Source organism: Paenibacillus campinasensis (assembly GCF_002272015.1).
Taxonomy (GTDB): domain Bacteria; phylum Bacillota; class Bacilli; order Paenibacillales; family Paenibacillaceae; genus Paenibacillus_AQ; species Paenibacillus_AQ campinasensis.
The window spans coordinates 173,015-230,685 of record NZ_NPBY01000003.1 but is presented as its reverse complement, the minus strand read 5'-3'; the positions used below and the strand labels follow the sequence as shown (position 1 = coordinate 230,685).

General features: G+C 52.5%; 53 protein-coding genes and 1 other RNA gene (2 of these 54 running past the window's edge). 5 read left to right on the top strand and 49 right to left on the bottom strand.

Annotation, left to right across the window (positions count from 1 at the left end):
• From CHH67_RS01385 to CHH67_RS01230, 32 genes are all read right to left on the bottom strand, one after another.
• On the bottom strand, window positions 1-463 hold the 5' portion of the coding sequence (locus CHH67_RS01385) for a YggS family pyridoxal phosphate-dependent enzyme (RefSeq protein ID WP_095263178.1). Its footprint begins 227 nt before the window's first position; the window shows 463 of its 690 coding nt (coding positions 1-463); the start codon lies at window positions 461-463; the stop codon falls past the left edge of the window.
• A gap of 8 nt (window positions 464-471) precedes the next feature.
• On the bottom strand, window positions 472-1,323 hold the full coding sequence (pgeF, locus tag CHH67_RS01380) for a peptidoglycan editing factor PgeF (protein ID WP_095263177.1): 852 nt from the start codon (window positions 1,321-1,323) through the stop codon (window positions 472-474).
• A gap of 84 nt (window positions 1,324-1,407) precedes the next feature.
• On the bottom strand, window positions 1,408-1,743 hold the full coding sequence (locus CHH67_RS01375) for a YlmC/YmxH family sporulation protein (protein ID WP_095263176.1): 336 nt from the start codon (window positions 1,741-1,743) through the stop codon (window positions 1,408-1,410).
• 172 nt (window positions 1,744-1,915) lie between these two features.
• The gene (gene sigG, locus CHH67_RS01370; protein WP_095263175.1) at window positions 1,916-2,698 is read right to left on the bottom strand and encodes an RNA polymerase sporulation sigma factor SigG; all 783 of its coding nucleotides are present in this window, start codon (window positions 2,696-2,698) and stop codon (window positions 1,916-1,918) included.
• A 78-nt stretch (window positions 2,699-2,776) separates the two neighbouring features.
• On the bottom strand, window positions 2,777-3,499 hold the full coding sequence (sigE, locus tag CHH67_RS01365) for an RNA polymerase sporulation sigma factor SigE (protein ID WP_007129475.1): 723 nt from the start codon (window positions 3,497-3,499) through the stop codon (window positions 2,777-2,779).
• Window positions 3,500-3,644: 145 nt separating this feature from the next.
• Window positions 3,645-4,682, bottom strand: coding sequence for a sigma-E processing peptidase SpoIIGA (spoIIGA, locus tag CHH67_RS01360; RefSeq protein WP_176475444.1), 1,038 nt, complete (start codon window positions 4,680-4,682; stop codon window positions 3,645-3,647).
• A 239-nt stretch (window positions 4,683-4,921) separates the two neighbouring features.
• Window positions 4,922-6,046, bottom strand: a complete 1,125-nt coding sequence (gene ftsZ / locus CHH67_RS01355) for a cell division protein FtsZ (RefSeq protein ID WP_095263174.1) — start codon at window positions 6,044-6,046, stop codon at window positions 4,922-4,924.
• 57 nt (window positions 6,047-6,103) lie between these two features.
• Complete coding sequence (gene ftsA / locus CHH67_RS01350) at window positions 6,104-7,381, bottom strand: cell division protein FtsA (protein ID WP_095263173.1); 1,278 nt, start codon at window positions 7,379-7,381, stop codon at window positions 6,104-6,106.
• 219 nt (window positions 7,382-7,600) lie between these two features.
• A complete protein-coding gene (locus tag CHH67_RS01345; RefSeq protein ID WP_095263217.1) occupies window positions 7,601-8,350 on the bottom strand; it encodes a cell division protein FtsQ/DivIB in 750 nt (249 codons plus the stop codon).
• Between the two features lie 63 nt (window positions 8,351-8,413).
• On the bottom strand, window positions 8,414-9,697 hold the full coding sequence (murA, locus tag CHH67_RS01340) for a UDP-N-acetylglucosamine 1-carboxyvinyltransferase (RefSeq protein ID WP_095263172.1): 1,284 nt from the start codon (window positions 9,695-9,697) through the stop codon (window positions 8,414-8,416).
• 16 nt (window positions 9,698-9,713) lie between these two features.
• Window positions 9,714-10,619 carry a UDP-N-acetylmuramate dehydrogenase gene (murB, locus tag CHH67_RS01335; RefSeq protein WP_095263171.1) on the bottom strand — a complete coding sequence of 302 codons (906 nt, stop codon included), beginning with the start codon at window positions 10,617-10,619 and terminating at the stop codon, window positions 9,714-9,716.
• Window positions 10,620-10,778: 159 nt separating this feature from the next.
• Window positions 10,779-11,888: an undecaprenyldiphospho-muramoylpentapeptide beta-N-acetylglucosaminyltransferase gene (gene murG, locus CHH67_RS01330; RefSeq protein WP_095263170.1), complete on the bottom strand. Its 1,110-nt coding sequence runs from the start codon at window positions 11,886-11,888 to the stop codon at window positions 10,779-10,781.
• A 6-nt stretch (window positions 11,889-11,894) separates the two neighbouring features.
• Window positions 11,895-12,992, bottom strand: coding sequence for a stage V sporulation protein E (spoVE, locus tag CHH67_RS01325; RefSeq protein ID WP_095263169.1), 1,098 nt, complete (start codon window positions 12,990-12,992; stop codon window positions 11,895-11,897).
• A 51-nt stretch (window positions 12,993-13,043) separates the two neighbouring features.
• Complete coding sequence (murD, locus tag CHH67_RS01320) at window positions 13,044-14,465, bottom strand: UDP-N-acetylmuramoyl-L-alanine--D-glutamate ligase (RefSeq protein ID WP_095263168.1); 1,422 nt, start codon at window positions 14,463-14,465, stop codon at window positions 13,044-13,046.
• Between the two features lie 2 nt (window positions 14,466-14,467).
• The gene (mraY, locus tag CHH67_RS01315; RefSeq protein WP_095263167.1) at window positions 14,468-15,433 is read right to left on the bottom strand and encodes a phospho-N-acetylmuramoyl-pentapeptide-transferase; all 966 of its coding nucleotides are present in this window, start codon (window positions 15,431-15,433) and stop codon (window positions 14,468-14,470) included.
• A 5-nt stretch (window positions 15,434-15,438) separates the two neighbouring features.
• Window positions 15,439-16,857, bottom strand: a complete 1,419-nt coding sequence (locus CHH67_RS01310; protein WP_095263166.1) for a UDP-N-acetylmuramoyl-tripeptide--D-alanyl-D-alanine ligase — start codon at window positions 16,855-16,857, stop codon at window positions 15,439-15,441.
• Entirely contained in the window at window positions 16,854-18,341 is a 1,488-nt protein-coding gene (locus CHH67_RS01305) for a UDP-N-acetylmuramoyl-L-alanyl-D-glutamate--2,6-diaminopimelate ligase (RefSeq protein WP_095263165.1), read from the bottom strand. The genes CHH67_RS01310 and CHH67_RS01305 overlap by 4 nt, the downstream gene beginning before the upstream one ends.
• A gap of 72 nt (window positions 18,342-18,413) precedes the next feature.
• Complete coding sequence (locus CHH67_RS01300) at window positions 18,414-20,354, bottom strand: stage V sporulation protein D (RefSeq protein WP_095263164.1); 1,941 nt, start codon at window positions 20,352-20,354, stop codon at window positions 18,414-18,416.
• Window positions 20,355-20,463: 109 nt separating this feature from the next.
• The gene (locus CHH67_RS01295; protein ID WP_095263163.1) at window positions 20,464-22,743 is read right to left on the bottom strand and encodes a penicillin-binding transpeptidase domain-containing protein; all 2,280 of its coding nucleotides are present in this window, start codon (window positions 22,741-22,743) and stop codon (window positions 20,464-20,466) included.
• A 16-nt stretch (window positions 22,744-22,759) separates the two neighbouring features.
• Window positions 22,760-23,170: a cell division protein FtsL gene (locus CHH67_RS01290; protein ID WP_095263162.1), complete on the bottom strand. Its 411-nt coding sequence runs from the start codon at window positions 23,168-23,170 to the stop codon at window positions 22,760-22,762.
• Window positions 23,171-23,255: 85 nt separating this feature from the next.
• Window positions 23,256-24,221 carry a 16S rRNA (cytosine(1402)-N(4))-methyltransferase RsmH gene (gene rsmH / locus CHH67_RS01285; RefSeq protein ID WP_095263161.1) on the bottom strand — a complete coding sequence of 322 codons (966 nt, stop codon included), beginning with the start codon at window positions 24,219-24,221 and terminating at the stop codon, window positions 23,256-23,258.
• A gap of 82 nt (window positions 24,222-24,303) precedes the next feature.
• Window positions 24,304-24,741 (bottom strand): division/cell wall cluster transcriptional repressor MraZ, encoded by a 438-nt coding sequence (gene mraZ, locus CHH67_RS01280; RefSeq protein ID WP_095263160.1) that lies wholly within the window; start codon window positions 24,739-24,741, stop codon window positions 24,304-24,306.
• A 216-nt stretch (window positions 24,742-24,957) separates the two neighbouring features.
• Entirely contained in the window at window positions 24,958-26,226 is a 1,269-nt protein-coding gene (locus CHH67_RS01275; RefSeq protein WP_095263159.1) for an adenosylhomocysteinase, read from the bottom strand.
• Window positions 26,227-26,259: 33 nt separating this feature from the next.
• Complete coding sequence (gene bshC, locus CHH67_RS01270) at window positions 26,260-27,891, bottom strand: bacillithiol biosynthesis cysteine-adding enzyme BshC (RefSeq protein ID WP_095263158.1); 1,632 nt, start codon at window positions 27,889-27,891, stop codon at window positions 26,260-26,262.
• Window positions 27,892-28,199: 308 nt separating this feature from the next.
• The gene (locus CHH67_RS01265) at window positions 28,200-29,138 is read right to left on the bottom strand and encodes an ABC transporter ATP-binding protein (protein WP_095263157.1); all 939 of its coding nucleotides are present in this window, start codon (window positions 29,136-29,138) and stop codon (window positions 28,200-28,202) included.
• Window positions 29,135-30,130: an ABC transporter ATP-binding protein gene (locus CHH67_RS01260; protein WP_095263156.1), complete on the bottom strand. Its 996-nt coding sequence runs from the start codon at window positions 30,128-30,130 to the stop codon at window positions 29,135-29,137. Before CHH67_RS01260 ends, CHH67_RS01265 begins: the two co-directional genes overlap by 4 nt.
• Window positions 30,131-30,143: 13 nt before the next feature.
• Window positions 30,144-31,094: an ABC transporter permease gene (locus CHH67_RS01255; RefSeq protein WP_095263155.1), complete on the bottom strand. Its 951-nt coding sequence runs from the start codon at window positions 31,092-31,094 to the stop codon at window positions 30,144-30,146.
• A gap of 2 nt (window positions 31,095-31,096) precedes the next feature.
• Entirely contained in the window at window positions 31,097-32,029 is a 933-nt protein-coding gene (locus CHH67_RS01250; RefSeq protein WP_095263154.1) for an ABC transporter permease, read from the bottom strand.
• 230 nt (window positions 32,030-32,259) lie between these two features.
• A complete protein-coding gene (locus CHH67_RS01245; protein ID WP_095263153.1) occupies window positions 32,260-33,921 on the bottom strand; it encodes a peptide ABC transporter substrate-binding protein in 1,662 nt (553 codons plus the stop codon).
• Between the two features lie 143 nt (window positions 33,922-34,064).
• The gene (locus CHH67_RS01240) at window positions 34,065-34,457 is read right to left on the bottom strand and encodes a DUF3397 family protein (protein WP_095263152.1); all 393 of its coding nucleotides are present in this window, start codon (window positions 34,455-34,457) and stop codon (window positions 34,065-34,067) included.
• Between the two features lie 12 nt (window positions 34,458-34,469).
• Window positions 34,470-35,456: a ketopantoate reductase family protein gene (locus CHH67_RS01235; RefSeq protein ID WP_244908049.1), complete on the bottom strand. Its 987-nt coding sequence runs from the start codon at window positions 35,454-35,456 to the stop codon at window positions 34,470-34,472.
• Between the two features lie 169 nt (window positions 35,457-35,625).
• Complete coding sequence (locus CHH67_RS01230) at window positions 35,626-36,276, bottom strand: RsfA family transcriptional regulator (RefSeq protein ID WP_095263151.1); 651 nt, start codon at window positions 36,274-36,276, stop codon at window positions 35,626-35,628.
• A gap of 346 nt (window positions 36,277-36,622) precedes the next feature.
• Between CHH67_RS01230 and CHH67_RS01225 the strand changes: the two genes are divergently transcribed.
• Together CHH67_RS01225 and CHH67_RS01220 are read left to right on the top strand one after the other, a co-directional pair.
• Entirely contained in the window at window positions 36,623-36,859 is a 237-nt protein-coding gene (locus tag CHH67_RS01225) for a DUF2626 domain-containing protein (RefSeq protein WP_095263150.1), read from the top strand.
• 250 nt (window positions 36,860-37,109) lie between these two features.
• Complete coding sequence (locus CHH67_RS01220) at window positions 37,110-38,210, top strand: coiled-coil domain-containing protein (protein ID WP_230875542.1); 1,101 nt, start codon at window positions 37,110-37,112, stop codon at window positions 38,208-38,210.
• Between the two features lie 9 nt (window positions 38,211-38,219).
• Here CHH67_RS01220 and CHH67_RS01215 read toward each other — a convergent pair whose 3' ends face one another.
• Window positions 38,220-39,443 (bottom strand): extracellular solute-binding protein, encoded by a 1,224-nt coding sequence (locus CHH67_RS01215; protein ID WP_095263148.1) that lies wholly within the window; start codon window positions 39,441-39,443, stop codon window positions 38,220-38,222.
• A gap of 165 nt (window positions 39,444-39,608) precedes the next feature.
• Window positions 39,609-40,943, bottom strand: a complete 1,335-nt coding sequence (locus tag CHH67_RS01210; RefSeq protein WP_095263147.1) for a PhoH family protein — start codon at window positions 40,941-40,943, stop codon at window positions 39,609-39,611.
• An 89-nt stretch (window positions 40,944-41,032) separates the two neighbouring features.
• Here CHH67_RS01210 and CHH67_RS01205 point away from each other — a divergent pair, with 89 nt between their 5' ends.
• Window positions 41,033-41,707: a YhcN/YlaJ family sporulation lipoprotein gene (locus tag CHH67_RS01205; RefSeq protein ID WP_330163912.1), complete on the top strand. Its 675-nt coding sequence runs from the start codon at window positions 41,033-41,035 to the stop codon at window positions 41,705-41,707.
• 431 nt (window positions 41,708-42,138) lie between these two features.
• Here CHH67_RS01205 and CHH67_RS01200 read toward each other — a convergent pair whose 3' ends face one another.
• The 5 genes from CHH67_RS01200 to CHH67_RS01180 all read right to left on the bottom strand — a co-directional run bounded on the left by CHH67_RS01200 (window position 42,139) and on the right by CHH67_RS01180 (window position 47,147).
• A complete protein-coding gene (locus tag CHH67_RS01200) occupies window positions 42,139-43,227 on the bottom strand; it encodes an LCP family protein (RefSeq protein ID WP_095263146.1) in 1,089 nt (362 codons plus the stop codon).
• 152 nt (window positions 43,228-43,379) lie between these two features.
• Window positions 43,380-43,673, bottom strand: a complete 294-nt coding sequence (locus tag CHH67_RS01195; protein WP_095263145.1) for a YlaH-like family protein — start codon at window positions 43,671-43,673, stop codon at window positions 43,380-43,382.
• Between the two features lie 35 nt (window positions 43,674-43,708).
• Window positions 43,709-45,550 carry a translational GTPase TypA gene (gene typA / locus CHH67_RS01190; protein ID WP_095263144.1) on the bottom strand — a complete coding sequence of 614 codons (1,842 nt, stop codon included), beginning with the start codon at window positions 45,548-45,550 and terminating at the stop codon, window positions 43,709-43,711.
• A gap of 146 nt (window positions 45,551-45,696) precedes the next feature.
• Entirely contained in the window at window positions 45,697-46,185 is a 489-nt protein-coding gene (locus CHH67_RS01185) for a hypothetical protein (RefSeq protein WP_425320425.1), read from the bottom strand.
• Window positions 46,186-46,475: 290 nt separating this feature from the next.
• Window positions 46,476-47,147 (bottom strand): TerC family protein, encoded by a 672-nt coding sequence (locus CHH67_RS01180; RefSeq protein ID WP_095263142.1) that lies wholly within the window; start codon window positions 47,145-47,147, stop codon window positions 46,476-46,478.
• A 136-nt stretch (window positions 47,148-47,283) separates the two neighbouring features.
• On the opposite strand from CHH67_RS01180, the gene CHH67_RS01175 reads away from it, so the two are divergent.
• On the top strand, window positions 47,284-47,973 hold the full coding sequence (locus CHH67_RS01175) for a TerC family protein (protein ID WP_176475443.1): 690 nt from the start codon (window positions 47,284-47,286) through the stop codon (window positions 47,971-47,973).
• 177 nt (window positions 47,974-48,150) lie between these two features.
• On the opposite strand, the gene thiI is transcribed toward CHH67_RS01175, so the two are convergent.
• From thiI to CHH67_RS01145, 6 genes are all read right to left on the bottom strand, one after another.
• Entirely contained in the window at window positions 48,151-49,392 is a 1,242-nt protein-coding gene (thiI, locus tag CHH67_RS01170; protein ID WP_095263140.1) for a tRNA uracil 4-sulfurtransferase ThiI, read from the bottom strand.
• Window position 49,393: 1 nt separating this feature from the next.
• Window positions 49,394-50,554: a cysteine desulfurase family protein gene (locus CHH67_RS01165; RefSeq protein WP_095263139.1), complete on the bottom strand. Its 1,161-nt coding sequence runs from the start codon at window positions 50,552-50,554 to the stop codon at window positions 49,394-49,396.
• A 153-nt stretch (window positions 50,555-50,707) separates the two neighbouring features.
• Window positions 50,708-51,385, bottom strand: coding sequence for a lytic transglycosylase domain-containing protein (locus CHH67_RS01160; protein ID WP_425320424.1), 678 nt, complete (start codon window positions 51,383-51,385; stop codon window positions 50,708-50,710).
• Window positions 51,386-51,585: 200 nt separating this feature from the next.
• Complete coding sequence (locus CHH67_RS01155) at window positions 51,586-51,960, bottom strand: hypothetical protein (RefSeq protein ID WP_095263138.1); 375 nt, start codon at window positions 51,958-51,960, stop codon at window positions 51,586-51,588.
• A 35-nt stretch (window positions 51,961-51,995) separates the two neighbouring features.
• Entirely contained in the window at window positions 51,996-52,220 is a 225-nt protein-coding gene (locus CHH67_RS01150; protein ID WP_095263137.1) for a DUF1540 domain-containing protein, read from the bottom strand.
• A 187-nt stretch (window positions 52,221-52,407) separates the two neighbouring features.
• Entirely contained in the window at window positions 52,408-52,914 is a 507-nt protein-coding gene (locus CHH67_RS01145) for a YpuI family protein (RefSeq protein ID WP_095263136.1), read from the bottom strand.
• A gap of 245 nt (window positions 52,915-53,159) precedes the next feature.
• On the opposite strand from CHH67_RS01145, the gene CHH67_RS01140 reads away from it, so the two are divergent.
• Window positions 53,160-55,082 (top strand): S8 family peptidase, encoded by a 1,923-nt coding sequence (locus tag CHH67_RS01140; RefSeq protein ID WP_095263135.1) that lies wholly within the window; start codon window positions 53,160-53,162, stop codon window positions 55,080-55,082.
• A 99-nt stretch (window positions 55,083-55,181) separates the two neighbouring features.
• Here CHH67_RS01140 and CHH67_RS01135 read toward each other — a convergent pair whose 3' ends face one another.
• The 4 genes from CHH67_RS01135 to CHH67_RS01120 all read right to left on the bottom strand — a co-directional run.
• A complete protein-coding gene (locus CHH67_RS01135) occupies window positions 55,182-55,466 on the bottom strand; it encodes a hypothetical protein (protein WP_095263134.1) in 285 nt (94 codons plus the stop codon).
• A gap of 192 nt (window positions 55,467-55,658) precedes the next feature.
• An RNA gene (rnpB, locus tag CHH67_RS01130) (RNase P RNA component class A) lies at window positions 55,659-56,064 on the bottom strand.
• An 89-nt stretch (window positions 56,065-56,153) separates the two neighbouring features.
• Window positions 56,154-57,269 (bottom strand): Nif3-like dinuclear metal center hexameric protein, encoded by a 1,116-nt coding sequence (locus CHH67_RS01125; RefSeq protein WP_095263133.1) that lies wholly within the window; start codon window positions 57,267-57,269, stop codon window positions 56,154-56,156.
• Window positions 57,245-57,671: the 3' portion of a tRNA (adenine(22)-N(1))-methyltransferase gene (locus tag CHH67_RS01120; RefSeq protein WP_095263213.1), read on the bottom strand. It continues 332 nt past the right edge of the window; only the last 427 of its 759 coding nucleotides appear in the window; the start codon falls outside the window, past its right edge — the gene reads right to left on this strand; the stop codon is at window positions 57,245-57,247. The genes CHH67_RS01125 and CHH67_RS01120 overlap by 25 nt, the downstream gene beginning before the upstream one ends.

Here is a 57,671-nt window from a genome sequence, read left to right as displayed (position 1 = left end):
CGCGGACATGCTCCAGACTGCTGATGCTCTTCAGGAAGCCGGCTGCTTCCTCGGGAGGAAGACCGTACTTCGATTCCTCTCCCGATATATTCACCTGCAAAAAGGCGGATATTTGTATATTCAACGCAGCAGCTTTCTTCTCCAGTTCCTTCGCCAGCGACAGCCGGTCCAGCGAGTGGATGTACCGGAATTTATCGATGACATCCTTCACTTTATTCGTCTGGAGATGACCGATAAAATGCCAGGTGCCCCGGTCACCCAAAGCCTCCCACTTGCTCTTGGCATCCTGCCAGCGGTTCTCGCCGATATGCTGCAGACCGTGATCCAGCACCGCCGCTGTCTTCTCCAGCGAGACATACTTCGTCACCGCAATGATGTTGACATCCTGACGATCCCGGCCGCTGCGGCGGCAAGCCTCCGCTATGCGCTGCTGCACTTGATCCATACGTTCCAACAAACTCAAGGGACGGTTCACCTCTTTCTTAACCCGATCCAACTTGCCATACGCCCTGTCGTTCCCCCGTCCTTGCGGTAAGAAAAGAAAAAATCATGACTACAGCTTGTACACCATGTTGTACATTCGATATGTTCCGGCAATATTCCTGCTTTAATCATAATGTGTCTGTTTATTTCTTTCAAGTTCAGCATGTATTTCCCGTTGCCTTTGTCGATATACATCCCGGAATCGCCAGCGTTGCCGGAGCGTTCCAGACCTAATTCGCGCACGCGCGACATGACCCGCTCATCCACCTCGTAGCAGCATACGCCGATCGAAGGCCCAATGGCCGCGCGAATAGCTTCAGGCTTGCTGCCGTATGTCTCAGCCATCGTCTGCACCATATGCCGGGCGATCTCGGCCACCGTGCCTTTCCATCCGGCATGAGCCAGACCGACCGCTTCCTCTATGGGGTCCCAGAAATAGAGCGGGACACAATCCGCATAGAAGGAGGTCAGCAGCACCCCAGGCACCTGGGTCACCAGTCCGTCCGTATTTTGAAAAGCAGATTCCCGGTCCAGACTGCCCTTGCCTCTGTCGTCTGCCCTGACAACAGCTACCCGGCTGCCATGAACCTGCTCGCCGCAAGTCCAGTCCGCCAGCGTGAACCCGACCGCTTCCGCAACCCGGCTGCGATTCTGCTTAATATCCTCCGGCTCATCCCCGACGTGAAAGGCCAGATTCAGGCTGTGATACGGGCTGCTGCTGACGCCGCCTTCACGCCCCGTAAAGCCTGCCGTCAACCCCGACGACGCGCCCAGCTTCTCCCACTCCTCGAGAGCGAGCAGATTGGGACCGCTTCGAGCCATTCCTACAAACGGTTCCATGTCATTCACCTCTATCCCAGTGTACCAGAAAACCTGCCCAAGGCAACCTATCGAACAGCGCCGACGGCTTCGATTCGACCTGCGTTAGAAACTTCGTCTGTCAGGCCGGTCCGGCCGATCCAGATAACCGTGAGGCTCTTGCTCCTCCGGCCTTCTCAATTCCTCCATCTTGACCAGCACGACGTCAGAGCCGATTTTCACGATATTTCGCCATGGAATGATCAGTTCGCTGCCCCCTCCGAACAGCCCCATAAACTTGCCGTAGCTAGGGACCACGATCGCTTCGATGCGTCCCTGACGCAAATCGAGCTCCAGGTCGCTCACCTGCCCCAGCCGCTTGCCGTCGATAATATTAATAACATCCTTTGTTTGAAAGTCGGAAATTTTCATTTTTTTCCCCACCATCTGATCTGGTATCATGCCATCACACCCTAGATGTATTTATGACGCCTCATCCTATAGTTCAATATATGTGGCCAGCCGTCAAAATAACTTTATTTTTTGTATCGCCCATTCCCGAAATGCGCGCGGCAAGGCATGAAAAAACGATCCCGCGCACGGGATCGCTATCTGGTTTGATTGCAAGTTACATTCAGGACTTTACATGTTTTTGCATCTGCTTGATCGCGGACTTCTCCAGCCTCGATACCTGCGCCTGAGAGATGCCGATCTCATCGGCGACCTCCATCTGGGTTTTCCCCTCGTAAAAGCGCATGGACAAAATCATTTTTTCTCGCTGCCCCAGCTTGTGCATCGCTTCCCGAAGCGCAATTTCCTCTATCCAGGATACATCTTTATTTTTGTCATCGCTGATTTGGTCCATCACATAGATCGGGTCTCCCCCGTCATGATAAATCGGCTCAAACAAAGATACGGGATCTTGAATGGCATCGAGTGCAAAAACAACGTCTTCCTTAGGCACGTTAAGCGCCTCGGAAATTTCGAAAATAGTCGGTTCGCGGGAGTTCGCGTTGGTGAGTTGATCTCGGACCTGCAGCGCCTTGTAGGCGATATCACGCAGGGAACGGGAGACGCGAATCGGATTGTTGTCACGTAAATAGCGGCGAATCTCTCCGATGATCATCGGCACGGCGTAAGTGGAAAATTTTACATTTTGGGACAGATCGAAATTGTCGATGGCCTTCATCAGACCGATGCAGCCGACCTGGAACAGGTCATCCACAAATTCCCCCCGATTGTTAAATCGCTGAATGACGCTCAGCACGAGCCGCAAGTTGCCATTCACCAATTTTTCACGAGCTGACCGCTCATTGTTTTGCTGCAGCTCATGGAACAGTTCCCTCATTTCCACATTAGTCAGAACCGGCAGCTTTGCCGTATCCACACCACAAATTTCAACTTTGTTTCGTGTCATGATGGCTTACCTCCCAAGGAGAAACATTACTGTACATTATCTCCTTGAGGGTGCATTTTATTCCAAAGCGATTTCACCTCAGACCATCTTGTTGAATTCCTTGCGGAGCCGCTTGATAATTCTTTTTTCCAGTCGGGAAATATAAGATTGCGAGATTCCGAGCAGGTCAGCCACATCCTTCTGGGTCTTCTCTTCCCCGTCCTGAAGTCCGAACCGGAGCTCCATGATCATCCGCTCCCTGTCGCTCAGTTTATCCAGTGCTTTTTGCAGCAGTTTACGGTCTACCTGTTCTTCGATATTGCGGTAAATGGTATCATTTTCCGTTCCGAGCACATCGGAGAGCAGCAGTTCATTGCCATCCCAGTCGATGTTCAGCGGCTCGTCAAAAGACACCTCGCTCCGCGTTTTGTTGTTGCGGCGCAAATACATGAGAATCTCGTTTTCAATACAGCGCGAGGCATAGGTTGCCAGCTTGATTTTTTTCTCCGGGTCAAACGTGTTGACCGCTTTGATCAGACCGATCGCGCCGATCGACACCAGATCCTCGATATTGATTCCCGTGTTCTCAAACTTGCGGGCAATATAGACCACGAGACGCAAATTGCGCTCGATCAGCATCGCGCGGGTTGCCGCATCGCCTGAAGGCAGCTTTTTTAGGAGATACTCCTCCTCCTCTTTCGTCAGCGGAGGCGGAAGCGCTTCACTTCCTCCAATATAATAGATCTCCTGGCTTTTCAAGCCCAGTAAAAACAACACCCGATAATACTGCAGCTGCAGCGCTAATCTCCATTTCACTGGCATCCGTTTATTCCTCCTAAACGTTTTCCGGCTGGAAAACAAACGTCGTAGAAATTGCCTCGCCTCTTGAACAAGAAGCAGTCTCATCCATCCTTCATTGGCGCCCTAACCGATCTTCGCAAGGCAAGCAGGTCACGCATTCATTCGGTTAGCCGACCGTTCGCTCAGCTTCCTGTTCATGCGCCATCATGCCGCCTTCCGCGTTCGCAGCATCACAGCCGCCGGCCGCAATCGGCATTCCTTCCCCTTCTATCAACCCGGGATGAATAATCGCCCGGTAAGCCCGGTCGCCTGACAGTCGCCCTCCGTCCAATCCAATCAACACCTTGGTCGTTTCATAGGCCATCCCGCCAAGCTCAATGCGGATCATGTCCGGTTTGATGGCCAGCATGAATGCCGCCCCCCGGTTCACGCCCCGATAGGGGACAAGCCGCAATCGATCCTGCCAGGCAAATGCCGATACATCCGCTTCCATGATCAGTTTGTCCGGCTCCCCGCCCATCAGTTTATCACTCCAGCCCGGGGGCAGTTCTCGCTCCCATAGCGAAGCCTCCATGACCATGACGGGGGTCCGCGTTAACGGATCGCTCAATTGATTGCCTGTATCCAGAAGACCGGTGCACTGTACTTTCGTACTGCCAATCCATACGGTGACAGGAGCCAACAGCGTCTCCCGGCTCTCGGTTTTGCGTTTGGTGGTCTGAACCGCCTTGAACGCGAATACAACTACAAAAAAGGCAATACATGCAAACCAGAACCCCACCTTCAGCTCAAAGGACAGTCCCCCGGTCGCGCTATACCAAATCCCTTCAAACAGCTCACCTGAACTTTGCAGGAAATAGTGGAACCCGATAATCCCCCCGGCAATGGCAAAGTTCACGATATAGAAAGCGCCCAGATTGCGGATATATTCCTGCAGACTTGCATAACCGAAAGCGATCCAGATCATCATGAGGGATAGCATGAATTTAATGAGAAAGGTGTACAGGAACGACAGTTCCGGCACAAACATCATCACGACATACATCGCCCCAAGCAAGGAGGAGCATGCCACTCTCCATAAACGCGGCCGGATTCTTCGCATCCAGGCTGTCAGGGCAAGCAATATGCCGTCAATCAGCAGGTTGACGATGAATATCAGATCGATATAAACAACCAGTATCCTCACCCGTCTCTTTCGGATCATATCCGTTCATTTCATGCGGCATTTTCAGGGTCCCGGGAGATGTTTCTAGTATAAAAAGGATAGGAATCAAAGTCTGTCTAAACCTGGGAGGTGTCCACCGACTTTTTTTGTCGACCCAGCGGAAGTTATGAGAGGATACAGCGGATCAGGCGGCTAAATCTCTTACATGGATAAACGGCAGTATAAAGCCGGAAACCAAAAAGAGCTTCGCAGGCCTGATAGGCCTGGAAGCTCCTCGATTAGTCATTATTGCGAGAACGATTGCGAAGGAATGTAGGAATGTCCAGCTGATCGCTGGCACTCTGATTGCCGAACGGTCTTAAATTCACGTTGCTCTTCTCAGCTGGCGTCTGGTGCTGTTCAGGCTGGGAAGGCTGCTGCGTGCGGCGCCCAGGGGCAGCCGGAGCTGCTTTGCTCTCAAAGCCGGTGGCAATGACCGTAACCTTGATCTCGTCCTTGTACTTCTCATCGATAATCGCACCAAAGATCATGTTGACCTCCGGATCCGAAGCCGAGGTGACGATTTCCGCGGCTTCGTTCACTTCGTACAGGGACAGGTTCGCGCCGCCTGTGATGTTCATGATGACCCCGCGTGCCCCTTCAATCGAAGTTTCAAGCAGCGGGCTCATAATCGCCTTGCGAGCCGCCTCGGACGCCCGGTCTTCACCGGTTGCCATTCCGATTCCCATCAGTGCGGAGCCGCGCTCGGTCATGATTGTTTTGACATCGGCAAAGTCGAGGTTGATCAAGCCGGGAACGGCGATCAGGTCCGAGATGCCTTGCACAGCCTGGCGGAGTACGTTATCCGCTTCACGGAATGCCTCCAGCATCGGCGTCTTCTTGTCAACAATTTCAAGCAGGCGATCGTTAGGAATCACGATCAGGGTGTCTACCTTCTCTTTCAGAGCTTCAATGCCAAGCTCCGCTTGCGAGAATCTCTTCCGGCCTTCAAAAGTGAAAGGACGGGTGACTACACCGACGGTCAATGCGCCGCATTCCTTCGCAATTTCAGCGATCACAGGAGCGGCACCGGTACCGGTACCGCCGCCCATGCCTGCTGTTACGAACACCATGTCGGCACCCTTCAGCGTATTCATAATCAAATCACGGGACTCCTCGGCCGCTTTTTTGCCGACCTCTGGGTTGGCACCTGCGCCAAGCCCGCGAGTCAGCTTGTCCCCGATTTGCAGTTTATGCTCGGATTTAGCAAGATGGAGCGCCTGGGCATCGGTATTTACCGTAATAAATTCCACGCCTTGCACGCCGTTCTCGATCATTCGGTTCACCGCGTTACTGCCGCCGCCACCTACACCAATGACTTTAATTTGAGCCAAGCTCTCCATTTCAAAATCAAATTCCAACATCTAATCCATCTCCCCCTCAATGTGCGTGGATGGCACGTCCACTGTCAAATGAATCCGCTATATAAACTCACTGAACATCTTCTTCAAGCGCTCGATAAATCCCGGCTTCTGGCTGCTCTCCTGAGTTGCTGCGACAGGATTATGCTGCTTGGCGCGGTTCACCGGTTTCTTGGTATTCCCACTGCTGCTTCCTCCTGTATTGCGGACTCGGATGTTTCGGATCGCATTGTGGAGGATGCCGACTCCGCTGCAGAATCCCGGATCACGAACACCGATATAATCCGGTATGGCAATTCGCACGGAAGTCGCCAGCTCATTTTGTGCCACCTGCAGCACACCGGGCATGGACATCGTGCCACCCGTAAGTATATAACCTCCGGGAAGCTCATTGTAACCCAAGCGCTTCACTTCTTGACGTACCAATTGGAAAATCTCCTGAACCCGCGGTTCGATAATGGCCGCCAAATCCTCTTGCGTGAATTCCTTGTCTACGTTGCTTCCGATTCTCGTTACTTTAAATGCAACATCAGGAGCCGCGCTTTCGATAAGGGCGCACCCGTATTTCAATTTGACCTTCTCGGCCTGGTCGGTCAATGTCCGGAGGCCGTATGCGATATCATTCGTTACGAACTCCCCGCCGACCGGCAGTGTTGAGGTAGCCGCAAGACTGCCGCCTTCAAAAACCGTCAAGGTGGTTGATCCTGCGCCGACGTCCACCAGGACAGAACCCATCGTTTTCTCGTCCTTGGACAACGCAAGCTGACCTGCTCCAAGCGGAATCAGCACCAGATCCTTCACCTTCAGACCTGCTTTTTCTACGCATCGCAATAAGTTATGTATTGCCGTTTTGGCGCCAGTAACAATCGTTGCTTCCACCTCAAGGCGAACGCCGATCATTCCTCGCGGATCGGAGATTCCTTCCAAACCGTCAACGATAAACTGTTTTGCGACGACATCGATAATCTCGCGATCCGGAGGCAAAGCGACAACCTCGGCTGCCTTCAGCACCCGATCGATATCCTCCTCGCCAATCTCGCGATCCTCGTTCGATACTGCCACCACACCATGGCTCGATTGAAGTCCAATATGACTGCCTGAAATGCCGACATATACTTCGGATATTTGAATCTCGACCATACGCTCCGCATGATCTACAGCACTGCGAATGGATTGTACCGTTTGGTCGATATCTACAATTGCACCTTTGCGAATTCCCTCCGAGTCGGCAGATCCAACTCCAATAATATTAAAGGTTCCATTATTAACTTCCCCAATAATAGCACGAACTTTGGATGTACCGATGTCCAAACTAACAATGATGTCATTGTTGCTCAAGCCCTGGCACCTCCTGTTTTTAGCAAAATAAATACCATTATAATGACACAACTCTATTTATTCAACATTCGCCGGGCTATCCCTCTTTTTTCTACATATTTTTTAGTGCCAACATTTGCTATTCAAAAGGCACTAAAATTTCAATAGAAGAATCGAATTGCACCAGCTTGCCAATACTCTCAATTGTACCATTTATTCCTATCGCTGAGTAGGGGGGGCTTATTCCCCTTCTTCGTCCTCAGACTCGGCAACAAAAGGCACATAGGAGTCCGCCTCCAGCATCGTAATGAGACCCGGCTGCTCCACTTCGGTTACCTGATTGAGGTACTCCACTTTATCCTTCAGCAGGGAGACGGTAGTAATGACTTCAAACTTGGAGCGTGTGTACAGCTTAATCCGATCCGGAAATGACAGGGTCGGCGACGGCGTGATCTCGGAAATATCCGAGGTCAGGCTGCCGGGAATATCGGCCAGCACCTCGCTCAGCTTCGCCTTGTTCGGATCGGAAGGCTCCCAGTTCGTCAGAATCGGCTTCTCTACCGCGATGCCGCTGGCTGATACAGGCACGGATGTGCCGCTGGCCAGAATCGCCAGAAGCGAACCGTCACTGGTCAGCTCGTAAGCGACCGTGGGCTGTTCTTCAATCACGATGCTGATGCTTCCGGGGAACGTCTTGATCACCTGCGCCTCCCGAATCGTGCCAAGAGCCTGCAGACGCTCACCAATTTTATCCGGATCAACACCAAAAAACTGGTCGCCAACCCCGACTCCGCTCTCCTCAAGCAGCTGTTCATCCGTATTAAACGTATTACCCGTGATTTCGATATCCGTCACTTGGCTGACCGGGGAACGGAAGAACAGGATGGTCAGCAGGGCTATAAACAGCAGCAGCAGTATCCATATGATTTTCCTGGCTGTTTTCGGTCTGGGCTTGTCCTCTTTCAGGACAGGCATGGGTGTCTTGGACATATCCTCTCTCTCCATAAAGCCTGTCATCCCCTCCTATCGGTGAAGGAGGGGACGCCTAGGACCTCAATTGGCTAAATCAAGCGGCCGTGGCACCGGGGTCTCTCGATAAATCCGGGCGCCCAAGCCTTGGAACATGTTTTCAATCCGATCGTAACCGCGATCGATATGATGCACCTGTTCCACGACAGTCGTTCCCTGCGCAGCCAAGCCGGCGATAACCAGCGCGGCTCCGGCACGCAGATCCGTTGCCTCTACGGTAGCACCATAAATTCTCTGTACGCCTCTAATAAATGCATAGTTCATATCCGTTGAAATGTCTGCGCCCATTCGGGACAACTCCTCCACATGCTTGAAGCGTCCCTCGAACACCGTCTCTTTCATGACGCTAAACCCGTCTGCCAATGACAGGAGAACCATCACCTGTGATTGAAGATCGGTAGGAAAGGACGGGTACGGCGATGTTACGATCCGCTCCACAGCTTTGGGGCGGCTCATACAGCTTATGTTCATTATATCATTGCAGGCACTGGTTTGAACACCAGCACGCTTGAGCACATGGATTAGCGATGATAAGTGCGACGGATTCGTCTTCGTCAGCGTGACATTGCCTCTTGTTACCGCTGCGGCAATCATGACAGTTCCCGCAACGATGCGGTCGGGAATAATCTCATACTCACATGGCTCAAGTCGCTCTACGCCATGAATCGTAATCGTATCGGTCCCGGCTCCGACAATATTCGCCCCCATCTTGTTGAGAAAATGCTGGAGATCCTGGATTTCCGGTTCTCTCGCTGCATTGGTAATGACGGTTGTTCCCGCTGCTGTAGCAGCTGCCATCATGATATTTTCAGTTGCTCCGACACTGGCAAAGTCCAGATGGATATCCGTTCCTGTCAATCGGCTCGCACGGCAGTGGATTTTCTCGTCGCCCTCTATGATTTCGGCGCCGAGCGCTTTGAGTCCTTTGAGATGCAGATCAATTTTCCGTTCGCCAATCGCACAGCCGCCAGGCTGATAAATGGTCACTTCACCGAAACGGGCCAGCAGAGGTCCCATCAAAAAGATCGAGGAGCGCATCTGCTTCATTAAATCTTCCGGGACGTGAGACGAATTGGCTGACGCCGTATCCACGGTGACCGTCTCCAGCTCATGTCTGGTTTTGCAGCCGAGGCGGTTCAGTATGCTGAGCATCACTTCAATGTCGAGCAAATGCGGAACGTTGCTTAGACGGACAGTCCCTTCGGCAAGAAGACTTGCCGCCAGAATCGGCAAAGCAGCATTTTTTGCACCATGGATACGAATGGTTCCTGATAGGGGATTTCCACCCTCAATCACCAATTTGTCCAATGTATCACCTCCGAGTTTACCGCTCACCCATCACATAGACCTCCGGCACCAGTTGGATCCCGTTCTTGTCGGCTACGGTGGCCTTGATATGCTCCATCAGGGCAAGCACGTCCTCTGCTGTCGCTTGACCGGTGTTCTCAATGAAATTGGCATGCTGCACGGAAATTTCCGCTCCTCCGATCCGAAGCCCCTTGAGTCCGGCTGCTTCAATGAGCCTGGCCGCATGGTCGCCCGGGGGATTCCGAAATACGCTGCCTGCGGTCGCCGACTGCAGCGGCTGTGTACGCCGGCGGCGATCCTTGTAGGATGCCATAACCGCAGAAATCTGCTCGCGGTCGCCGTATTCGAGTGCAAATACCGCCCCCGTTACAATCCCTTTTCGCTCATGCAGAATGGAATGCCGGTAATCAAACGCCATATCCTCGGCAGCATAAGTAACCAATTCCCCTGTTTCCAGTACAATGTCAGCGGACTTAAATATGCGTGACACATCCGACCCATGGGCGCCGGCATTCATGTACACGGCCCCTCCGACCGAGCCCGGAATGCCTCCGGCAAATTCGAGACCCATTAATCCTTGTTTTCCGGCCAGAACACTGAGCTTAACGAACGACATACTGCCGCCGGCAGATGCCGTGCATCCGTCAAAGCTACAATGTTCAAACCCCTTACCGAGCTTGATGACCGCCCCGCGTATGCCTTTATCGGCAATGAGCATGTTGGAGCCCCGGCCCAGCTGAATCCACGGGATTTGATGGGCATGGAGAAGAGTGACCAATTCCGACAGCTGCTCCTTCGTTTCAGGGACAATCAGCACATCGGCCGGTCCGCCAATCTTCCATGTCGTATATTTTGCCAGCGGTTCATTCCATAGCACAGCCCCGACATTGGCCTCAGATAGTAGCGATTTCCATTGCTGCATCTAACATAAACCTCCCTTGACTTTCCAAACCAAAAGGCCATATCTTTGCGACGGGGCGAAGAGATGGCCGGGTGTCATAATGTCGGCCTCATGGGTGCGTCACGATTATAGAGTATCTTATGTCACGCTCTATAGGGATGTGACAATCGTCCGGCCGTTTTACCGTTTGCCCGTCAGCCTCCGAATCTCTTCAACAATTACGGCTGCCGAATCCGGCTTTCCAAGCTTGCGCGATGCCTCGGTCATCGCGCCTAGCACATCGCCGCTCTTCATAATGTCCTCAATCTGTCCGAACAGACGCTCCGCTGTCAAATCCTTCTCCAGGATCATGCGAGAAGCGCCAGCCTCCTCCAGCTGTCTGGCATTGGCTTCCTGATGGTTGTTGGTCACGTTCGGGGACGGAATCAGAATGGACGGAATGCCAAGCGACGTAATTTCCGCAAGGAACGAAGCCCCGGCCCGGTTGATGATCAGCGACGTAGCAGCCAGCACCTCCGGCATATTGCTAATATACGGAACGATATGCAGATGGTTTGGCATCGTGCCAAGCTCGCTGCGAATCGCCTCCCGTGTTCCTTCGAAATACGTCTCCCCGGTTACAAATACAAAATGAACGCCAGGGAGCCTGTCGATCATCGCTGCCATCCCCTTCATCGCCTCGTTGATGGCCCGGGCTCCGCGGCTGCCCCCGACAACAAGCACGATCGGGCTGTCGCTTGGAATCCCAAGCGAAGCAAATCCACGCTCACGATTGGCGGACATCACCGTCGTCGCGCGTGGATTTCCGGTATAAATTGCTCTTTTCGCTTTGGGGAACGCCTTCTCCGAGCCTTCAAAGCTGACCGCTACCGTGTCCGCATAGCGGCTCAGAAACTGGTTGGTCAGACCCGGAATGGCATTCTGCTCGTGGATCAATGTCGGGATGCCCAGCTTGGCCGCAGCGTATACGACCGGTCCGCATACATAACCGCCGGTGCCGATAACGATGTCCGGCTTGAAATCCGACAGCAGCTTCTTCGATCTGCTGACGCCCTTGAAGAAGCGCATGATCGTCCTCACATTTTCGAGGGACAGGCTGCGCCGAAATCCGGTAATATCTATGCTTTCAAAAGGAAGATTCTCCTGCGGGACAAGCTTGCTTTCCAAACCTCTCTTGCCTCCGATATATAAAAACTGAGATGTTAGCTCCTCAGCCTCACATTGTCTGGCAATGGCAACGGCAGGGTAGATGTGCCCCCCCGTACCGCCGCCTGTTAGTACGACACGCATGCCGGTTCACCTCGCATAACGGGATATATTTAATAGAATGCCGAGCGCTGTCAGCATCAGCGTCAAGGAACTGCCGCCGTAGCTGATCAATGGCAGGGTGATGCCCGTCACCGGCATCAATCCGATAACGACCCCGATGTTAATGATAACCTGGATCGCCACCATGCCGATGATGCCCACGGCCAGCAGGCTGCCAAAGCCGTCGCTGATCGTCATGGCAATGCGCATGCCCCGCCATACGAGCGCAGCGAACAGAAGCAGCACTGTCAACCCGCCGATGAATCCGAGCTCCTCAGCCAATATGGAGAATATAAAATCTGTCTGCGGCTCCGGCACATAGGCATGCTTCTGACGGCTCATGCCAAGTCCCAGGCCGCCGAGCCCGCCAGGTCCGATCGCATAGAGAGACTGGATGATCTGATAACCCGTTCCAAGCGGATCTGACCACGGATCGAGAAAGCCGGTAATTCGCTTCAACCGATACGGTGCGGCGAGAATCAGACCGACGAAGCCGGCAATGCCGCCGAGGGACAGGAAGCCGAGATGCTTCAGGCTGGCCCCTGCGGTAAATACAATCATCATCGCGGCGCCCAGCATCACCGCTCCGGTACCTAGATCCGGCTGCAGCATAATCAAGCCGAAGGCCAGACCGATCAGTCCGAGCGGGGGCAGCAGCCCCTTGGAAAAATTCGTAATATCATAGTTTTTCTGACTGAGCCATCTCGCAAGAAACAGAATCATGCCGAGTTTCATAAACTCGGAGGGCTGAATGCCAAAAGAGCTGATGCCAAGCCAGCTTCTTGCGCCGCCGCGAACGACGCCGATGCCCGGAATAAGCACGATGACAAGCAGAAAGAAGCAGACTAGCAGAATGAGCTTGCTATATTTCTTCCATACTCTGAAATCGATATTGGAGGTGAAATACATCGCGACCAGCCCCAATACCGCAAATAAACCTTGTCGTTTCACGAAGTAAAACTTGTCGCCATAATCATGAAAGGCAAGCACAGAGCCTGCACTGTATACCATGACCAGACCGATGGCCAGCAGGGCCATAATGCAAATCAGCAGCCACAGATCGGGCGCCTGACGGTTCTTGTTCATAGGAAGGCCACCTCGAACATCCAAAGTAGGGGCTTATCCACACCCCCCTACTTAAAGATTATGCACCGCCTCTTTAAAAATGCGTCCCCGAACCTCATAGGAAGGAAACATGTCCCAGCTGGCACATGCAGGCGACAGCAGCACGATATCTCCCGCTTCGGCCAGGCCGGAAGCTTTCTGAACAGCCAGGGTCAACGTGTGGGCGGCGTCCTCCCCATTATCGACGAGGACGACCGTGTTTATCCCGGCCTTCTGTGCCGCATCCGCCAATTTATCCTTGGTCTGACCAAGCAGTACCGCAGCCTTCACCTTGCCTTGCAGAAAAGGCACCAGCTCATCATAGTCCGTGCCGCGATCCAGTCCGCCCGCAATGAGCACGATCGGCTGGGTGAAGGAAGAGAGCGCCATGCTGGTTGCCTTCGCATTGGTCGCCTTCGAGTTGTTGTAATAGACAATGCCGTCCGTCTCTCTCACATATTCCAGACGGTGCTCCACCCCGCGGAAGCTGGACAGCGGGCCCTCCAGCTGGGACGGCTGCGCGCCAGCGGCAATCGCGATGCAGCTGGCAGCGAGCGCATTCTCCACATTGAAGCGTCCCGGTATACCGATGTTCTCCACACGGATGATCTCATGCGTAAAGCCTTTGTCATCTGTATAAACGATCGTCCGCTCCAGTTGGTCCTCGGTCCCCGGTATGTAAGGCGGCGACACATAGACACCTTCCCGAAGCGTCTCGTTCATCGAGAACGGAAGCACCCGGGCCTTGATGTAGGGCACGAGGCCTCTGCACACGGGATCATCCCAGTTGAGCACAGCGGTATCTTCAGCGGTCTGATTGCGGAACAGTCTGGCCTTGGATGCAACGTAATCATCCATGCCCCCGTGATAATCCAGATGGGTCTCTGTTACGTTCGTCAGACAAGCGATGCGAGGCCGGAAATCCTCGGTGCCTTTCAGCTGAAAGCTGCTCAGCTCGGCAACCATCCATTGCTCCTCCGTGGCCTCCTGGCTTGCTTCGGTAAGCGGAATGCCGATATTTCCGGCAACGATCGGAGACATGCCGGCAGCCTGGAGGATCTGTCCCACCCAGGTTGTCGTCGTCGTCTTCCCGTTCGAACCGGTGATGCCGATTATCGGGGCACGGCACAGATGGTACGCGACCTCGACCTCCGTCACTACCGGAATTTGAAGCCCAATCGCACGTTGAACTGGCGGAACCGAGTACGGAATGCCCGGATTTTTCACCACAAGCGCCACCTGCGCATCAATCAGGTCATCCGGATGCCCCCCGCACACAACAGAAATCCCCAAAGCTTCGAGCTCCGAAGCCTCAGGGCACTGGTCCCGCTCTTTTCGATCATTAACAATGACAACCGCGCCTGCCTGGTGGAGCACCTTGGCTACCTGGACTCCGCTTTTGGCAAGGCCAAGCACAACCACTTTTTGATCACGGTATCGTTCTGGATGCTTCATTTCTACAACCCCTTGTTGATATAAAGTCCGAGCACCGCAAGGATCAATCCGACGGTCCAGAACGTGATAACAACACGCCATTCCGACCATCCGGACAGCTCAAAATGATGGTGAATCGGACTCATCTTGAATATCCGCTTGCCTCTCGTTTTGAAGGATATGACCTGCAGGACCACCGAAAGAATCTCGATGACAAAAATCCCGCCGATCACGAGGAACAGCAGCTCGCTTTTGGTCACAATCGCAATTGCGCCGATGGCGCCCCCAATACCGAGCGATCCTGTATCCCCCATAAACACCTTGGCCGGATGTGCATTGAACACGAGAAAGCCAAGCACGGCACCAATCATCGCCGCCGCGCAGAACGCAGCTGCAAACGAGGTGGACTGAATCGCAATGATCGCGTAGGCGCCAAATGCGATGGCGCTGACACCAGACAGCAGTCCGTCCACACCATCTGTAAAGTTGACGGCATTGCTGATGGCCAGCATCATGATCACGATGAAGGGATAGTAGAACCACGGGCCCCAGTCAAAAGACCAGCTCATTCCCGGCATTCCGATGGCGGTGCTATGGCCGTTGGAGATCAGGAGCCAGCACATTACCCCGGAAAAGATCAGCTGCCCCAGCAGCTTCTGACGCGCGGTCAGTCCGAGCGATCTGCGGAATACGATTTTGATATAATCGTCCAGAAATCCGATCAAACCAAAGCCGAGCGTGGCAACCAGCATAACATAGAAATCGGTATCTACCGGCGAAAACTTAATAAACGTGAGCGTAAACGCCAACAGAATGACAACGCCGCCCATCGTCGGCGTCCCGGCTTTCTTCAGATGGCTCTGCGGACCGTCGTCCCGAACCTGTTGGCCGAATTTCATTCTGCGCAGGAGCGGAATAAGCAGCGGAGCTGAAATAACGGCGATGACAAACGATACAGCGATCGTCAGCAGCAGCAATTGATAGTCCATTCCGCTCACCCCCTACTTCCATTGTTTCCGCCAGGCAGTTCCGCAAGTGCCTCGACGACTTGTTCAAGCCTCATTCCGCGCGAGGCTTTGACCAGCACAACATCCTTGCTGGTGATCTGCTCTATCAATGAGGCGATCAGCGCCTCCTTATCTGTATAAGCAAACACGCTGTTCTCCGGATAATACTGACGTGCGGCTTCCGCCGTATGACGGGACAGCGGGCCGTAAGTAAACACGATGTCCACCTTGTCCGGAGACAAGTAATGGCCGATTTCCGCATGGAACTCCGCTTCCTTCGGACCGAGTTCAAGCATGTCCCCGAGCACAGCAATGCGGCGCCGATACCCCTTCATGTTCCCGAGGACATCCACGGCAGCCTTGACGGCTGTCGGACTGGAATTGTAAGCATCGTTCAGCACCGTTACGCCATGACGCGTTTCAATACACTCAATCCGCATGCCGGTAAGCTTGAGGCCCTCAAAGCCTTCGCGAATCTCCTCTTCGCTGACCCCGAGCTCGCTGGCCACCGCCATGGCGGCAAGTGCGTTTACGACGTTGTGCTGTCCAAGCAGCGGCAGGCTGAACGCCTCCCCGGCAGATCGGCTTGAGGTAAACACAATTCCCTTGCCGTGGAACATCAGGCCTGTCGGATAGCTGTCGTTATCACTGCCGGTTCCGAACGTAAAGGTCTGAAGACCTTCCGGCTTAATGGTCGACGCTTCTTCGAGCACCCGCGAGATCAGCGGTTCGTCACCGTGATAGATGAGCAGTCCGCCAGGCTTCATCCCGCTAATAATCTCCAGCTTCGCCCGCGCAATCTCCTCGCGTGAACCGAGCTGCAGCAAATGGGCCTCACCGATGTTCGTAATAACAGCAATATCCGGATTCGCAAGTCCGGACAGCAGCTCGATCTCATGCCGCCCGCTCATGCCCATCTCCAGCACGATGATCTCGGTGCCTTCCTCCATCGCCAGCACGGTCAGCGGCAACCCGATGTGATTGTTATAATTGCCCTTCGTTTTATGCACCTTATACCGTGTCTCAAGCAGGGCGGATACCATATCCTTTACGGTCGTTTTGCCGTTGCTGCCGGTGATGCCGACAACCTTGGCACCGCTCTGCCGCAAATACGCCTTGGCCAGCGCCTGAAGCGCCGCCAGCGAGTCCTCTACCACAATGACAGGGCCTTCCGGCGCCGGTCCATGATCCCGCTGCCACAGCGCGGCTCCTGCTCCTTGGTCCAGCACCTGACGGACAAACTGGTGACCGTCAAACTTCTCTCCGACAATCGGGACGAAGAGCTGGCCGGATTGTATCGTTCTGGAGTCGGTGCCGACCCCATGAATCATCGTATTCTCGTCAAGGTTTGGCGAAAGCGTTCCGCCGCACATGTCGGCGATGCTTCGCAATGTTTTATGGATCACTTTAGTCTGCCCCTTATCGCGTCTTTAGCTACGATGCGGTCGTCAAAGTCAAGCACTTCGCCCGCGATCAGCTGGTAGGTCTCATGACCTTTCCCCGCAATCAATACTACATCGCCCGGGCTTGCCATTTCAATAGCCTTTTCAATCGCTTCACGGCGATCCACGATGAGCTCATAGCTGGCCTTAGACACGCCTTCCTCGATCAGTCCCGCTTCAATATCCTTCAGGATTCGCTCCGGGTCCTCTGTGCGGGGATTATCGGATGTAACAAATACAAGGTCGCTGTACTTGGAGGCGATTTTCCCCATGATCGGCCGCTTCGTCCGGTCCCGGTCCCCTCCGCAGCCAAACACGGTCAGGATACGGCCTTCGGCAAATTCATTCACGGTTCGCAGCACGTTCTCCAGACCATCCGGGGTATGAGCATAATCCACGATGACCGCATACGGTTGGCCTTCATCTACAACCTCTACCCGGCCGTCAACACCAGGCACGGCTTCAAGGCTGTTCTTGATGTCTTCCAGAGGAATGCCTTCCAGAAGCGCTGCGGCAATGGCCGCCATCGCATTGTATACGTTGAACTTGCCGACCATCCGGATCGAGATATCCGCGCTGCCGCGGAACGTATCCACATGGAAGGAAGTGCCCTGCGCCGTGATGACGATACGGCTTGCCCGAATGTCTGCATCCTCCTGTACGCCGTAAGTAATCACTTCGGCTGCAGTAAGCTTTGCAAAATAAGCCGATGCCTCATCATCCGCGTTCAACACGGCATATTTGCGCTTGTTCTCGTCCTTGGCAAAAGCGTTCCCCAGTCTGGCAAAAAACAACCCTTTCGCAGCCCGGTAATCTTCCATCGTATGATGGTAGTCCAGATGATCCTGCGACAGATTCGTGAAAATTGCCGTCCGGAAGTCTGTTCCCTTCACCCGCCCCTGCTCCAGCGCATGGGAGGATACCTCCATCACGCAGCATTCGGTTCCGCTGCTCGCCATATCGTTCAAGTAACGCTGAAGGTCGAGCGCTTCCGGAGTCGTTCTTGGCATCGGGAATGACTGCCCGTTGTATCGCATCTGAATCGTGCCGATCAATCCGGTTTTCACACCATAGTCTTGAAGAATGCGTTCGATCAGGTACGTGGTCGTTGTTTTTCCGTTCGTTCCGGTCACACCGATCAGCTTCATACGCGCGCTAGGCTGGTTGAAAAACTTGTCAGCCATCGCGGCCATAGCCAGCCGGGTATCCTTAACGATAACTTGCGGAAGGTCAATATCAAGCTTCCGCTGGACGATAAGTGCGCTGGCTCCGCTAGCGGCTGCCTGCGCTGCGTAGTCGTGGCCATCCACGGTGTGCCCCGGCAAGCAGATGAACAGATCACCCGCCTTCACCTGTCTGGAATCCACCTGCAGATCCGAAATCTCAACATCACCGTCTCCATCAACGACTGCTGCTGCCAGCACGGATGATAGTTCGTACAATTTCATTGCAATCCCTCTTCTCTCTATATCCTTGATCATCCGGTTAACGAGGGCCGGATAATAAAACCAATACGTATCTTAATGTTCATGCCCTGCCTCGGAATCCTCTCCCATATAAATGCGGATGGTCGAGCCGCGCTCTACCCGGGTTCCCGGCTTAGGAGCCTGGGAGATCACAGTGTTGCCCGTTCCCGATTTGGCCAGCATGAAATTCATGTTCAAATCCTCGTACAGATCCTGAACGGTCGCTCCCACCAGGTCCGGCACGGTTACCATCGGGGTTTCCCCGTATTTGTACACGCGCGCCATCTGATCTTTGCGAGGCGGAATATCCATGTAACGCAGCGCATCCTCCAGAATGTTCTGAACGATCGGTGCCGCCACTACTCCGCCGAACTGAATGCCCTTCGGATTATCAACGGCGGTGTACACAACAATCTGCGGATCATCCGCCGGGGCAAATCCGATAAAAGACACGATATGCTCGGTGGAAGAATACCTGCCGTTCACTACCTTTTGCGCCGTTCCCGTTTTGCCTCCGACCCGGTAGCCGTCGATGAATGCCGGACGTCCCGTTCCCTTGGCCACCACGCTCTCCAGTGCTTCGCGGACCTGCTTCGAAGTCTCCTCGGAGATGACCTCGCGCACAAGCTGCGGCTCAATCTCCTCCACTTTCTCGCCCGTTTCGGGATTGATCCAGGCTTTGGCCACATAAGGCTTATACAGCTTGCCTCCATTAATTGCCGCTGAGACCGCGGCAACCTGCTGGATCGGTGTCACCGACACCCCCTGGCCGAAAGCGGTTGTCGCCAGCTCGACCGGACCGACATTCTCCAGCTTGAACAGAATCCCGTTCTCTTCCCCGTTCAGGTCAATTCCGGTTTTGGCGCCAAAGCCAAAATCGCGGATATATTGGAACAGGCTTTCTTTGCCCAGCTTCTGGCCCAGGAGAACAAATCCGGGGTTGCACGAATTCTGCACCACTTCCATAAATGTCTGGCTGCCATGGCCGCCCTTCTTCCAGCAGCGAAGCCGGGCTCCGCCGACCTCAACCGCACCGGAATCAAAGAAGTGGTCATTTTTTAAATCTACCTTTCCCTCTTCCAATGCAGCAGCCAGCGTAATGATCTTGAAGGTTGAGCCCGGCTCATAGGTCATCCAGATCGGAAGATTCCGGTTGTACGTTTCCGGCTCGAATTCCTGGTATTTCCCCGGCGAGAAGCCCGGGCGCGAGGCCATGGCCAGAATCTCGCCTGTATTGGGGTTCATGGCAATCGACCATGCGCCATTGGCCTGATACTTGACCATCGCCTGATCCAGCTCGCGTTCCATAATCGCCTGGATTGATTTGTCAATCGTCAGTTCCAGGCTGAGCCCGTCCCGGGGCTCCACATACTTCTCCGTCGAATTCGGCATTTGCTTCCCGCTCGCATCGGACAGATAAGAGATGTTGCCGTCAAAGCCCATCAGCTTATCATCATGCATCGCCTCAAGTCCGGTCAGCCCCTGATTATAGGCGCCCGTAAAGCCTAAAATATGAGCAGCTAGATCACCATAAGGATAATACCGCTTGTTATCCTCGGCAACAACGATACCCGGCAGCTTCAAATCACGAATTTCCTGAGCCAGCTCCATCGTAATTTTTCGTCCGCCGGGATTGATCCGTTCTATTCTCGAACGTTTCGTAATACTCTTTTTCACGTCAGCCTCGTTCATGCCAAGAAGAGGGGCCAATGTCCGGGCCGTATGGTCCGCGTCCTTGATCTGGACGGGAATCGCCCAGATGGTCGGTGTCGTGATGCTGGTCACAAGCGCGGTTCCGTTACGGTCCAATATTTCTCCCCTCTTGGCTGCAAAAGGAATGTCCCGCCGCCACAACTCCTCCGCCTTCGCGGACAATTCGGCTCCCTGTCCAATCTGGACGTAAGCCAGTCTGACGATCAGGGCCGAGAACATCAAGAGCAGCAGCAGCAGGCTCCAGAGCAATCTTCTTCGCTGAGATACCTTGGAAACTTTCACCTTGCTTCCCTCCCCGACTTAAGCCTGTAAACCCATGAACTGGTGTTTATCTCATGAGTATTCGGTACAAGCCGGGGATAGAACAAGCTATTCCTCGTTGCTGACCTCGCTAACCCTGCCCTTCAGCATCCGCCGAGTCGGTCTCCGCGCTGCCATCCGATTCAGCCTCTTCATCCGGAGTTTCGGGTTCCTCTTCCTCCGAATCGGTTGCGCCGGTCAGCATTTCTTCCGCCGTTCTCAAAGTCAGCGTTACCGTGCGCTGCCCATTCTCTGAGCTCTCCACCTGCTTGGTGACATAGCCCTCGCCCTGGACAATGACTCTCACCTTCATCAAGGTGAGCACCTCCATCGCGTCCCGCAGCGATTCACCATGCAGATTCGGAATCGTCATTGCATGGTCGTCCTCGGTCAGCACATAGACACGCTGTCCGGAAGTCATTACCGCTCCCGGGGCAGGATACTGTCCCTTCACCGTATTCCCGCTGCCGAGCACCTCAAAGGCGAAGCCGTCCTGGAGCAGTTTATCCTTCACTTCACTGATTCTCATACCGCTTAGATCCGGAGAGGTCATTCGAACCTCGGCCGCTGCATCCTTCGCCTTCGGCGCGTTCCCCTTGCTGTTGTCAGTATCCTGCTGCGATTTGGGAATGCCCCAATAGCTGAGCGTTTGCGAGACGATCTTTTGGAACACCGGGGCAGCAGCCGCGCCGCCGCCGACCTCTTCCTTCGGTTCGTCAATGATGACGATGACGGCAATCTTCGGATCATCCACCGGGGCATATCCGACGAAAGAAGACACCTGCTTCGTCCGGTCGCGGTAGCCTCCGGTCGATTTAATCGCCGTACCGGTTTTGCCTGCTACACGGTATCCATCGATATAAGCGAGTCTGCCGGAACCGTTGACCTGATCGGCAACGACTTGCTCCAGATATGTTCCGGTTTCTCTCGCCGTTTCCGGGGTGATGATTTCCCGGATTACCTCAGGCTCGATCTTCTGTGTTTCACCGGTATTCGGATCCTGAATCTCCTTCACCATATACGGCTTCAGCAGCTTGCCGCCGTTAGCCACGGCGGAAATCGCCGCGATCTGCTGAATCGGCGTAACCGATACTGCATAGCCGTAAGTCAGCGTTGAAATATCCGAATCATTATTCATATGGATGATGCCGAGAGATTCCGCAGGCAGATCAATGCCCGATTTTTCCGTAAATCCAAACTCGCGAATGTAGTTGGTCAGCCTTTCGGCACCAAGCATTTCGTAGCCCAGCTTGACAAAGGCCACGTTGCTCGATCGCTTCACCCCTTCGAGGTAGCTGATCGTTCCCCAGTGCCGCCTGATGTCGTAGTGGGTTCTGCCTCCCGCCTTGATCGAACCGGATTCATAATAGGCGTTCGGGTTAAACAGCTTTTCCTGCACGGCGCTGGCCAGTGTTACAATTTTAAAGGTGGAGCCCGGCTCGTACACTGAACCGACCGCATGATTGAAGAAGTTGCCGACATTCGGCACATCCCAGTATGTATTCGGGTCAAAGGTCGGCAGGTTGGCCATGCCGAGAATCTCCATCGTGTTCGGGTTTGCCGCAATGACCGTGATGCTCTGGGGCTTGTACTGCTCATAGGCCTCGCGCATGGCATCTTCGATATAATACTGGATCGTATCATCAATCGTCAGTACTAAATTTTTCCCATTAATGGCAGGTTGGTATAAGTCATCCTCACTGGGAAGCTTAATTCCCTTCTTGTCACTCTTGTAAGCAGCAAAACCGTCCTTGCCTTGCAGCAGCTCATTGTAATAGGATTCGACCCCGCCGACTGCCTTGCCTTCCCTGTCGATATATCCAAGCACATGGGCAGCAAGAGAGCCTTTCGGATAGAAACGCTTCTTCTCATTGATGAAGCCGATGCCCGAATCCGGCGTTTTGCCTTCGTCCCGGAGCTCCTGCTTGAGACTCTCAGAGAACGCCTCGACCTCCAGCTTAGTATCCTGGTCAATCTTCAAGCCTTCATTTCGCACTTCGCGGTTGATCAAGTATTCCCCCTTGTCATCCTGGGCTCTTACCAATTCGCGAAGCTCGCCTTCATCCTTGCCGAGGATTTCATGAAGACCGGAAACCACCTTATCCTCCAGTCCATTCGTCTGAATGACCTTCGGATTGACAACGACCGTATACGCTGGCGCATCCATGGACAGAACGTCGCCGTCCCGGTCCATGATCGTACCGCGATTGGCAGGCAGCGGCTGCTGGCGCGACCAATAAGTTAAGGCCTTCTCCCGCCAAAAATCATTGTCAATAACCTGCAGATAAAACACCCGACCAATCAATAAAGCAAAAAAGAGGATAATACATCCCCCTATGAACACGGTGCGCAGTTTGATTTTTTTTACCATCGAAAAACCTCACACTTTAGTCATTTTGCCCTGGTAGCGGCCCTTGTGTCCCTCTCGTTCCCGCAGAAGGCTGCACATGGATCGCGTTATGGTCCTCAATCGGAACGTAGCCGAGTTCCTTGGCTTTATCCAAAATTTCCATCTCCAGCGTTTGTTTCTTCACCTGAAGCAGATCGATTTCTCTCTGAGCTGTACGGATCTCAGCCTCTGTTCTCTGAATTTGACGGTTCAGGTCATAGGAATGAACATGCCTCATGCCGATCACGCCCATGACAGCGACAACCAACACCACGGACAACAAATACAGCAGCTTTTCTTTTTGAGGCAGCTGGGATCGGCGTTTGATGACTTTGGTCTTCTCGAGATATGTGGATTGCGCTTCCTTCTGTCTCTCCTGAACGGCCAGATTGCCGCGCGTGTATGCCATGGCTGATTCTCCTTTGTCTTAGTTTCAGGATTTGCAACATTGCTGGTAGAGCTGCTCTTAGTTAGTGCATAATCCCTTTGAACGGTTAAGTTGGTTGCTGCAACTTTTCTGCGATTCGAAGCTTGGCCGAACGCGCTCTTGGATTGCTGCCAATCTCCTCCTGCGAAGGAATAATCGGCTTTCGATTGACCAGTTTCAGGTCGCCTTGCCCGCCCCCGCAGACGCACATCGGGAAATCCGGTGGACAAGTGCATTTAGGAATATAGCTGTTAAAAATCTGTTTGCAGATCCGGTCCTCCAGCGAGTGGAACGTAATGACCGACACTCTTCCGCCCGGCGCCAGACACCTAACTGCTTGGTGCAGCGCATCCTCGAAAGCGCCAAGCTCATCGTTGACCGCAATCCGCAGCGCCTGGAAGCTGCGCTTGGCCGGATGTCCGCCCGTTCTGCGGGCAGCGGCCGGAATGCCTTCTTTTATCAAATCGACGAGTTCCCCCGTCGTTTGAATAGGTCGCTGTACCCGTCTATCCGCAATGACTCTGGCAATTCGCCGCGAGAACTTCTCTTCACCGTATTCATAGAGAATCCGGGCAATCTCCTGCTCAGGCCACTCATTTACAATCTCGGCAGCGGTTAATTCCGCCGATTGATCCATCCGCATATCGAGCGGCGCATCGTGATTGTAGCTGAAGCCTCTCTCCCCTTCGTCAAATTGCGGTGAGGATACGCCCAAATCAAACAGTATGCCGTCAACCCGCGGCTGCCCGTTCACGTCTGCCCTTACTTCGCGCCGGAGCACCTCCTCCAAGTCACGAAAATTGGCTTTGACAAGGGTAACCCGATCCGCGTAAGGTTCCAGCACCTTCTGCGCATTCTCATGCGCCCAGTCATCCTGGTCAAACGCAATTAACCGGCCCTCAGAGCTTAGCCTCGAGGCGATCAGGGAGCTGTGCCCCGCACCGCCGAGCGTACAGTCAACATATATACCGTCTGGTTTGATGCGCAGCCCGTCTGTCGCTTCTTCTTTAAGCACCGTGATGTGATGAAACAAAGTCTGCGCCCTCCATTGCTTTTAACGTTTGTCATGTAATCATAGATTCCTTGCGAGCGTAGAACGGAAGCTTCACCGACAGCTACAGATCGAAGTCGAAATCGACCAGCTTCTCGGCGATATCATTAAACGCTTCTTCCGACTGCTCATAATACTTCTGCCATTGTTCCTTGCTCCAGATCTCCACCCGGTTCGAAACGCCGATCACGACGCATTCTTTCTCCAGCTTGGCGAACTCTCGCAAATTTGCCGGCAAGTTTACCCTTCCCTGCTTATCCAATTCGCATTCTGTTGCTCCCGAGAAAAAAAACCGGGTAAACGCTCTGGCATCAGACTTCATCAGTGGGAGGGATTTGAGCTTCTGTTCCATAACAGCCCATTCTTCAGTAGGGTATACAAAGAGACATTGGTCGAGGCCTCGGGTAACGACAAAGGAAATGCCAAGGAGTTCACGAAATTTGGCGGGGATAATGATCCGCCCCTTGTCATCGATGCTATGCTGAAACTCCCCCATAAACATCAGGCACTCCACTCCTTAACCCCGAATCCCCACTTTGCACCACTTTCCTCCACTTTAGAATAATAGATTCGACGTCAAGAATCAAACACCTTTAAGACCCATTTTGTTTTTTTGGGCATTTTTTCAAAAAAAGCGCGCAAAAAAACCTCCTAACATCCACTGACGGGAATGGAAGGAGGTTTGTTATGAACCGTTCTTTTCCAAATATGCCGCAGATTAATGCTGTGCCCAGCTGTCCAGATAAGCTTTTTGCTCATCGCTCAACTGGTCGATGCCGATTCCTAGACTTTCCAGCTTGTATCTCGCCACCTGCTCGTCAATTTCATAGGGTACGTTCACGACACGGCTGCCAATGGTTTCGTATTGCTCGTTCACATATTTCAGCGACAAGGCCTGCAGCGCAAACGTCATATCCATAATTTCGGCCGGATGCCCGTCGCCAGCGGCAAGATTGACCAGACGCCCCTCGGCCAGAAGATAGATTTTGCGGCCATCCTTCAGCTGGTATTCCTCAATGTTGCGGCGAACGGTCCGAACGGACTGTGCGCGCTCCATCAGATCCGGCTTGCTCACTTCCACATCGAAGTGCCCGGCATTGGACAGAATAGCCCCGTCCTTCATCACATCGAAGTCGGCGCCGCTGATCACATCGCGATTGCCTGTCACCGTTACGAAAAAGTCGCCCAGCTTGGCGGCCTCGCGCATCGGCATCACTTGGAAGCCATCCATATAAGCTTCAACCGCTTTAATCGCATCCACCTCGGTGACGATCACATTCGCGCCCAGCCCTTTCGCTCTCATGGCCACGCCTTTGCCGCACCATCCGTATCCGACAACGACAACCGTCTTGCCTGCCACGACGAGATTGGTCGTCCGGTTAATGCCGTCCCAGACCGATTGCCCCGTGCCGTAGCGGTTGTCAAACAAATATTTGCAATACGCGTCGTTGACCGCGATCATCGGGAACTTGAGCGCCCCATCCTTCTCCAGGGACTTTAGTCGCAGAATCCCGGTCGTTGTTTCCTCCGCTCCGCCGCGGATGCCTTCCAGCAGCTCGGGGCGCTCAGCATGAAGAATGGTGACCAGATCGCCGCCATCATCAATGATGAGATCAGGCTTCGTTTCCAACGTTTTAATGAGATGCTCCTTGTACTCCTCCGGGGAGGGGTTGTATTTTGCAAAGACGGTAATGCCATCCTCCACCAGAGCGGCACAAACGTCATCCTGAGTGGACAGCGGATTGCTGCCGGTAATGGTCACTTCGGCTCCGCCAGCCTTAACGACCTTGGCCAGGTACGCCGTTTTCGCTTCAAGATGAAGAGAGATCGCCACCTTGAGCCCCTTGAAAGGCTGTTCACGTTCAAACTGCTCGCGCACGCGGTTCAGTACCGGCATGTGCGCCTTTACCCAATCAATTTTCAGATGGCCTTCCGGGGCCAATTTCAAATCGGTAATGCTGCTGTTTTGAATCGAGGATGAAGTCATCACTTACCTCCTAATAAATGGTTATTGGTTTTATTATACGTGAATCAAACGGTGCGTGCCTGATGCCTCATACGGAATTTCCATCAGCCGGTCAATCAGGTCCATACCGTAGCGGTTCATATAATGGAAAATGTTATACACCCGCTCCTGCGGTCTTCCCAGCGGCATCAGGCTCTGCCCGATAGCCTGCCATTGCCGCAGAGCAGCCTCATGCTGCTGCTCGAGTGCTTCTTGCGATTTGCGCAGCAGATAGTCCATCTGCTTCAGTATTTTATCCTTATTGGTCGATCCGAGCTTCACCAATCCCGATTGCAGCTTGCCAAGATCTTCGATCAATGGCTGATACAGCTGTTCGAACGCAGCCTTGGTCTGACCGAACCGCTCCTCCAGATTGAGTTCATCCTGACTGTCGAGCCAGGCCTGCCGCTTCTCCTCCAGATGATGCTGTACGTCCTGGAACGACAGCGCATACTTATCCATATGTTTATGCACCGTATCATCCAGCAATGTAAACGACATTCTCGGCAATATGAGCGGCATCTGAAGCCCCATTTCCGCAAAAGCACCGCGGGTGATGGCCCAATACGAAATTTCGCCCATCCCCAGTACCGTCCCCAGCACCGGCAGCAGCGAATCCTGCATAAGCGGCCTTGTCAGCACATTGTTGCTGAATCTGGCAGGATGCTCGTGCAGCTCGCGCAGCAGCTCATCACGCGATAATTGAATCCATCCCTTCCGGTCGACGAACCTGTCGCCTTCCCGGTACAGGAGCAGACGCATGCCTTCGTGAAGGTAGAACAGATTGGCTCCATTCTCCGGAACATCGGCCTGAACTTCAAATCCTGCACCCTCGATATCGCGGGCCATCTGCTGGTACGAAAGTCCCAGAGCCTCGTTGTTGTTGATGATCGCTTCGAACACGGGAACTTCCAAAGCGCGAAGATTCGGGTCCGCAGAATCAAGAAGAATGAGTCCGTGCTTGCCAAACATCGCGCCCAGCAGCTTGGCGAAGCCTTCGCTCAAATTGCGGGAGCCGCTGAATGCCGTGCGGGCCAGCTCAAGCAGCTCCGCCTTGCTCGGGCTGTCCGGCAATAGCTCACGCAGCCCTTGAAGCTGGAGCTCCCACTCCTCTTCGTTCACTTCGGTATAACTTACAGAGGTGCGAAGCTTTTCTCTCGGGTCCAGCTTGATTTTGGCTATATCGAGATCGCGGGTCGGGAAATAGGCGTGATTCACCTCATCCCAGTCATGATCCTCGCCGGCGATCCAGAACACAGGAACCACCGGACGGTTGAGCCTTTTGGCAGCATCTGAGGCAGCCTGAATGATAGTCACCGCTTTATAGATGACAAGGATCGGTCCTGTAAGCAGTCCGCTCTGCTGTCCGCCTACAATGGCAAGTGTCTCCGGTTGGCCCAGCGCATCCAATGCCTTATCCACCGCTGGATGGGCATTAAACTTATGATTATAGGTGCGTAGACAGTCCACCACAGCCGCTCTGGAGATGCGTTTGGCTTCGGATTGATCCAGCCATGCCGCTCTCCGTTCATAGCCGTCGCTGCTGCGGTAATCTTCACCGTAAAAGCCGCTAACGCTGTCATAACGATGAATATATGCCTGGGCAAGACGTGATCCGCCGGATAAAGGATCCGGAACGATATTCATGAAGTATGCCTCCTATTCTCTATATCGCAGCATCCATAAATGTATACAGGTATAGCCATATCGAATATGTATGTGGAACTATACTTGCGCCCTTCCCTTTGACGTCTGACGGTATGATTCCCCTATATCGGACGGGCAGGCTCTGCAATTTATAGCATTCTAGACTTATGAAGCCTTTCTTGATTGTACCGAATGATGGCGTTCTCCGTCAAAGGAAAACAACAGCCGCCGGCATACAAGCCTGCGGCTGTTGATCATACTTCGGATTTTCAGGATTGACGATCGCTGGTAGAGCTCGGTCTCAGAGCTTATGCGAAAGCTTTGGATACCCAGTGTCCCTTCGACACTTCAACCAGCTCGCTGTCCGCCTCGTGTAGCTGAACGGTCCCGTCCTCGCCCTTCGCTGCAGTGATTGGCCCTTGGCCATCATGCTCCATTCTCAGCCGCTGCTTGTTCGCCTCGATTTCGGGGTCCGGAATCGGAATAGCAGACAGCAGCGTCTTCGTGTACGGGTGAATCGGATTGGCGTACAGCTCCTCGCTGTCCGCAAGCTCAACCATTTTGCCTAAATACATTACGGCTACCCGGTCGCTGATATGCTTGACCATGGACAGATCATGGGCAATGAACAGATAAGTCAGGCCGAGACGGTCCTGCAAATCCTTCAGCAGGTTTACAACCTGCGCTTGAATCGATACGTCCAGCGCCGAAATCGGCTCGTCACATATAATAAACTTCGGATTGACTGCCAGCGCCCGGGCAATCCCGATCCGCTGACGCTGTCCGCCGGAGAATTCATGTGGATAGCGCGAGGCATGGTCGCTGTTCAGGCCAACCATATCCAGCAGCTCTTCAACCCGTTTCTTGCGTTCGGCGCGGCTGCCGGCCATGCCGTGAATGTCCAATGCCTCTCCGATAATATCCGACACTGTGAATCTCGGATTCAGCGAAGCATAAGGATCCTGGAATATCATCTGCATATCCCGGCGCATCGCCTTCATCTTCTTGGGGGACAGCTTGTAAATATCGGTCCCGTTAAACTTTACGGATCCGGCAGTTGGTTCGTAGAGGCGGAGAATCGTCCGTCCAGCCGTAGATTTGCCGCAGCCGGATTCCCCGACCATCCCGAGCGTCTCTCCCTCGCGGATGTAGAAATTCAGATTATCCACCGCTTTAAGAACATTGCCTTTCCCTACATTAAAGTATTTCTTCAGTCCTGCAACTTCAATGAGATGGTTGTCCTTCATGACGACTGTGCCTCCTTCGCCATCGGATGCAGATTCCAGCATCGAGCCATATGGGTGTCGCTGAACTCAGTGGCTCCCGGATCGATCCGTTCGCATATTCGCATCGCCTCTTCACAGCGCGCGCTGAACGGGCAGCCTACCGGCGGTTTAATCAGGTCCGGCGGCGTGCCGACGATCGGAATGAGCGGCTCGCCCTTCTTCTGATCGAGGCGCGGCATCGAACGAAGCAATCCCTTCGTATACGGATGCTGCGGATTTTTGAATATTTCCCACTTCGTGCCGGTCTCGACCACTTCCCCTGCATACATGACGATCACCCGGTCACACATGCCCGCTACAACGCCCAGATCATGTGTGATCAGAATGATGGATGTGCCTAGACGCTGCTGCATGTCCTTCATGACATCCATAATTTGCGCCTGGATGGTAACATCCAGCGCTGTTGTCGGCTCATCGGCAATCAGCAGCGACGGTTTGCAGGCCAGCGCAATCGCAATCATGGCCCGCTGACGCATACCGCCCGAGAATTCATGCGGGTATTGGTTGAAGCGCTCTTCCGGATTTTTAATACCGACAAGCTTGAGCATTTCAATCGCTTCTTTCTTCGCTTCCTTGAAGCTCATGCCCTGGTGCTTTTCCAGCACTTCGGTAATCTGCTTGCCGATCTTGATGGTCGGATTCAGCGATGTCATCGGGTCCTGGAATATCATGCCGATGTCCTTGCCGCGAATCGCCTCCATCTGTTTATTCGTTTTCTTGAGCAGGTTCTCTCCTTGGAAGATAACCTCCCCTTTCTTGATCTCTGAGGGCGGGGACGGAATCAGACGCATGATGGTCTGGGCGGTGACACTTTTACCGCTTCCGGACTCACCGACAATGGCAACCGTCTCCCCTTTGCCGATTTCAAAATTCACGCCGCGCACAGCCTGTACTTCGCCGCCGCGAACACGAAACGATACGCTCAGGTCATTCACCTGCAAGATCGGTTCCATACCTTCCCACCTCCTATTTTTTCAATTTCGGATCCAGTGCGTCACGAAGACCGTCACCGAAAATGTTGAATGCAAGCATGGTCAAACTGATGAATAATGCCGGGAACAGCATCCGCCATGGATAATACATCCAGCCGGACAGGGCGTCGTTGATCATGGAGCCCCAGGATGCTACCGGCGCCTGTACACCGAGTCCGAGGAAGCTCAGGAACGCTTCCGCGAAGATGGCGCTTGGAACAGACAGCGTCAATGTCACGATGATGGGTCCCATCGCGTTAGGAATCAGATGACGGAACAATAGTCTTGGTGCGCTGGCTCCCATCGAACGGGATGCGAGCACGAATTCCCGGCTCTTGAGTTGCATAATTTCCCCGCGGACGATCCAGGACATATTTATCCAGCCTGTAATGGTCAAGGCTAATATAATCGTCCCTAGACTCGGCTCGAACACAACGAGCAGCAGAATCGTCACGAGAAGATACGGGATCGAATACAAAATTTCAGCAAACTTGTTCATGAACTCATCCACACGTCCGCCGAAGTATCCCATAATCCCCCCGTAGATGACACCGATAAGCAGGTCGATCGCGGCAGCCGCGAGACCAACGGTAAGCGAGATCCGGGCTCCCATCCATGTCCGGACGAATACGTCGCGCCCCAGATCATCCGTACCGAACCAGTGCTCCGAAGAAGGAGGCATGTTCGTATTGAGCAAATCATTCGTTTCATAGTCATATTTAGAGATCATTGGACCGATAATAGCCATCAGAATGATCAGTATCATAATGACAAGACTCGACATGGCAAGCTTGTTCTGACGCAATCGTTCCCAGGCATCCCGCCAGGAGGACACGCTTTCGCGCTGAATGACTTCGGACTGCTTCTCATCCGGACCGATTTTCTTGAAATCCTCGGGTGTCAGCTGCTGCCCGGCCGGATACGCCATATTATTTTCTGTCGCCATGTTTACCCCTCCTTCCTGCTGGTCAGCTTGATGCGAGGGTCAACAAACATATACGCAATATCCGTTATGAAGCGGGCAAGCATCAGCAGAATCCCGTAAAAGATTGTAATGCCCATAATGACCGTGTAATCCCGGTTCGTAATGCTCTCGACAAACTGTTTGCCGATGCCCCCGATACCGAAAATTTGCTCGATCACGACCGAACCAGTAATGATGTTGGCCGTCATAGGCCCGACATACGTGATGACCGGCATAATACCGTTACGGATCACATGCCGGAACATGATGGCAAACCAGCTCAGGCCCTTGGCCTTGGCGGTTTTAATATAATCCGAGTGAAGCACTTCAAGCATGTTGGAGCGCGTCAGACGGGCGATAAAGGCGATAGGCTGCGCCGATAGCGCCATAACAGGCAGCACATAGTCCAGCGGGCCGTTAAAGCCCATGACGTTAAACAGCCCCGCTTTTTCAGCCAGCACATACTGCAGGAGCGAGGCCAGCACGAAGCTGGGCACAGCAATGCCGAGCACGGACAGCACCATCGCCACATTATCGATCAGCTTGCGATGATACAAAGCGGCCAGCATCCCCAGCAGAACTCCGATAACTACCGAGACGATGATAGCGATCAGGCCCAGCCGCAGCGATGGTCCGAAAGTTTCGACGATGATGTCGGTGACATACTGCCCTTGATGTTTCATGGACAGGCCAAAATCACCTTGAATAATATTGCTCAGATATTTCGTATATTGTTGAAATACCGGTTTATCTAAATCATACTGCTCCATCAGCCTTGCCAATATTTCCGGTGACGGCTTCTTCTCCCCCATAAAGGGATCTCCCGGTATGGCCTTCATAAGAAAAAAAGTGGCTGAGATCAGTATGAACAACGATACAAGCATATAAAAAAACTTACTCGCCACATACCTCAGCATTTCTTCAACTAACCCCCTGATCATGATGTTCTACACCAAGTATGTTGCAAGCCAGTTCAACTATTTCATTGTAGTCTTCCTGGCGAACCTTAGCACGCATAAACTTCCACCAGCAAAAACAGGATCTGGAAATCCTGTGTCCATACAAAAAATCGGGATATATATTGGGGTTGGGAAACGACCCGTATATATATCCCGAAAGATTAGATTACAGCATCACAAGCAGAGAACTACTCAATGTAAGCGCGCGTGAAATCGATGTCGCCTTTGTAATCAATGTGCAGGTTTTTCACCCATGGCTTGATCAAAGATACGCTGGAGTAGTAGTAAATCGGCATGATGACTTGATTCTCCTCAACGAGAATTTTCTCAGCTTGAGCCATCAGCTCCATACGCTCTGCATTATCGTTGGTCGTGTAAGCTCCTCTTACCAGCTGATCATATTCTTCATTGTTGAAGCCAGCGTCGTTGTTTCCGCTATTCGATACCCACATATCGATGAACGACATCGGGTCATTGTAGTCGGCGCCCCAGCCGGAACGTGCAACCTGATAGTTCAGGTCATCCCGGTTTTTAAGGAACACGCCCCACTCCTGATTCTGTACCTTCACATTGGCACCCAGATTATTTTTCCACATATCCGCGATCGCAAGGGCAATCCGTTTGTGGTTGTCATCCGAGTTATGAATGATCGTTACTTCAGGCAATGTCGTGTAACCTTCTTCACTCATTCCCTGCTCGAGCAGCTTCTTCGCTTCCTCCAGGTTATCCTCGAAATAAGCATCGGAAACTTCGTTGCGATATTCGTCATTCTCCCCCTTGATGCCAGGAGGCACAAAACCGAAAGCAGGCAGCTGTCCGCCCTGCGTAATTTTCTCTACAATCGCGTTGCGGTCAATGGCCATCGAGAAAGCTTTACGGATGTTCACATTGTTGAACGGCTCTTCCGTTGTATTAAACACATAGTAGTATGTGGTCGCAATCCCTTTGATCTCCAGTTGATCCCCAAGCTCGTTCTTGACGGCGTTCAATTGGTCAGTAGGAATGTTTCCTGTAGGATGACCTGCGTAGTCAAGCTCATTATTCCGGTAGCTGGCAAGCTCTGTGGCGGCACTGTTCACAATGCTCATCTCCACTTTCTCCAGCTTGATCGATTCGGTGTCCCAATACTGATCGTTTTTGACAAGTTCAATCTTTTGTCCTTTGACCATTTGCGACACTTTGAAAGGTCCGTTCCCAATAAGCGTATCCGGCTTAGTAGCCCACTGCGGATTGCCTTCAATCGAGCTGTGGACCGGGAAGTACGTTTGGAACGACATCAGACTCAGGAAATAAGGCGTCGGGTTCTCAAGCGTTACCTCAAGGGTGTAATCGTCCGTCGCTTTGACACCGACCTCGCTCGCGTCCTTAATGTCGCCTCCGTTGTAAGCCTCTGCGTTCTTAATGTAGTACAGCTGATACGTATATGGAGATGCAGGCGTCAGATTCGGATCCAATACCCGCTTCCAAGCGTACTCGAAATCATTGGCCGTTACAGGGTCTCCATTGCTCCATTTGGCGTCCTGGCGCAGATGGAACACATATTTCAATCCATCCTCGGAGATGTCCCAACTTTCGGCAACGCCAGGCAATTCGGTTCCGTCTTCACCTTTGCGTACCAGTCCTTCAAATACAGCGTTGATGATTGTATTAGAAGTGTTGTCCTGGGAAAGTCCCGGATCCAATGTCGGAGGTTCAGAGGCCAGGTTCATGCGAAAGACTTGATCTTTCGGTTTACCAGCGTCCCCATTGTTGGCACTCTCGTTATTGTTGTTAGCTCCACATGCCGCCAACACTGAACTGAAGGCAAGAATCAGCGTCATAAGCAGCAGAAGTTTTTTGTGTTTCCTCATCTTGCGTTCCTCCTCATAGATTTAAAGGTACATGCTAACCGATTATACAACCAGTGGTCAATAAAAATCCACATTCTTGGAATTGAAAAATCTTCCTGTCCATGATGAACAGGAAGATTTGACTGTCATTTCACGCTATTATATTAGGCATACATGACTCTGATTATGTATGTGATCAATCCAAAAAAAGTAAAAACAACATAACAAAAACTCATCGCTACAAAAGCCAGTCTCCACACGACCCGCACAAGCCGCCTGACATCCACTTTTCCTTTCCACCGCGTCTGGGCGCTGCCAATCAGTCCAACAGCAATGAGCAGCACAAGCAGGATTAAATAAAAGCCAAACCTGGATTGAAACGTATTGTTAAACAGCGCGGAGACGGAAAATAGTAAAAATAGCGTCGTGACATCCATCGCCAGCTTTACAGCCTGCTTCCGATCTTTCCCCCATCTTACGGCCAGAAAATACACCAGCCCGAACGGAATGACCGGAATAAGGCTCATTGTATTGAATATCGTTAGCAGAAACCCCATCCACAGACCTCCTTATTTGGTTGTCCCCTCAATAAGCCTGCACAGCAGTTCATGCTTCGGAGCCGCTACACCATGTCTCTGCCCCAATCGAACGATGCTCCCGTTAATCCAGGAAATTTCGGTTGCACGCCCCTCCAGCACATCCTTTAGCATGGAGGATGTGTTAGTCGAAGTCATCCGGCATACGCCCACGATCTGATCCCACAGATGATCCTCCCTTGAAATGCCCGCAGCATCATATACGGCGCATGCTTCGTCGAATAGCTCTTTCATGAGTTGAATGCGCATGGGATCGTCAAGCAAGGCGCCATTAGGAATGCGCCACAATGCCGTTAAAGGATTGATCACAGCATTGATCATCAGCTTCCGATAAATTGCAGTATAAATTTCATTCGACAAATAAGTCTTAAATCCTGCTCTGTTCAGCAGCTCAATCAGTCTAATGTCGGAAATTTCCCGCGATGCTGACTTTTGTCCTGACTCCGGCATGCCTTCGGTGTTATAGGGGCCGATCGTCGTTGTCCCGCTTCCGGCGTGAAGCACCTCCCGGGGCCCGATTCGCTTCGCGCCCTCGGTGGTAATCGCCGCATATATCGCGCCGGAAGGAAGATGCTGCTGAAGCAGCTCCAGATGGCCCGTCCCGTTCTGGAAGCATACACAGCGCTGAATACTCCTCCCATACGGGATAAACACCCGCTCCACCAAATCCTCAATCCCTTGCTGCTTCACCATCAGCACCAGATAATCCGCCGCGGCTCCAGCTTCCTCGTGAAACTCCGAGAGCGGATGCGCCTGGACTACACCAGGCGGGATATGCAGCTCTCCCCCATCGCTATGGTGGATGGTGATGCCGGACGAATGAATAGCGGCTGCCTGTTCATCGCTCCGGCACCACAAGGTCACCTTGGCCCCGCTGGCGGCTAATTTGCCTGCATATAACAGTCCAAGAGAGCCTGCTCCAATCATCTGAATGTCCAATTCCGATCCCCCGTTTTCCATATGGCTATGTTCCCCCTGTATAATCTTGAACTGAGAACCTTGTCTCGATGGTTGCCAAATCCTATGTTCTAGTATATATCAGAACCGGTATCATGAAACGCAAATAACCCATGCAGAGGACATGACAACATCCCCTTGCATGGGCTATCGCTTCAAACGTGGAGCCTTCTTATTCGATCCGCTCCAGGTTTCCGTTTGCATCCATCTTGAACCGGGTTTTCAGCTCCTCGTCTTCCTCGTTCAAAAAAGCTAGTCTACGAGCCCGGTCCATAATTTGAATCAATGCCTTATAGTCATCGTTGACCACATGATAGTCTGTCTTCACTTCACTCACTTCTTTGAGCAGCCGCTCATTTTCACTGCGCAGTCTTGCAATTTCCTCATCCTTCTCCCGGAGGCTCTTCTCCATCAATTTGAACTGACGGGAAGTCTCCTGGAATCCGCCCTTGAACTGACGCAGGAATCGGATGACCGCATCAATGGAAAGCGTTTCTTCACTTGCACCTTCGCTTTTGTATAACTCCTGGTCCAGCTCAGGCGCAGTCAAACCGGCCACTTGTGCACCGCTTGTTTGGGACTGCTTTTTGTAATAGCTCTTTTTCTGGCGCTGAGATTTTGCCAAACTGATGGCATCCTCATATTTTTTGCGGACACAGCTGTTCCAGCGGAATCCGCACGCAGCCGATGTTCGGCCAATGCGTTCGCCTACTTCTTCGAAAGCAGCTAACTGGGTGCTGCCCTCGCGAATATGGCGCAGGGTCACCTCTGCCAATATCAGATCATCCTCTGCGCTCCATGCATCCTGTCTCACTGCTGACATACCATAAAACCCTCCTAACGACATCCTTTAAAATAACCGTCTTCATTACCGTTAACATCGGCGAACTGAATAGGGTATAAAAACTGCTTATTTCATTCCTATGCCTCTCATAGAGTTCATAGAATCTATTTGATACTAAAATGTATTTCCATTTTGATTACAGATCATACTCCTATAAGGGGAAATCGGAACAAGCATTGAAGATGGAAGCATTTTCAGCAGCTGCTGTACATGGTGTGTAAAAAATCACAGAAATATCTCCAGTTAAACATTTACACGATTTTCCCATAACGCTATAATGTTCATAGCAGCATTATGTGCGTACATACGAGAGGAGGATGGTATCGTGGCACGGATGTTTCGAGTTCTCGGCTTCTTCACCCTTACGATTGGTTTAATGGCCTTTGCCGGGGATCTTGTCGAGATGGCTCTGCTTTTCTTCCTGCAGACCGCATTTTTTGTAATTTTGGGGTATCTGAAATTTACGGAGAGAACCTACATTCTTCTCTTCTGGGCTTATATGATCGTGACCTTCACCGGTTTCAGCTACTGGACGGTCTTCCATATGGGCAAACCACTTTAATGGCTTAGACAGCAAGGCCATCCGCTCGTGAAGAATGGACAAACTGAAAGTCCTCGCACAAGGGAGCGCCTGTCGTTCTAAGTAAACGCTTCAGCAATAAAAGCACCATTAAAAAAAGCGATCGGCGCTTGAGCTGCCGTATCGCTTTTTTTAAATATTTCAGCCTATATCATCATATATTGGTTGAGATGAAGGGATAGCGGACGGATTCCTTTCGACATACCTAACAATCAGGGGGGCACCTGTTTTGATGACACGAATTAAATATCGTTTCCTTCCGTTCCTGCTCGTTATCATCCTATTCGTCAGCACCCTGACGGCACCCGTGTCCTATTCGGTCCAGGAACCGATAATGCCGGATTCGGAAGAAGCTCGCAAAATACTGGAGGATAGCCTCTCTATCGTTGAAATCGATCATGAGATCGAGCGAATTACGGCCAGGCAGCAGGAGCTTGAAGTGACCCAGCGCCAGCTTCGGGAACGGATCACCGTTCTGGAGGAGCGGATCGATGAGCGAAGGGACCGGGCGGATGCGGTGCTTCGAGCGTATTATATGGGGGAACGCGATCATCTGCTGGTCATGCTGCTCTCAGCGCAAAGCTTATCCGGATTTTTCAGAATATTGGACTTTTACGATATGATTATCCAGAATGACCAGCAAGTGCTTCAATCGTATAATCAGCAGTATCGGGAGCTGCAAGCATCACGCGCAAGTGCTGAACGAAATGCGGCGGAACTTGCCCAAGTGAAGGACAGCCTTCTCCAGCAGCGGGAGCGGGTTCTTGCCCTGCAGCAGCAGGTGGACGGCGCATTGAATACCAGCGGTAATCCTGAGGCTATGCGGGCGCTGATCCATGAATTTACGCTGTACTGGGAAAATGTTGGCTTGTACGAAGTGAAGCGGCATTTCCAAGCGCTGGCGAGTGCCATGGAGAATTTGCCGGGATTTATTCAAGGCAGCAAAAACATCCTCAGCACCAATGGGAAGGTGTACACCATTAACATACATGAGGATGATCTGAATGGATTTCTTCGTTCTGAGGACAAGTTATTTGAAACGTTTGCCTTCCGGTTTGAGGATGGCAAAGTCATCGCATCCGGTGAGAGCGGCAACCTGTCCTTGCTGATTGAAGGCCGTTATTCTGTTGTAGATGAACCGCAGAACGCCATTATGTTCGAAGTCGAGCGGCTCGTATTCAATCGTCTTGAGCTTCCCGACACTACCCGGAGGTCGCTCCAGGACGAATTCGATATGAATTTTTACCCCAAACAGCTCATTTCATTTCTGAAAGCAACGGAAGTCAGCAGTTCGGATCAGCGGCTCATTGTCAGAATGGAGCTTGATCTTTAGTTGCCCATGTCAGGGCTGTTCATCCGAATAGCGTTCGGTAAACTGCTCGGCATCCATTTCTCCCATAAGCAGCTGCGAGACGGATTTGGCATAGTCAGGGAACGATCCTTCCCGTCCAAAATCCAGGGCCGCGGCTTCTTTTTGCTCCAGCAGATTGTGCATGTGGAGCCGCCATGGATCTGTCCTGACAGCTCCGGGATCGTACAGCTCTGATACTACGGGCAATGTCCCGGCGGCGGCGGTCCAGGCCCGCTGGGATTCTTTAGATGTCATATATGTAATCCATTTCCTGGAAAGTGAAGGTGAGGCTGTATGGGCCGCTATTGCAAACGATCTCGTATGGATCACCGGCTGCTCGGCATGACTGTTCAGGATAAGCGCTGTATCGATCCCTTCCTGCTGTCGATTGCGAACCTCGGAATAGGCCGTTATCTCGACAAGCGCTTCGAGCTGTGCAGCATCATCGGGAGGCTCATTCGCGTCCATCTCCGTATCTCTCTCCAGCAGCACCCAGGTCCCCTCACGGTCAGATAGCCAGTTCAGTACCTCGGCATCTGGTCTGCCAGGCTCTCCATCCAATAGCTGTACAACCGCTCCAAATGCATACGGATCTTCCGCATTCATGAAAAAGACGGGTAGCTCCACTTTATCATGCAGCTCTTGCCACGCCTTGCGCTCATCCGGGAGCGGCATCGCATCCGGCAGCTTGTCCGGTTCCCAAACCAGCATATAAGGATTTATATCAAAAGGCATTCCCCAGTGATAGCCGTTCCAGGCCAGCGGCGGCATCAATCCATTGAGAATTTCACCATCGGTTACGATGCCCTGGAAAGCATCCGCAGGAAGCAAGTATCCATTCTTTGCAAGCGTTTTAATGAAGTGACTGTCCATTAAATAAACATCAGGCCCTTCATTCAAGGCACGATTGCTCATAAAGGCTTCGATCGTCAAGTCTTCCGGATCGAGAGGAACGAGTTCGACCTCCGCTCCGGTGGTCTCTATAAAGGTGTCGTTCAGTTCCGACAGCTGTTCCCATTCGTCGTGAGAAAGGGAAACCCCAACCTGGATCGGTCCCAAGTTATCCTCTACAGTTTCCGGCTGCTGTCTTGGAGGTACCGGTTCATCCCCAGGCAAGTCTCTGCGAGGGTTGTGAGTGAAGTCATTTCCGGGAGATAGACTCGTTAATGACAGCAGCAATATGGCAAACAGGAACCAGTAATTTTTCCGCTTCATATCCCATCTTCACTCCTTTGGGGTACATGCAATTATTTTACCAAACTCCTAGTGCTGCTGTCCTATCTTTTTTTAAGATATCCAAAAGAAAAAGGATGTCCGGGAGCAGACTAACAGCTGCTGCCGGGACATCCATGATTCATTTCTCGGGAAATAACATACAGGTTAGAGCAGATCAGCCGCCAACTGGGCCAGCTTCGAGCGCTCACCTTTGGTTAGCGTGATGTGACCGCTCAATCCCTCCTGCTTAAATCGTTCAACAACGTAAGTAAGGCCGTTGCTCACCGCATCCAGATAAGGATGGTCTATCTGTTCTGGATCGCCCATCAGGATGACCTTACTGCCTTCTCCGGCCCGGGATACGATCGTTTTCACCTCATGCCGGGACAGATTCTGGGCCTCATCCACGATAATAAATTGCCCGGGAATCGAGCGCCCCCGAATATAAGTCAGTGCCTCGACCTGGATGCTTCCAAGCCCCATCAAAATTTTATCGATATCTCCAGCTTTTTTAGTATCAAACAGGTATTCCAGATTATCGTAAATCGGCTGCATCCAGGGTCTTAGCTTCTCGTCCTTCTCCCCTGGTAAATAACCGATATCCTTGCCCATCGGAACGACGGGACGCGCGATCAGAAGTTTTTTATATTTGTGCTCATCCTCCACCTTCGACAGGCCTGCAGCAAGCGCGAGCAATGTTTTCCCCGTTCCTGCCTTTCCGGTGATGGTCACGAGGGGAATGTCATCATTGAGAAGCAGTTCCAGCGCCATCCGCTGCTGCGCGTTGCGCGCGCTGATGCCCCATACCGGCTCATTGCTTAGATAGAGCGGCTCCAGTCTCGTTGCATCTTCATTGACTCGGAGCAAAGCGGATTTACCACTCCCCATCTCATCTTTCAATATGACAAATTCATGCGGATACAGCGAGTAGGACAGCTGCAAGGGTTGAACCGGAAGATAACGGTAGCTGTAAAACTCATCAATGACAGCCGGATGCACCTTCAAGGTCGTATAGCCTGGAAACAGCTCGCTTGGATCCGCCGTCCGGTCAGACAAGTAATCCTGCGCATCCAGACCGAGCACATCAGCCTTGATTCGGACAAGAACATCCTTGCTCACAAGAACGACCGGTCTGCCGTCTCCCGCCTTCTCGTCCTCCTCCAGCTTATAGTTCAATGCGACCGCCAGGATACGATTATCATTCGAGGCTTCACTGAACAATTCCTGTACCCTGACGAAGCTGCGATGATTAAGTTCAACTTTGAGCAGCCCTCCGTTCTCCATAGGCACCCCGTCATGAAGATGACCATGCTCTCTCAACCCGTCCAGCAGCCGGGACACCTGGCGGGCGTTCCGGCCGATTTCATCGGCATGGCGCTTCTTCGAATCGATCTCCTCGAGGACGATAGCAGGAATGACCACTTCATGTTCTTCGAAGGCATAAATCGATTGGGGATCATGCAGCAGTACGTTCGTATCCAGCACAAATATTTTTTTCATCTTATCCCTCCACTGCTCCTTCATCAGGTACACATAAACCTTTCCATCCCGGACATAATAAGCTTAGTGACTTGGTGACATCAGTGAATATGACCACGAAAGGACAGATCAAACCTATGAGAACTGCGATTTGCATTATGCTCACGGTTGTGTTGCTTGCCGGCTGCGCTCCGGCCCATAATAACGCATCACCCTCTCCTCGTAATCAACAAAACGGTGCCAGAGTTCAGAATGTGAATGAGAATACAAATCCAAATACCAATAATGCCGCGCCCGAGCAGGGTCAAGTGAACCAAGCTACTGCCAGTCACTTGAAGGCTATCGCAGAGAAAGTTCCAGGAGTGAACAGTGCGAACTGTGTCGTCATGGGCAATACCGCTGTCGTTGGTGTCAATGTGGATGGCAGTCTTGATCGCGCGGATGTCGGGACGATCAAATACACCGTAGCCGAGGCGCTCAGAAAAGATCCGGCCGGAGCTAATGCGCTCGTTACCGCTGATCTTGATCTGAACAACCGCATTGCCGATTTGAATCGGCATATCCAGGAAGGGAACCCCATCTCCGGGCTCGCTGCCGAGCTCGCGGATATCGTAGGCCGTATTGTTCCCCAGCTTCCTAGAGATGTAGCTCCAGGCAACGACGAGACTGGCGGCGAGACTGGCGGCGAGGTGCCACAAACGATGGAGCCGAGGGCGAACACGCCTGCTGCGCCCCGCCACCAGCATAATCAAGGCCAAAGGGCACCCGGCAACCGGGGACAATAACAGCCATCAAATGCTGACGGGTTTTGCCAATTTCCCACATATTCCATACAAAAAAAGCCCAGTGAGCTATCACTGGGCTTTGTGTATGACCATAAACAGACATCCGACCAGAAGCGATTACCGGACGGAAGCTGCCCGTGTCGTAATCTCGTACGTTGACGGAGCAAATAGCCTCGTCGTCGACAAGGTCACGGTTGTCGAAAATGCAGGCATTGTCCTCCCCATGTGGAGCAAGACTAGGATCAGTCAGCACTGCTAACCAGGAATGGGCGTTCATGTTCCAGCCGCCATAAACAAGCTTCATCAGCGCTCTGGGCATCTCCAAGCGGATTTGTGGCATCGTGAGGTAGGACATGACTACAGCCTCCTGTACAATGAACTTTCTCCTGATATATTGTATTATATCACAGCGCAAAACTTGCCTTCAATTGTCATGGCGAGTCCGTATTTTCCGCTTCTGTCCCTTCGGATTCGCTATGGCGGTGTTTCCCGGCCAGCTCATCCTTGAGCGCCTGCTTCGCTTTCTCCAACTCGCTTGGGCTCACGATAACATAAGGGCTTCTCCATTCGCCAATCACCGGCATAAACAGTACATCGTCCTTTCGGATGTCCAGATACGTGGTGATCATATGGCGAATCTGATCCTGTTCGAGATCGGTTTTCAAATTATCTTTGACCGCATCCAAAGCATTGCCGATTCTTGCGACACCGCCCAGACTCTTCATCCGGTCCAGCAAGGAATGCAAAACTTCGCTTTGACGGGCATTCCGTTCAAAGTCATTTGATTCCTTCGTCCGCGGGCTGCACTTGTTAGATGATTTGCGATATCGCACATAGTCAAGTGCTTCCTTGCCGTCCAACTTCTGAGGACCGGCCTTCAGGTCGATGTTGGTGCCGTCGGCAGAGTCCTTGTAGCACATGTTGTACTGAACATTGACATCCACGCCGCCAAAGGCGTCAACGACATCCCGGAAGCCCTGAAAGTCAACGACGGATACATAGTCGATATTGACATCGAGATACTTGCCAAGCATCGCTTTCATCTCATCTTCGGCGCTGATCCCGCTGCTCTTCTCCGCGGATTTGAATCTCGGATAGTAGGCGTTCAGCTTGTTTGCCTTATACCCTTCAAGCTCCACCAGCGTGTCCCTTGGAAGGGAGACGAGGGTCGCCGTGTTGGTCTCGGGATGCATGGAGACGACCATGACAACGTCGGTAAGATAAGTGCCAGTTTCAGGACGATGGTCTGTCCCGAGCAGCAGCATCGTAATCGGCTTTTCCTTGGCGGAATGCCCAGGAGCAACCGGCTTGTCGACACCGCTCGATTCGATAATCTCATTTCCTTTAAGATATAGGTATCCGGCATAAGACGCCGCTCCCAAAATTGCGATCAGAATCAAAATAAAAAGAAATTTAAAAAAGGATCTGACTCCGCTTTTTTTCTTCTTCTGCACAGGCTTCTTCCGGCTCTTCCCCGCGTTCTTGGCTCTCGGAGGAAGGCCTGATTGAGTAGAATTCATTGGATAACACCTAATTTCCTTCAATATTAGAGAATGTCCGGTTAACCTCCCTTTCGGTAGGCTAACCGGACTCTGGCTGACTTCTCTCTCTTATTAACGGCGAAATCGACAAAAAGTTTCATAGCCGAACAGCAACAAACTTTTTTCCCGCCTCAGGATTTCGTTTCCGACTGTGCTTTTTTCTTCTGGCGTGCTTCCACAAAATAACGAATCCGCACCATCAGCATCAATGCAACCGCTACGAGCAGGCACTGGATAATCGGCAGCTTGTCTATCTGGAATATAAGCAGCATCCCCGAACCTAATGCCATCAAAATATACAGGAGAATTTCCTTCAGAAGCGGCAGCTTCTGCTGTACCCGGAACACCTTGTTGTAGACATAGGTGACCAGTACGAAGATCAAAATATAGGAGATGAGCGGATGAGCGGCAAACCAAGCTTGCATAAACGGTTCACTCCTTTAACAAGGTAACATCTCTATTATAGATTTGCCTGAGCCATTTTGCGATGCTTTTCTGCGCGCTCACGCTCGCTCTTGTTCAGAATCTTCTTGCGAAGACGAACCGATTTCGGCGTGATTTCGCAATACTCGTCATCATTCAGATATTCAAGTGCCTGCTCCAGGGAGAAAATGAGCGGCGTCTTCAGCTTCACCGTGTCATCCTTCGTTGCCGAACGAACGTTGGTAAGCTGTTTCTCTTTACAAATGTTCACGACAATATCGTTATCGCGGGTATGCTCCCCGACGATCATGCCCTCATAAACCTCAGTGCCCGGCTCAAGGAACAACGTTCCACGGTCTTCCACGGACAGCATGCCATAGAATGTAGATGTCCCGTTCTCCGTCGATACGAGAACACCTTGGTGACGTCCGCCGACCTGGCCGCCGACAACCGGTCCGTAGCTGTCAAAGGCATGGTTCATGACGCCGTATCCACGGGTCAGTGTCAGGAAGTGTGTCCGGTAGCCGATCAGACCTCGCGCCGGGATCAGGAATTCAAGACGAACCTGACCGTTACCGCTGTTAATCATATTGACCATTTCCGCTTTGCGTGTGCCAAGGCTCTCCATAACGGCACCCATGCTCTCCTCCGGAATGTCAATCAACAGGCGCTCGATCGGTTCCATTTTGACACCGTCAATTTCCCGCACGATAACTTCCGGCTTGGATACTTGCAGCTCATAGCCCTCGCGGCGCATGTTCTCGATCAAAATTCCAAGGTGAAGCTCACCGCGTCCGGACACGATATAGGCATCCGGGCTGTCCGTCTCTTCCACTCTCAAGCTGACATCGGTCTCCAGCTCCTTGAAGAGACGGTCACGAAGCTTGCGTGACGTCACAAACTTGCCTTCCCGTCCTGCAAACGGGCTGTTGTTAACCAGAAACGTCATTTGCAGCGTAGGCTCGTCGATCTTCAGCACCGGCAGCGCCTCCGGCTGCTGCGGATCCGCAATCGTCTCACCGATGTTAATGTCCTTGATGCCTGCAATAGCCACAATGTCGCCGGCGCCCGCTTCAGGAACCTCAATCCGCTTCAATCCCTGGAAGCCAAACAGCTTCTCGATCCGGGCCGTCTTGTTTGTTCCGTCCCGCATGATGACCGTAACCGATTGCCCCTGCTTAATGACACCTCGATTGACACGGCCAACCGCGATACGGCCCAAATATTCATTGTAATCCATCAGCGTAACGAGGAATTGAAGAGGCTCTTCAATGTTCTCGGACGGGGACGGAATATGCTCGATAATCGTCTCGTATAGGGCAAGCATGTTGTCATCCTGCTTGTCCGGATCCATACTGGACGTTCCGTTCAGTGCGGAGGCATAGACGACCGGGAAATCCAGCTGGTCATCATTCGCACCAAGCTCGATGAACAGATCCAGCACCTCATCAATCACTTCTGCCGGCCGGGCAGCCGGACGGTCGATTTTATTGACCACCACAATCGGGGTCAGGTTATGGGCAAGCGCCTTGCCAAGCACAAACTTCGTTTGCGGCATGCAGCCCTCGTAAGCGTCAACGACGAGCAGTACGCCATCAACCATCTTCATGATCCGTTCAACCTCGCCGCCAAAGTCGGCGTGTCCCGGCGTATCCACAATGTTGATCAAGAAATCCTTGTACGTGATCGCCGTATTTTTGGCCAAGATGGTGATGCCGCGCTCGCGTTCCAAATCGTTGGAATCCATGGCTCGTTCCTGTACGGTTTCATGCTCGCGAAAAATACCGGATTGCTGGAGCAATTTGTCTACCAGCGTAGTTTTGCCATGGTCAACGTGCGCAATGATCGCAATGTTGCGAATCTGATCTCTTGATTGCATAGCTATATCTCAAATCCCTTCTATTCGAATGACCACAAAAAGCGCCGGACCATATGCCGACGCTTCAACACACAAACTATAATATAGGTAAACCGTCGCAGAAATCAAGTCTTTTCAGAAAACTGATGTCATTACACGTCATGATATTACCAGCCTCGACTCCATTTATCACGTTTGGAACGATTCCGGCCGAAAATAAGCCACACGCCAATCGCAATCAGGACAAGTGCGATCACGTACAGCGCTCCCGCTTGGAGCCATGTGAAAATCCAAATCAGCACCCCGATCAGTGCAAGCCCGAGTGCAAGCGGAAGCACCCTGGCGGGTCTCGGAGTTTCAAACAGATAATATTCATACAGTCCGGCCGCAACGCCAAGAATCAGGACAGGCCACAAGGCGCTCATAAGCCCCCAGCCGCCGAGGCTGCAGATCAAAAACAGCAGGCCGTAAACGGTCAAAATTCCGCCTGGAATCAGAAAGGCCGCAGACACGCGACGAGCGAAAAACAGCAGGTGGATCAAGATCCCTGGCAGCAGCAACACAAGCGGCCACAGCGTCCGGCCGACAAAACCGAAAAATCCAAGCTTGCCGAGCAGAATAACAACGCCAGCTACAATAATAAACAGACCTAACATGAAATCTCTTCTGGAGGACATTGTGATCACCCTCTCTATACAGTATGTATAATTCCCTACACCCTTCGGTTCATGAATCCGGAGTTACGTTAATTTTAGCCCATTCCGACAAAAAAAACCACCGACCCGTCAGGTTCAGGCAGAATTTGTCCGTTATTTCGGGGAGCAGTCCGAAACATGGCACACCAAAAAGGGGCTTGCATAAGCCCCTCCCAGCTGCGCAATCTACAGCGCGGCGATTATAGACCAGAACCTCTTTTGCCAGTGGCGGCAATCCGCTTTCACTTATGTCACCCCTGCCGTTTGTCCTGCCTGGTCAAGCTGGCCAGGCCGCCGAACAGCATCACGGCGAAGGCGACCAGTACCGGCAGCACCGGGAACAGCTGCGGCATCCAGACGGCCAGCAGCTGGCCTGTACGAGCATCCTGGACTATCATCTCGCCTGCGGTATATGACAGAACCCCCGCGCCGATGTACAACAGCACCGGAAAGCGGTTCAGCAGCGACGAGATCAGGCCGCTGCCCCAGACGACGATCGGAATGCTGAGCACGATACCGATAACAATTAATGCAAAATCGCCATTGGCAAGTCCGGCAATCGCGAGCACATTGTCCAGGCTCATCACAAAATCCGCGATCAAAATCGTATTCACGGCAGACCATAAGCTAAGGGCGCCTGATACAGTGACCTCGTCCTCCGCCTTCGGCATCATCAACTGAAACGAGATCCAAATCAGCAGAAGAGCCCCACCGGCCTGCAAGTAAGGCACTTTCAGCAGAATCACCGCCGCGAAGGTCAGAAGACAACGCAGCACAACAGCCGCTATCGTACCGATCCATACCGCGCGCCTGCGGCTTGTCTCCGGGAGGTCCCTGCTCGCCATTGCGATGACAAGGGCGTTATCGCCGCTTAACACAAGGTTAATCATCAGAATTTGTCCCAACAGCAGCCATGTCTCCACTCTAACAACACCCCCATGACATACACATATGTGGGGGATGGTCAAGCTATGCTTGCACAACGATAAAAATAGGCCTATAATGAATCCGCCTTTTATTTTGTTATATATCGGCAGTCCTAAGAGGAGTGACAGAACATTGGAAACTACAGCCGAGTTTTTCCTTTCATTACTAAACATCATATTTCTGGACCTGGTGCTGGCAGGCGACAATGCCATCGTGATCGGCCTTGCAGCCAGAAATTTACCGCCACAAACCCAGAAAAAAGCTATCCTGTACGGAACAGGCGGCGCTGTCATTCTTCGGATTATAGCCACCATCCTCGTGGTGTGGCTGTTAAATATCCCTTGGCTTCTGCTCGTTGGCGGAATCCTGCTTGTCATTATCGCATACAAGCTGCTCGCCGATGACAACAGCGATCACAGCCAGATCAAAGCCGGACAAAGCCTTGGCGGAGCGATACGCACCATCATCGTGGCCGATGCCGCAATGGGGCTGGACAACGTGATTGCCATTGCTGGCGCCTCCAAGCACAATGCGCTGCTCGTGGTCATCGGCCTGCTGATCAGCGTGCCGATCGTGGTCTGGGGCAGCACATTGTTTATTAAGCTGATCAACCGGTTTCCGTGGATTATCTATGTAGGCGCAGCCGTGCTCGCATATACCGCATCTTCCATGATCACCGATGAGCGGCATTTTGTTCTTTATTTTGAGACGCATCCCGTTATTCACTACCTGTTCATTGCCGTCATTATTCTGGGCGTGCTGACCGCAGGACATTTGCGCCGGAAGCATGCGCATCGTCCTTCATCAAGCCCGCAGCATTGAACGATGGACCCACAGAACAAGTCTGCTGAGAGAGGCAGCATCCGCTGTAAACAAGCACAAAGTGCGAGCGTACCCTGGATTGAACCCTGGGATTGCACTCGCACTTTTGCGTTATATAAAATAAGCGATGAATCGCATTCTGATGCCTGTTCTTGTCCGGAATCTACTTGTCCGAAATTAGAACCATTCCTCCTGAACGACCGGTTCCCGGCTCTCCTTGCCGCTAATCCGGCTTATGTCGGTATCCGGTTTGATAATCACCGTCTCCGTCGCGGCAATCGCGGCTTCAATCAGTTCCGGAAGCCGTTCAAGGGAAGCCTCCACCCTTTCCACGACATGAAGATTCGGATTCGTGGTCGGGGATTTTGGCACAAAGAGGGTACAGCAGTCTTCATACGGAAGAATCGAGGTTTCATACGTCCCGATTTCGATGGCCTGGTTGACGATGTCGTTCTTGTCCATCGTGACCAGCGGGCGCAGAATCGGCAGCTCCGTCGCTCTGCCGATCACATTCATGCTGGCCAGCGTTTGGCTTGCTACCTGGCCGAGATTATCCCCTGTCACAATCGCCAGCGCACCAGACCGCTCCGCAAGCGCGGAGGTGATTCGCAGCATCGCCCGGCGCATCAGCGTAATAATCATATTGTCCTGGCCGTTGCCGACAAAGGAAGTTTGCACCTCGGTAAACGGAACTAGATGCAGCTTGATCCGGCCTGCATAGCGGGATAGGATGCGGGTCAGCTCGATGACCTTCTCCTTCGCCAGCTGGCTCGTGTAAGGGTAGCTGTAGAAATGCACACACTCGATTTCGAGCCCGCGCCGCATGGCCGCCCAGGCAGCTACAGGGCTATCGATGCCGCCGGACAACAGCAGCATCGCCTTGCCGTTACTGCCGAGCGGGAATCCGGCCACTCCCGGAATCGTTTCATAATACAGATAAGCTCCGTTCTCCCGAACCTCGATGCGCAGCTCTATTTCGGGCTGCTTCACCTGCACCTTCAGATTCGGATAAGCGCGAAGCACGGGCGAGCCCACCAGGTGGTTCATCTCTTGGGATGAATGCGGGAATGCTTTCCACACTCTTCGGGCATTCACTTTAAAGGTCGTGCCTTCCGGCAGTTCCCGCTCACTCAGAAAATCAAGCGCCGTTTCAATGATCGCATCCAGATCCACCGGACATACCCGGACCGGGCTGACCGACACGATGCCAAATACTTTCCGCAGCACCTGTGTTAACTCCTCCGCAGATTCCCCGTTTAGCTCCACATACAGCCGTCCGTATTCCCGGATAATATGGACCTTCGGATACGGCTTCAGCACCGCCTTGATATGGGTGTATACCGTTTTCTCAAAACGGTTGCGATTTCTGCCCTTCAGCGTAATTTCACCGAAACGCAGCAGCAGCATATCGTATGTCATTTTAATTCGTAGTCCCCTTTCTTTCTATAAAAGGCCGCAGTTTTCCCGTCGCGGTTTTCAGTGCATCAATCAATCGCTCGGCATCCTCCAGCCGATGATGGCGGCCGAGACTGATCCGGATGCCAGACGAAGCGATGGACATGTCCTTTCCCATCTCCAGCAGAACCCGACTCGGTTCGCTCAATTTGGACGAGCAGGCCGATTTCGTGGACACCAGCATCCCCAGCTCCTCTAGAGCATGGACGATGACTTCCGGTTTCACGCCAGGGTAAGAGAAATTCATAATATGCGGCGCACCTTCCCTGCTGCTGTTCATGACCGTGCCTGGAATATCCGCGATTTCCTGAAGCAGTTTATTCCGGATCAGGGAAGCTTGACGATAAAATTCCGGCTGCCGCTCACGTCCCAGCCTCATCGCTTTGGCCATGCCGACCGCAGCCGCCACATTCTCCGTACCAGCCCGATGCCCGTTCTCCTGTTGTCCTCCGGACATCAGCGGGAACAGCTCCACGCCCCGGCGAACATACAGCACGCCGATGCCTCTGGGGCCATTGAATTTATGCGCTGACAACGTATATAGATCCGCCTGCCAGTTCTTGAGCGACACTTCCAGCTTGCCGAAGCCTTGCACCCCGTCGATATGAAACAGCGTTCTGTGGTTGCGTTGTTTAACTGTTTGGCCGATCTCCATCAGGGGTTGAACCGCACCCGTCTCATTGTTGACATGCATGATGCTGACCAGTACTGTGTCCTTGCGAACCGCATCCGCAAGCGCCTGAACATCCACCCGTCCGTTGGCATCAACCGGCACGTATGTCACCTCCCAGCCAAGCTGCTCAAGCTGGCGGAAGCTTTCATAGACGGACGGATGCTCAGTTCGAGTCGTTATCAGATGTTTGCCCCGGCTTTTGTACTGGAGGGCCGCTCCTTTTATTGCCATATTGTTGCCTTCGGTTGCACCGGAGGTCAGCACAATTTCCGAAGGCTCCGCCTCCAGCGCTGCCGCGCACACCTCGCGTGCTTTCTTCAGCAGCTTCGCAGCCTCCTCCCCGTATTGGTGCAAGGCCGATGGATTGCCGTAATGCTTTTTCATCACTTCAGCCATCGTGCTCACAACGTCGTCATCCGGGGGAGTTGTTCCTGCGTGATCCCAATATATCAAAGGTATTATCCCCTTTCGTCCATCCTTTAAAGTTCGTCCAGAATTATATATTTACACAAAAAGATCAAACGGTAAAGCGCACCCCGCCCAAACAGGCAGATGGGATATGCTTCTCGTTTGATCCCCGACTTCTCATTATTCAACAATGATATCCTAAATGGTATAACTCCGCCGCGCATCCATGACCTTCTGGACGTACGCCTGCGTTTCTGCCGGCAAAGCATGGAGGTTAGCCATAAGCTCCTCGTTCGACGTGATGCCGAGCGATGCTACGCGAGTAGGTCCCGCATTGTACGCAGCCAGCGCAACGGCCACCTCACCGCCGAATCTTTGCAGCAGATTGGACAGATAGCGCGTGCCGCCGTCAATATTTTGCACCGGGTCAAATGAATCGCTGACACCAAGCCCTCTGGCCGTGCCGTCCATGAGCTGCATCAGGCCTTTGGCACCCGCGTGGGAAACGGCATTCGGATTAAAAGCCGATTCGATCTGAATAACCGACTTGATCAAAGAAACCGGAACGCCATATCGTTCACCTGCTGCTGTGATGAGTTCCTCAAAGCTCGTATACCGGGTGTTCTCCGGCTGGAAATCCTGTACACGCTCCATGGAAGTGTCTATCTTCCCGAGTTGCTGCCACAGCAGTCCGTCCTCGTAAGTGACGCCAGGAGGCAGGCTACGAATCGGTCGGGCAGTCTGCTCCGAGGATTCCTCGTTCACCGCTTGCTGAAGAACATCGCTGAACCGGACCGCCGTTTCTTCCGTACTGGAACGCGTGGCCCGCTGGGTTGCTGTCGTTTGAACATAGGTTACCGGATCGATTTGCATCATATGGATCACATTCTCTCCCGTTATGATTGTTAAAATCTATTTTACATCGTTTTGGTACAATCTGCTATACCATTTCGTTAAATTTATGTAACACCTATTGGAATGCCATTCCAGATGAAAAAAAGCCGAAGACCAGGCAGTTAACCTGTCTTCAGCCGAGAAGAAATGTGAATAAGCGTTGTCGCTTTAATGTTTGCCGTTTAACGGGCAAATGGAATCAGGATAAAATAGCTCAGCGTTGCGAGCACGCCGAGGCCAATCCCCCAAGCTCCCATCGTTCGGCTGCCTTTGTTATAAGCATAGTAACCAACTACAGCAGCGATCGGGCCAAGAATGACAGACCACATGAACAAGGAGATAATCCCTAGTACAAGTCCGACATATCCGACAGTTCTGCCTGTACTCAGATCTGCTTCCGGTGAAGCCTCCCGAACCTCTTCCTTCCGTTCGTAAGTTTGCACAGGAGACGCGACTTCAGCTGAAAATTCCTCACGATGATCTTTGCGCGGGAAATCAACCCGGTGACGCTTCCCCTCGATGACCTTCATCCCTGTGTTGCGTCTTTTTTGATCCATGATTTGACCTCCATTTCCTGTAAGGTGATCATCGCCTATTTCTTCGGCTTAAATGTCAAGCAGCAGGTGGCAGACGATTGCTCGGCCACATCGCGGTGGTTGTTCATAAACGTCTCTTCCCCGTATTCTTCATTCAGCTTCACGTCGGCATGACGGTCAATCTCAATCATAATCGTATCGGCTTTGCACACATTTTGTTCTCCCCAATAGTGACAGTTGCTTACACTACATTTAACCAATGTTTTGGCATCGATGGCCATTTTGCATCACCTCGTCAACATTTTCTCCCCAGCGGTACCCCCGTATGCACAATCCGAATTGTCAGTTGGTGTTAACCGCAGCAATCTTCGGTCAAATGCAAAAACCGGACCTGCAAACAGGCCTCTTATAGCCTGCTGCAAATCCGGTTGATCATAATCGATATAAGGTTAGATGTATATCTGCCGTCTAGGCATGGTTTCTTTCCGATTGCAAGCGACGCTCGGTCAGATAATCGCTCTCGTAATAAGCCAGATCATCGCGCAGCTCTTCAAAAATTTTGGTAATGCTCATAATAACGTCCCGAGCCGGACGCACCGGTTTTTTGCGGAAACGAATGGCATCCTGCCCTGTATAGGCGTAACGGCCATCCTCGGAGTAGCTTTCATTCTTCGGGTAAAAGAAATTGTTCACGCAGCGATGATACAAGTTATACAAAGCCTTCTCGGCAAATTCGGCATCAAAATTAGGGCGACGTTCGACGACGCCAAGCTTTTCATAGGAAACCTCCGAAAACACAAGCAGATGGCGAACATCCGAAAGAAATCCTTTGTAGAAATGAGCGGTCTCTTCATCCTCATCCTGAACCAATTGAGGCAACGCATGTTCATTCAAAAATGCTTCCATGATCGAAATAGCAGATTTCAACTTTTGTCTTGAGTCTGAGCATAACTTTTGAAGATTGTCTGCTGGCATTACGGTAGCTCCCCCTTAAATGGTCGTAAACCTTCGGCCGAAGCCGTCGGTCATTCTATTAAATATTATCCTATCACAATTTCCGGCTTAACGAAATCCCTATAATGAATACACTTTCAAGGATATTTTATCCGGCTTCGACCCGACAGAAAACAAGCCTGATCCGAAGCATCTTACGCATAAAATAGCGCTCCTCTTCCCACGCTAAGAGCACATCAACGAATTACGGATTGGAGGAAGCAACTGTGAGATCACGCCTATTATGGACGATCGCGGGCATCTCCGCTACGGTGGGCATCTTAATGTTTTTCCTGTATACGCCCGGAGCGCCCGGAACGCCAGGCCCTAGGCAGGCCGCCCAGGAAGAACCCCGAGCGGTGACGCCCCATCAGGAACAAACAATCAAGCAATCCACCGTTCATAACGACATCCTTGCAACAGACCGATTGAACCGTCAGGATGCGAGGCAGCATTTGCGGGCCATGGCAAACAACAGCCAATTGCGCAAGCCCGGCCAAATTCAGTCGTATGCCGCAAAAGAGCAGCGTACTCATCCGCATTTTGTCCAAGTCAAGTGGTTCCAGCTCGATAGCAATCAAGCGACAGATGTGAACGGTAAACTTCCGCAGCTGAAACCGCAGGATCAGGAGCTGATTAACCATCATTTCAAGAAGGCCCGGCAGAAGCTCAAGCGCGGAGAAGCCTACGAATCACCGAAATTCACCGTGGGTGGACAGCCCTACGTGATCGTGGCCGAGCCTTCCGCTGACAGGAAGATCGGTGCAGCCGCATTGATCAATGAAGCGGTGCTGCAGAAGGTGTCTCATCACCAGAAACGTAATCTGCGTCTGATTCCGTATCCGAAGGAAGGTAAATTCCGGGTTGAGTCGATCCATGCGGACACCCTGCGCGACATCACTGTGAAAACTGGCCATGACAACGAAAAAGCGAGCCATTTTTACGAAAATGAAATCGTGGTTTCCTTTCGGAATCCGCCGTCCGAGCAAGAGCTTGAAGCCATCTCCAAAGACATCGATTGCGGCAAGCCCCGCAAGCTCGGATATGCTTATGTATTTCGTTCCAACCGCCTGGATTATAAAGGGCTGCGTCAATATTTCGAGAAGAAATGGCAGCCGAAATATACCGAGCCTCACTATATTTATTTAACCAATGATCTTCCCCGTCAATCGGCCCGTTCCCGATCTGGCGCAGCCAACAGCGAAACGGTCAATATACCGAATGATATTCTGTTCTCGGAGTATCAGTGGAACTTGCCGGCCATTGAAACGAATCGCGGCTGGGATCTGTCCAAGGGGAGCGAGGATGTCATCATCGCCGTCATTGACACCGGGGTTGACCTGAATCATACCGATCTGGACGGTCAATTCGTTGAAGGATACAACGTTGTTGATCCGGAACAACAACCGATGGATGATGTAGGGCATGGAACGCATGTGGCTGGCATCATCGGGGCTCTGGTCAATAACGGCGAGGGTGTGGCAGGCATCAGCTGGTATAACAAAATTATGCCCGTCAAGGCACTGGACGCCTCAGGCACCGGAACGACCTATGCGGTCGCCGAAGGGATTATTTGGGCAACCGATCACGGTGCGAAGGTCATCAACATGAGTCTCGGCAATTATGCTGACTCCCAGTTCTTGCATGAAGCGGTTAAGTACGCCTATGACCGTGACGTGGTCCTGATCGCCGCCTCGGGTAATGACAATACCGAGCGCCCCGGATTTCCGGCGGCTTACCCCGAGGTGCTGGCCGTAGCGGCAACGGATGCCAATATGAATCGCGCCGAGTATTCCAACTATGGCGATTATATCGACATTGCCGCACCGGGAACCAATATCGCCAGCACCTTTCCGGGGAACCAGTACGCCGCGCTTTCGGGCACCTCAATGGCGAGTCCCCATGCTGCAGCTATGGCGGGACTTCTTCGGTCCCTGAATCCGGAGCTTACGAATCGGGAAGTGATGGAGCTCATGACCACGTACACAATTGATCTGGGCAACAGAGGAAGGGATAAATATTACGGAAGTGGCCAGATCGACATTTATGAGGCGCTGAATGCAGCGGCGGGAAATAGCCAAACTCCCGTTCAATTATGGCCGCAAAATGTCATTAACAGCCTGCTGGAAGAACTCCGGCGTCTGCGTTAACAATGACCGACCGTTCAAGCAGCTTTTGCCATCCATACCGGCAAAGGCTGCTTGATGCTGTCAATTCAGCGCCTTTAGGCAAATGCGAACCCGTACCGATTAACGCTTTCTGCGGGCGCGGCTGCCTGCACGCTTCTTGGCTGCTTTCGTTCCGGATACAGAGACAGGGCCGACAGGGCCGCCTACGCCAACAGGACCGGTCTCCTCATACGTGTAGAAATGCTGCTCAACCGGACAGCAGTGCACCTTGTCTACCACTTTGATGGGATGTATGACAGGAACAAGCTGCGGAACATAGTGATCTCTCACGATGACAATCGGGTCGCACACGATCGGTGATACAGTCGGGCATCCTTGCCCAGGGCATCCTTTTCCATAGGACATAATTTAAGCATCTCCTTTCCTTTGATGATTACAGCTTATTAGACCAGGGGCCATTTGGTATGGACGTTTGTCCCTTTAACAATATCTTCTTCAAGAACAGGTAAAAGCGCACACCTCTTGCACCCAAGCGGGCGCAGGAAGTGTGCGCTTCATTTCATGTTATTCATAAAAATTGTAGAGGCCGTCTGCAGTTAGGAAAGTTTGCCATAAGCCGGGTTCTGTGCTCTTGGTGGTCATAACGGGAACTACCCTGCCACATGAAGCGACAATCATCTATCTAGGCCTACCATTACTGATAGGCTCCAGCGACCAACCCGAACGCGCCTCGGGCAAAGGCTGTCTCCTCGAAAGAGACTGCGTTCCATTAGGTCTTGCTCCAGGTGGGGTTTACCAGGAACGAAGTCGCCAGCGTTCCTCGGGGTCTCTTACACCTCGGTTCCATCCTTGCCTGTGCTGCCATACAGCAGCCATCGGCGGTCCATTTCTGTGGCACTATCCTTCAGCTCGCGCTGACTGGACGTTATCCAGCACCCTGCCCTGTGGAGCCCGGACTTTCCTCTCGCGGTGAAACACCGCCAGCGATTGTCTGTCAAACTTTCCGGACGACGTTCATATTATACAGGAATTCGATAGGCGGCACAAGACACAAAAGATTGGTAATAGCTCAAAATAATGCCGCACCCCGCGTTACATAAACCGGAATGGCTCCGTATTGATTTGAGACGGAACGGCCTGGGTCTCGTATTTTCCATCCTGGAATTTCTGCTGCAGCCACTCGGCCACCTTGGCCTTCATAATTTTCTCAGCATTATGCCCCGGATCAATCATCGTCAGGCCGGCCGCCAGTGCGTCCTGAGCCGTATGATAATCTATGTCGCCGGTGACAAGCACGTCTGCCCCGCGGAATAGTGCCTTGCTCATATATCGGCCGCCAGAGCCCCCGATGACCGCTGCTTTCCGAATCACGCGGTCCGGTTCCCCTACGACACGCACGTGAGGAACGTCCAGCTTCTCTTTCACCACTTCGACCAGCTCCGCCAGGGTCATCTGCTCCTTCAGCTTCCCTACCCGTCCGAGCCCGAGCGATCGGCCCTTCAGATCCATCGGGTACAGGTCATAGGCCACCTCTTCATACGGATGGGCCTTCAGCATAGCCTGAATGACTTTATGGCGGACACCGTGCGGAACAATCGTCTCGATCCGCACTTCGTCAGCCCGCTCTATCTTGCCATGGGAGCCGATATAGGGGTCGCTTCCCTCTCGCGGCATATAGGTGCCAAACCCTTCAATGTTGAAGCTGCAGTGGCTGTAATTGCCGATCCAGCCGGCGCCGGCGCCCAGCACGGCATCGAGCACCTCCTGGTGATGACTTTTCGGAACAAAGACTACCAGCTTGGACAGCTGCTCATTGTGCAGGTCATGAATCGGCGACGTATCTACGATCCCGAGCGCTTTGGCCATCCAATCATTCATGCCGCCCTCGGTCACATCCAGGTTCGTATGACTGACATAGACAGCAATGTCATGCTTGATCAGCTTCTCATATACTTTTCCCATCGGAGAATCCGTCACCAGCTGCTTCAGCGGGCGATAGATGATGGCATGGTGAGCAATGATCAGCTCTGCACCCAGCTCAATGGCCTCATCCACAACCTCCTCGTTCACATCAAGCGCTACGAGCACGGTCTTGATCTCCTTCTGCAGCGTTCCGAGCTGAAGGCCGATCCGATCCTCGGGTTCAGCGACCTGCTTTGGAGCAAGCTGCTCCATATATTGAATTACCGTTTGTCCTTTGGCAAGCATGCCAGCACCTCCTGAATGACATTCATTTCTGCTTTCATATCCTCTGCTTTCTCAGCTGCTGCCGGAAGTTCGGAGCGAGACAATGAATCCAGAATACGTGCCATCTTGTCCAGCTCTAATCTCCATTTGTCATAAAACACCGGTTCCGGCTTCCGGGTCAGCCAAGGGCCGAACCGAAGAAGCCACTCCCGAGTCAGCATGGACCCTCCGGGCAGCACACGTTCCTGGTAAACCTCATCATTGGAGATCGCCGCAGCGGACTCCGGCTCAGCTACCAAAATCTCGTAGATCTTGCCGTCCTCCTCCAGGATCAGTTCCTGAATGAGAACCCATCCCCGTTCATGCAGCCAGACTCGAAGCGTATCCTCGCCTACGTTAGGCTGAAGCACCAGACGGCGCACC

Excerpts from the sequence above, each read along its gene's own strand:
- pgeF (WP_095263177.1), bottom strand. The coding sequence starts at position 1,323 with ATGGAACCGTTTGTAGGAATGGCTCGAAGCGGTCCCAATCTGCTCGCT.
- CHH67_RS01375 (WP_095263176.1), bottom strand. The coding sequence starts at position 1,743 with ATGATACCAGATCAGATGGTGGGGAAAAAAATGAAAATTTCCGACTTT.
- sigG (WP_095263175.1), bottom strand. The coding sequence starts at position 2,698 with ATGACACGAAACAAAGTTGAAATTTGTGGTGTGGATACGGCAAAGCTG.
- sigE (WP_007129475.1), bottom strand. The coding sequence starts at position 3,499 with ATGCCAGTGAAATGGAGATTAGCGCTGCAGCTGCAGTATTATCGGGTG.
- spoIIGA (WP_176475444.1), bottom strand. The coding sequence starts at position 4,682 with ATGATCCGAAAGAGACGGGTGAGGATACTGGTTGTTTATATCGATCTG.
- ftsZ (WP_095263174.1), bottom strand. The coding sequence starts at position 6,046 with ATGTTGGAATTTGATTTTGAAATGGAGAGCTTGGCTCAAATTAAAGTC.
- CHH67_RS01345 (WP_095263217.1), bottom strand. The coding sequence starts at position 8,350 with ATGTCCAAGACACCCATGCCTGTCCTGAAAGAGGACAAGCCCAGACCG.
- murB (WP_095263171.1), bottom strand. The coding sequence starts at position 10,619 with ATGCAGCAATGGAAATCGCTACTATCTGAGGCCAATGTCGGGGCTGTG.
- murG (WP_095263170.1), bottom strand. The coding sequence starts at position 11,888 with ATGCGTGTCGTACTAACAGGCGGCGGTACGGGGGGGCACATCTACCCT.
- spoVE (WP_095263169.1), bottom strand. The coding sequence starts at position 12,992 with ATGAACAAGAACCGTCAGGCGCCCGATCTGTGGCTGCTGATTTGCATT.
- murD (WP_095263168.1), bottom strand. The coding sequence starts at position 14,465 with ATGAAGCATCCAGAACGATACCGTGATCAAAAAGTGGTTGTGCTTGGC.
- mraY (WP_095263167.1), bottom strand. The coding sequence starts at position 15,433 with ATGGACTATCAATTGCTGCTGCTGACGATCGCTGTATCGTTTGTCATC.
- CHH67_RS01305 (WP_095263165.1), bottom strand. The coding sequence starts at position 18,341 with ATGAAATTGTACGAACTATCATCCGTGCTGGCAGCAGCAGTCGTTGAT.
- CHH67_RS01295 (WP_095263163.1), bottom strand. The coding sequence starts at position 22,743 with ATGGTAAAAAAAATCAAACTGCGCACCGTGTTCATAGGGGGATGTATT.
- CHH67_RS01290 (WP_095263162.1), bottom strand. The coding sequence starts at position 23,170 with ATGGCATACACGCGCGGCAATCTGGCCGTTCAGGAGAGACAGAAGGAA.
- mraZ (WP_095263160.1), bottom strand. The coding sequence starts at position 24,741 with ATGTTTATGGGGGAGTTTCAGCATAGCATCGATGACAAGGGGCGGATC.
- CHH67_RS01275 (WP_095263159.1), bottom strand. The coding sequence starts at position 26,226 with ATGACTTCATCCTCGATTCAAAACAGCAGCATTACCGATTTGAAATTG.
- bshC (WP_095263158.1), bottom strand. The coding sequence starts at position 27,891 with ATGAATATCGTTCCGGATCCTTTATCCGGCGGATCACGTCTTGCCCAG.
- CHH67_RS01265 (WP_095263157.1), bottom strand. The coding sequence starts at position 29,138 with ATGAAGGACAACCATCTCATTGAAGTTGCAGGACTGAAGAAATACTTT.
- CHH67_RS01260 (WP_095263156.1), bottom strand. The coding sequence starts at position 30,130 with ATGGAACCGATCTTGCAGGTGAATGACCTGAGCGTATCGTTTCGTGTT.
- CHH67_RS01255 (WP_095263155.1), bottom strand. The coding sequence starts at position 31,094 with ATGGCGACAGAAAATAATATGGCGTATCCGGCCGGGCAGCAGCTGACA.
- CHH67_RS01250 (WP_095263154.1), bottom strand. The coding sequence starts at position 32,029 with ATGCTGAGGTATGTGGCGAGTAAGTTTTTTTATATGCTTGTATCGTTG.
- CHH67_RS01245 (WP_095263153.1), bottom strand. The coding sequence starts at position 33,921 with ATGAGGAAACACAAAAAACTTCTGCTGCTTATGACGCTGATTCTTGCC.
- CHH67_RS01240 (WP_095263152.1), bottom strand. The coding sequence starts at position 34,457 with ATGGGGTTTCTGCTAACGATATTCAATACAATGAGCCTTATTCCGGTC.
- CHH67_RS01235 (WP_244908049.1), bottom strand. The coding sequence starts at position 35,456 with ATGGAAAACGGGGGATCGGAATTGGACATTCAGATGATTGGAGCAGGC.
- CHH67_RS01230 (WP_095263151.1), bottom strand. The coding sequence starts at position 36,276 with ATGTCAGCAGTGAGACAGGATGCATGGAGCGCAGAGGATGATCTGATA.
- CHH67_RS01220 (WP_230875542.1), top strand. The coding sequence starts at position 37,110 with ATGACACGAATTAAATATCGTTTCCTTCCGTTCCTGCTCGTTATCATC.
- CHH67_RS01215 (WP_095263148.1), bottom strand. The coding sequence starts at position 39,443 with ATGAAGCGGAAAAATTACTGGTTCCTGTTTGCCATATTGCTGCTGTCA.
- CHH67_RS01210 (WP_095263147.1), bottom strand. The coding sequence starts at position 40,943 with ATGAAAAAAATATTTGTGCTGGATACGAACGTACTGCTGCATGATCCC.
- CHH67_RS01205 (WP_330163912.1), top strand. The coding sequence starts at position 41,033 with ATGACCACGAAAGGACAGATCAAACCTATGAGAACTGCGATTTGCATT.
- CHH67_RS01200 (WP_095263146.1), bottom strand. The coding sequence starts at position 43,227 with ATGAATTCTACTCAATCAGGCCTTCCTCCGAGAGCCAAGAACGCGGGG.
- CHH67_RS01195 (WP_095263145.1), bottom strand. The coding sequence starts at position 43,673 with ATGCAAGCTTGGTTTGCCGCTCATCCGCTCATCTCCTATATTTTGATC.
- typA (WP_095263144.1), bottom strand. The coding sequence starts at position 45,550 with ATGCAATCAAGAGATCAGATTCGCAACATTGCGATCATTGCGCACGTT.
- CHH67_RS01185 (WP_425320425.1), bottom strand. The coding sequence starts at position 46,185 with ATGTTAGGTCTGTTTATTATTGTAGCTGGCGTTGTTATTCTGCTCGGC.
- thiI (WP_095263140.1), bottom strand. The coding sequence starts at position 49,392 with ATGACATACGATATGCTGCTGCTGCGTTTCGGTGAAATTACGCTGAAG.
- CHH67_RS01160 (WP_425320424.1), bottom strand. The coding sequence starts at position 51,385 with ATGATGCAAATCGATCCGGTAACCTATGTTCAAACGACAGCAACCCAG.
- CHH67_RS01155 (WP_095263138.1), bottom strand. The coding sequence starts at position 51,960 with ATGGATCAAAAAAGACGCAACACAGGGATGAAGGTCATCGAGGGGAAG.
- CHH67_RS01150 (WP_095263137.1), bottom strand. The coding sequence starts at position 52,220 with ATGGCCATCGATGCCAAAACATTGGTTAAATGTAGTGTAAGCAACTGT.
- CHH67_RS01145 (WP_095263136.1), bottom strand. The coding sequence starts at position 52,914 with ATGCCAGCAGACAATCTTCAAAAGTTATGCTCAGACTCAAGACAAAAG.
- CHH67_RS01135 (WP_095263134.1), bottom strand. The coding sequence starts at position 55,466 with ATGTCCTATGGAAAAGGATGCCCTGGGCAAGGATGCCCGACTGTATCA.
- CHH67_RS01125 (WP_095263133.1), bottom strand. The coding sequence starts at position 57,269 with ATGCTTGCCAAAGGACAAACGGTAATTCAATATATGGAGCAGCTTGCT.